This window comes from Hymenobacter metallilatus, assembly GCF_003944705.1.
GTDB lineage: Bacteria > Bacteroidota > Bacteroidia > Cytophagales > Hymenobacteraceae > Hymenobacter > Hymenobacter metallilatus.
In genome coordinates this window covers 1-57,671 of record NZ_RWIS01000007.1, presented here as the reverse complement: position 1 = coordinate 57,671, position 57,671 = coordinate 1, and the positions used below count along the sequence as shown (strand labels likewise).

Annotated in this window: 50 protein-coding genes (1 of these 50 running past the window's edge); 22 read left to right on the top strand and 28 right to left on the bottom strand. The window is 59.2% G+C overall.

Features of this window, described 5'->3' with window-relative positions; all coding sequences use genetic code 11:
- From EI290_RS11650 to EI290_RS11640, 3 genes are all read left to right on the top strand, one after another.
- Window positions 1-250: the 3' portion of an ArsR/SmtB family transcription factor gene (locus EI290_RS11650; protein ID WP_125430187.1), read on the top strand. It extends 20 nt beyond the left edge of the window; only the last 250 of its 270 coding nucleotides appear in the window; the start codon falls outside the window, past its left edge; it ends in the stop codon at window positions 248-250.
- A gap of 84 nt (window positions 251-334) precedes the next feature.
- Window positions 335-1,444: an alkene reductase gene (locus EI290_RS11645; RefSeq protein WP_125430184.1), complete on the top strand. Its 1,110-nt coding sequence runs from the start codon at window positions 335-337 to the stop codon at window positions 1,442-1,444.
- Window positions 1,445-1,610: 166 nt separating this feature from the next.
- Window positions 1,611-2,990 (top strand): nucleoside permease, encoded by a 1,380-nt coding sequence (locus tag EI290_RS11640; RefSeq protein ID WP_125430181.1) that lies wholly within the window; start codon window positions 1,611-1,613, stop codon window positions 2,988-2,990.
- 184 nt (window positions 2,991-3,174) lie between these two features.
- Here the strand turns inward: EI290_RS11640 and EI290_RS11635 are convergent, their stop codons facing one another.
- Window positions 3,175-3,594: a nucleoside-diphosphate kinase gene (locus tag EI290_RS11635; RefSeq protein WP_044000909.1), complete on the bottom strand. Its 420-nt coding sequence runs from the start codon at window positions 3,592-3,594 to the stop codon at window positions 3,175-3,177.
- A gap of 386 nt (window positions 3,595-3,980) precedes the next feature.
- On the opposite strand from EI290_RS11635, the gene EI290_RS11630 reads away from it, so the two are divergent.
- From EI290_RS11630 to EI290_RS11600, 7 genes are all read left to right on the top strand, one after another.
- Entirely contained in the window at window positions 3,981-5,024 is a 1,044-nt protein-coding gene (locus EI290_RS11630) for a DHH family phosphoesterase (protein ID WP_125430178.1), read from the top strand.
- Window positions 5,025-5,071: 47 nt separating this feature from the next.
- Window positions 5,072-6,115 (top strand): FKBP-type peptidyl-prolyl cis-trans isomerase, encoded by a 1,044-nt coding sequence (locus EI290_RS11625; protein ID WP_125430175.1) that lies wholly within the window; start codon window positions 5,072-5,074, stop codon window positions 6,113-6,115.
- Between the two features lie 109 nt (window positions 6,116-6,224).
- The gene (locus EI290_RS11620) at window positions 6,225-6,737 is read left to right on the top strand and encodes an FKBP-type peptidyl-prolyl cis-trans isomerase (protein WP_125430172.1); all 513 of its coding nucleotides are present in this window, start codon (window positions 6,225-6,227) and stop codon (window positions 6,735-6,737) included.
- A gap of 28 nt (window positions 6,738-6,765) precedes the next feature.
- Window positions 6,766-7,251, top strand: a complete 486-nt coding sequence (locus tag EI290_RS11615) for an FKBP-type peptidyl-prolyl cis-trans isomerase (RefSeq protein ID WP_185816963.1) — start codon at window positions 6,766-6,768, stop codon at window positions 7,249-7,251.
- 37 nt (window positions 7,252-7,288) lie between these two features.
- Entirely contained in the window at window positions 7,289-7,828 is a 540-nt protein-coding gene (locus EI290_RS11610) for an FKBP-type peptidyl-prolyl cis-trans isomerase (RefSeq protein WP_185816962.1), read from the top strand.
- A gap of 7 nt (window positions 7,829-7,835) precedes the next feature.
- Window positions 7,836-8,327: an FKBP-type peptidyl-prolyl cis-trans isomerase gene (locus EI290_RS11605; RefSeq protein ID WP_125430163.1), complete on the top strand. Its 492-nt coding sequence runs from the start codon at window positions 7,836-7,838 to the stop codon at window positions 8,325-8,327.
- A 147-nt stretch (window positions 8,328-8,474) separates the two neighbouring features.
- On the top strand, window positions 8,475-9,443 hold the full coding sequence (locus tag EI290_RS11600) for an FKBP-type peptidyl-prolyl cis-trans isomerase (RefSeq protein ID WP_125430160.1): 969 nt from the start codon (window positions 8,475-8,477) through the stop codon (window positions 9,441-9,443).
- 121 nt (window positions 9,444-9,564) lie between these two features.
- On the opposite strand, the gene recO is transcribed toward EI290_RS11600, so the two are convergent.
- The 4 genes from recO to EI290_RS11580 form a co-directional block, all read right to left on the bottom strand.
- Window positions 9,565-10,287 (bottom strand): DNA repair protein RecO, encoded by a 723-nt coding sequence (recO, locus tag EI290_RS11595; RefSeq protein ID WP_125430157.1) that lies wholly within the window; start codon window positions 10,285-10,287, stop codon window positions 9,565-9,567.
- Window positions 10,288-10,509: 222 nt separating this feature from the next.
- Window positions 10,510-12,849 (bottom strand): type IX secretion system anionic LPS delivery protein PorZ, encoded by a 2,340-nt coding sequence (gene porZ / locus EI290_RS11590; RefSeq protein WP_125430154.1) that lies wholly within the window; start codon window positions 12,847-12,849, stop codon window positions 10,510-10,512.
- A 228-nt stretch (window positions 12,850-13,077) separates the two neighbouring features.
- The gene (locus EI290_RS11585; RefSeq protein ID WP_125430151.1) at window positions 13,078-13,710 is read right to left on the bottom strand and encodes a thymidine kinase; all 633 of its coding nucleotides are present in this window, start codon (window positions 13,708-13,710) and stop codon (window positions 13,078-13,080) included.
- A 202-nt stretch (window positions 13,711-13,912) separates the two neighbouring features.
- Window positions 13,913-14,233, bottom strand: coding sequence for a 2Fe-2S iron-sulfur cluster-binding protein (locus EI290_RS11580; RefSeq protein ID WP_125430148.1), 321 nt, complete (start codon window positions 14,231-14,233; stop codon window positions 13,913-13,915).
- A gap of 34 nt (window positions 14,234-14,267) precedes the next feature.
- On the opposite strand from EI290_RS11580, the gene EI290_RS11575 reads away from it, so the two are divergent.
- Both EI290_RS11575 and EI290_RS11570 read left to right on the top strand, forming a co-directional pair.
- Window positions 14,268-15,497 carry a hypothetical protein gene (locus EI290_RS11575; RefSeq protein WP_125430145.1) on the top strand — a complete coding sequence of 410 codons (1,230 nt, stop codon included), beginning with the start codon at window positions 14,268-14,270 and terminating at the stop codon, window positions 15,495-15,497.
- 77 nt (window positions 15,498-15,574) lie between these two features.
- Window positions 15,575-16,642 carry a hypothetical protein gene (locus EI290_RS11570; protein WP_125430142.1) on the top strand — a complete coding sequence of 356 codons (1,068 nt, stop codon included), beginning with the start codon at window positions 15,575-15,577 and terminating at the stop codon, window positions 16,640-16,642.
- Here EI290_RS11570 and EI290_RS11565 read toward each other — a convergent pair.
- The 7 genes from EI290_RS11565 to EI290_RS11535 all read right to left on the bottom strand — a co-directional run bounded on the left by EI290_RS11565 (window position 16,584) and on the right by EI290_RS11535 (window position 24,688).
- Window positions 16,584-17,963: a hypothetical protein gene (locus EI290_RS11565; RefSeq protein WP_125430139.1), complete on the bottom strand. Its 1,380-nt coding sequence runs from the start codon at window positions 17,961-17,963 to the stop codon at window positions 16,584-16,586. The two genes, EI290_RS11570 and EI290_RS11565, sit on opposite strands and share 59 nt — an antisense overlap.
- Window positions 17,964-18,181: 218 nt before the next feature.
- The gene (rodA, locus tag EI290_RS11560; RefSeq protein WP_125430136.1) at window positions 18,182-19,480 is read right to left on the bottom strand and encodes a rod shape-determining protein RodA; all 1,299 of its coding nucleotides are present in this window, start codon (window positions 19,478-19,480) and stop codon (window positions 18,182-18,184) included.
- A 21-nt stretch (window positions 19,481-19,501) separates the two neighbouring features.
- A complete protein-coding gene (locus EI290_RS11555) occupies window positions 19,502-19,885 on the bottom strand; it encodes a four helix bundle protein (protein ID WP_125430133.1) in 384 nt (127 codons plus the stop codon).
- 41 nt (window positions 19,886-19,926) lie between these two features.
- On the bottom strand, window positions 19,927-21,765 hold the full coding sequence (mrdA, locus tag EI290_RS11550) for a penicillin-binding protein 2 (RefSeq protein ID WP_125430130.1): 1,839 nt from the start codon (window positions 21,763-21,765) through the stop codon (window positions 19,927-19,929).
- A gap of 307 nt (window positions 21,766-22,072) precedes the next feature.
- On the bottom strand, window positions 22,073-22,609 hold the full coding sequence (locus EI290_RS11545; RefSeq protein WP_246008933.1) for a hypothetical protein: 537 nt from the start codon (window positions 22,607-22,609) through the stop codon (window positions 22,073-22,075).
- Window positions 22,606-23,532 (bottom strand): rod shape-determining protein MreC, encoded by a 927-nt coding sequence (gene mreC, locus EI290_RS11540; RefSeq protein WP_125430127.1) that lies wholly within the window; start codon window positions 23,530-23,532, stop codon window positions 22,606-22,608. The genes EI290_RS11545 and mreC overlap by 4 nt, the downstream gene beginning before the upstream one ends.
- Window positions 23,533-23,662: 130 nt before the next feature.
- Window positions 23,663-24,688 carry a rod shape-determining protein gene (locus EI290_RS11535; RefSeq protein ID WP_125430124.1) on the bottom strand — a complete coding sequence of 342 codons (1,026 nt, stop codon included), beginning with the start codon at window positions 24,686-24,688 and terminating at the stop codon, window positions 23,663-23,665.
- A 364-nt stretch (window positions 24,689-25,052) separates the two neighbouring features.
- Between EI290_RS11535 and EI290_RS11530 the strand changes: the two genes are divergently transcribed.
- A complete protein-coding gene (locus EI290_RS11530; RefSeq protein WP_125430121.1) occupies window positions 25,053-25,373 on the top strand; it encodes a PKD domain-containing protein in 321 nt (106 codons plus the stop codon).
- A gap of 170 nt (window positions 25,374-25,543) precedes the next feature.
- On the opposite strand, the gene purH is transcribed toward EI290_RS11530, so the two are convergent.
- Window positions 25,544-27,121 carry a bifunctional phosphoribosylaminoimidazolecarboxamide formyltransferase/IMP cyclohydrolase gene (gene purH / locus EI290_RS11525; protein WP_125430118.1) on the bottom strand — a complete coding sequence of 526 codons (1,578 nt, stop codon included), beginning with the start codon at window positions 27,119-27,121 and terminating at the stop codon, window positions 25,544-25,546.
- Window positions 27,122-27,552: 431 nt separating this feature from the next.
- On the opposite strand from purH, the gene EI290_RS11520 reads away from it, so the two are divergent.
- Genes EI290_RS11520 through EI290_RS11510 form a run of 3 tightly spaced genes read left to right on the top strand, consistent with a single transcriptional unit; the run spans window position 27,553 to window position 30,121 of the window.
- Window positions 27,553-28,710 (top strand): acyl-CoA dehydrogenase family protein, encoded by a 1,158-nt coding sequence (locus EI290_RS11520; RefSeq protein ID WP_125430115.1) that lies wholly within the window; start codon window positions 27,553-27,555, stop codon window positions 28,708-28,710.
- A gap of 49 nt (window positions 28,711-28,759) precedes the next feature.
- Window positions 28,760-29,503, top strand: a complete 744-nt coding sequence (locus tag EI290_RS11515) for a PIG-L deacetylase family protein (RefSeq protein ID WP_125430112.1) — start codon at window positions 28,760-28,762, stop codon at window positions 29,501-29,503.
- Between the two features lie 15 nt (window positions 29,504-29,518).
- On the top strand, window positions 29,519-30,121 hold the full coding sequence (locus tag EI290_RS11510) for a class I SAM-dependent methyltransferase (RefSeq protein ID WP_125430109.1): 603 nt from the start codon (window positions 29,519-29,521) through the stop codon (window positions 30,119-30,121).
- Between the two features lie 8 nt (window positions 30,122-30,129).
- On the opposite strand, the gene EI290_RS11505 is transcribed toward EI290_RS11510, so the two are convergent.
- The 8 genes from EI290_RS11505 to EI290_RS11470 all read right to left on the bottom strand — a co-directional run bounded on the left by EI290_RS11505 (window position 30,130) and on the right by EI290_RS11470 (window position 36,448).
- On the bottom strand, window positions 30,130-31,269 hold the full coding sequence (locus tag EI290_RS11505) for a glycosyltransferase (RefSeq protein WP_125430106.1): 1,140 nt from the start codon (window positions 31,267-31,269) through the stop codon (window positions 30,130-30,132).
- A 137-nt stretch (window positions 31,270-31,406) separates the two neighbouring features.
- Entirely contained in the window at window positions 31,407-32,708 is a 1,302-nt protein-coding gene (locus EI290_RS11500; protein ID WP_125430103.1) for a BamA/TamA family outer membrane protein, read from the bottom strand.
- Between the two features lie 161 nt (window positions 32,709-32,869).
- Window positions 32,870-33,796 (bottom strand): geranylgeranylglycerol-phosphate geranylgeranyltransferase, encoded by a 927-nt coding sequence (locus tag EI290_RS11495; RefSeq protein ID WP_125430100.1) that lies wholly within the window; start codon window positions 33,794-33,796, stop codon window positions 32,870-32,872.
- Window positions 33,797-33,925: 129 nt separating this feature from the next.
- On the bottom strand, window positions 33,926-34,120 hold the full coding sequence (locus EI290_RS11490) for a cold-shock protein (RefSeq protein ID WP_125421751.1): 195 nt from the start codon (window positions 34,118-34,120) through the stop codon (window positions 33,926-33,928).
- Between the two features lie 139 nt (window positions 34,121-34,259).
- A complete protein-coding gene (locus tag EI290_RS11485; protein WP_185816961.1) occupies window positions 34,260-34,745 on the bottom strand; it encodes a KdsC family phosphatase in 486 nt (161 codons plus the stop codon).
- A gap of 141 nt (window positions 34,746-34,886) precedes the next feature.
- Window positions 34,887-35,123, bottom strand: a complete 237-nt coding sequence (gene iscX, locus EI290_RS11480) for a Fe-S cluster assembly protein IscX (protein ID WP_125430094.1) — start codon at window positions 35,121-35,123, stop codon at window positions 34,887-34,889.
- Between the two features lie 100 nt (window positions 35,124-35,223).
- Window positions 35,224-35,553 carry a 2Fe-2S iron-sulfur cluster-binding protein gene (locus EI290_RS11475; RefSeq protein ID WP_125430091.1) on the bottom strand — a complete coding sequence of 110 codons (330 nt, stop codon included), beginning with the start codon at window positions 35,551-35,553 and terminating at the stop codon, window positions 35,224-35,226.
- A 70-nt stretch (window positions 35,554-35,623) separates the two neighbouring features.
- A complete protein-coding gene (locus tag EI290_RS11470; protein ID WP_125430088.1) occupies window positions 35,624-36,448 on the bottom strand; it encodes a Rossmann-like and DUF2520 domain-containing protein in 825 nt (274 codons plus the stop codon).
- A gap of 183 nt (window positions 36,449-36,631) precedes the next feature.
- Here EI290_RS11470 and EI290_RS11465 point away from each other — a divergent pair, with 183 nt between their 5' ends.
- Complete coding sequence (locus EI290_RS11465) at window positions 36,632-39,328, top strand: T9SS type A sorting domain-containing protein (protein WP_125430085.1); 2,697 nt, start codon at window positions 36,632-36,634, stop codon at window positions 39,326-39,328.
- A 362-nt stretch (window positions 39,329-39,690) separates the two neighbouring features.
- On the opposite strand, the gene ccsA is transcribed toward EI290_RS11465, so the two are convergent.
- The 7 genes from ccsA to EI290_RS11430 all read right to left on the bottom strand — a co-directional run bounded on the left by ccsA (window position 39,691) and on the right by EI290_RS11430 (window position 49,201).
- Window positions 39,691-42,285 (bottom strand): cytochrome c biogenesis protein CcsA, encoded by a 2,595-nt coding sequence (gene ccsA / locus EI290_RS11460; RefSeq protein ID WP_125430082.1) that lies wholly within the window; start codon window positions 42,283-42,285, stop codon window positions 39,691-39,693.
- 111 nt (window positions 42,286-42,396) lie between these two features.
- Window positions 42,397-42,825, bottom strand: coding sequence for a cytochrome c maturation protein CcmE domain-containing protein (locus EI290_RS11455; RefSeq protein ID WP_125430079.1), 429 nt, complete (start codon window positions 42,823-42,825; stop codon window positions 42,397-42,399).
- A gap of 105 nt (window positions 42,826-42,930) precedes the next feature.
- Complete coding sequence (locus EI290_RS11450; RefSeq protein WP_125430076.1) at window positions 42,931-43,170, bottom strand: CcmD family protein; 240 nt, start codon at window positions 43,168-43,170, stop codon at window positions 42,931-42,933.
- Window positions 43,151-43,822 carry a cytochrome c biogenesis protein gene (locus EI290_RS11445; RefSeq protein WP_125430073.1) on the bottom strand — a complete coding sequence of 224 codons (672 nt, stop codon included), beginning with the start codon at window positions 43,820-43,822 and terminating at the stop codon, window positions 43,151-43,153. Before EI290_RS11445 ends, EI290_RS11450 begins: the two co-directional genes overlap by 20 nt.
- 114 nt (window positions 43,823-43,936) lie before the next feature.
- Window positions 43,937-44,578, bottom strand: coding sequence for a heme exporter protein CcmB (locus EI290_RS11440; protein WP_125430697.1), 642 nt, complete (start codon window positions 44,576-44,578; stop codon window positions 43,937-43,939).
- Between the two features lie 170 nt (window positions 44,579-44,748).
- Complete coding sequence (locus tag EI290_RS11435; RefSeq protein ID WP_125430070.1) at window positions 44,749-48,078, bottom strand: PD40 domain-containing protein; 3,330 nt, start codon at window positions 48,076-48,078, stop codon at window positions 44,749-44,751.
- Window positions 48,079-48,088: 10 nt separating this feature from the next.
- Window positions 48,089-49,201, bottom strand: a complete 1,113-nt coding sequence (locus EI290_RS11430) for an NAD(P)/FAD-dependent oxidoreductase (RefSeq protein WP_185816960.1) — start codon at window positions 49,199-49,201, stop codon at window positions 48,089-48,091.
- A 293-nt stretch (window positions 49,202-49,494) separates the two neighbouring features.
- Between EI290_RS11430 and EI290_RS11425 the strand changes: the two genes are divergently transcribed.
- The 5 genes from EI290_RS11425 to EI290_RS11405 all read left to right on the top strand — a co-directional run bounded on the left by EI290_RS11425 (window position 49,495) and on the right by EI290_RS11405 (window position 57,537).
- Entirely contained in the window at window positions 49,495-50,130 is a 636-nt protein-coding gene (locus tag EI290_RS11425) for an MBL fold metallo-hydrolase (protein WP_125430064.1), read from the top strand.
- 67 nt (window positions 50,131-50,197) lie between these two features.
- A complete protein-coding gene (locus EI290_RS11420) occupies window positions 50,198-50,896 on the top strand; it encodes a CDP-alcohol phosphatidyltransferase family protein (RefSeq protein ID WP_125430061.1) in 699 nt (232 codons plus the stop codon).
- Between the two features lie 178 nt (window positions 50,897-51,074).
- Window positions 51,075-55,001, top strand: coding sequence for a type IX secretion system sortase PorU (gene porU / locus EI290_RS11415; protein ID WP_125430057.1), 3,927 nt, complete (start codon window positions 51,075-51,077; stop codon window positions 54,999-55,001).
- A gap of 50 nt (window positions 55,002-55,051) precedes the next feature.
- On the top strand, window positions 55,052-56,251 hold the full coding sequence (gene porV / locus EI290_RS11410; protein WP_125430054.1) for a type IX secretion system outer membrane channel protein PorV: 1,200 nt from the start codon (window positions 55,052-55,054) through the stop codon (window positions 56,249-56,251).
- 11 nt (window positions 56,252-56,262) lie between these two features.
- The gene (locus EI290_RS11405) at window positions 56,263-57,537 is read left to right on the top strand and encodes a M16 family metallopeptidase (protein ID WP_125430051.1); all 1,275 of its coding nucleotides are present in this window, start codon (window positions 56,263-56,265) and stop codon (window positions 57,535-57,537) included.
- Window positions 57,538-57,671: the final 134 nt, after the last annotated feature.

Sequence of the window (57,671 nt, the reverse complement as noted above, 5' to 3'; positions counted from 1 at the left end):
CAAATCGGCCGGAGCATTAGCGGATAAGTACCGGCTCAATATTGTGCTGGCCCTCAGCCAGCAGGACCAGCTGGCTTTTGCCGACGTGCAGGAACTGACGGGCCTCTCCCAGCCCTGCGTATCGCACCACCTCAAGATTCTGGCCGACAGCGGCCTGGTGCAGACCCAGAAGTGCGGCCGGTGCGTGAATATTACCCTGAACCGGGAGACTCTGCGCGGGCTGGCGTCGTTTTTCGACACGCTGGGCTAGGCTTAAAAAATTTCCCAAAACCCATCTAAACATTTCGATTAGTTGATGCTTTATAGCCGCGTTAACCCTCAGCATCAATTGCACATGGCAACCAAGAAGCTCTTCTCGCCCGCCAAACTGGGCAACCTCACGCTCCAGAATCATATTGTAATGGCCCCCATGACGCGCAGCCGCGCCCTGGGCAACGTGCCTGGCCCCCTGGAGGCCGAATATTACGCCCAGCGCGCTACGGCCGGCCTCATCGTCACGGAAGGCACCTCGCCCTCGGCCAACGGCCTGGGCTATGCCCGCATTCCCGGCCTGTTTACGCCCGAGCAGGTAGCCGGCTGGAAGCTGGTAACCGACGCCGTACACGCCAAGGGCGGCCACCTCTTTGTGCAGCTGATGCACACGGGCCGCATTTCGCACCCGCTCAACATGGCCGCCGATGCCGAAATTGTGGCTCCCTCGGCCATTGCCGCCGCCGGTGATATGTGGACCGACCAGCAGCAGATGCAGCCCCAGCCCACCCCGCGCGAGCTGACCACCGCCGAGGTGAAGGCAGTAGTACAGGAGTACATCAACTCGGCCAAGCTGGCCGTGGAAGCGGGTTTTGATGGCGTAGAAATCCACGCCGCCAACGGCTATCTTATCGACCAGTTCCTGAACCCCAAGAGCAACCAGCGTACCGACGAGTATGGCGGCTCCTTCGAGAACCGGGCCCGCTTCGTGCTGGAAATTGCCCAGGGCATGGTAGCCGCCATTGGAGCGGAGCGCGTGGGTATCCGCGTATCGCCCTACGGGGCCTTCAACGACGTGGCTCCCACCTTCGACGACATCGACGCGCTGTACCTGCACCTGGCCGCTGAGCTCCAGAAGCTGAACCTGGTGTACCTGCACATTGTGAACCACGAGAGCATGGGCGCTCCGGCCGTGCCGGCCAGCATTATTGCCGGTCTGCGCGAGAAGTTCACCAACACGCTCATCCTGAGCGGCGGCTACGACGTGGACCGCGCCGAAGCCGACCTGCAGAGCGGCCGCGCCGACCTCGTGGCCTTCGGCCGCGCCTTCATTGCCAACCCCGACCTGGTAGCCCGCCTGGAGCAGGGTGCCGAGCTGGCCCAGCCCGACCCCTCCACCTTCTACGCCCCCGGCCCCGAAGGCTTCCACCAGGGCTACACCGATTACCCCGCGCTGGCTACGGCCCACGCCTAAGCCCACACGCGGCCTGCCGCTTTACCTGCCCTCCGGCCTTCGGGTTGGGGGGCAGTTTGCGTTCTGGCTACTCCCACAGCCCGCCGGGGCGAATTTTCACCGCAGAGAATTCTTGTATCTTTAGGTTTCAAATTGTGTCCCCCCACTTTTCCCCAACAGTAGTTACATGAGTACCAAGTTGCGTCTCACTATTCTGAGCTTCCTGCAGTTTTTTATCTGGGGCTCATGGCTGATAACTATCGGCGCGTACTGGTTCCAGACGAAACAATGGTCGGGGGCGCAGTTTGGGGCAATTTTCTCCACGATGGGCATTGCTTCCATCTTCATGCCCTCCATCATGGGCATCATTGCCGATAAGTATGTGAATGCCGAGAAACTCTACGGCATCCTGCATATTCTGGGTGGGGTGGTGCTATGCACAGTACCCATGGTGGCCGACCCCGGCACCTTTTTCTGGGTAATTCTGCTGAACATGATTTTCTACATGCCCACGCTGGCTCTCAGCATTGCCGTGTCGTACTCGGTGCTGAAACGGCAGGGCCTGGACGTGGTGAAGGACTATCCGCCCATCAGGGTGTGGGGCACTATCGGCTTCATTGTAGCCATGTGGACGGTGAGTTTACTGGGCTTCGAGAAATCGGCCAGCCAGTTCTACGTGGCCGCCGCCGCGGCTTTTGCGCTGGGCGTTTACTCGTTTACGCTGCCTGCTTGCCCGCCCACGGCTAAAGACACGCCCAGCCGCTCATTGGTTGATGTGATGGGCCTGAAGTCGTTTGCCCTGCTGCGCGACACCAAGATGCTCACCTTCTTCCTGTTCGCGCTGCTGCTGGGTGCCGCCCTGCAGCTCACCAACGCCTACGGCGACACCTTCCTGCACGATTTGGGCAGCACAATGGAGACTTCGGCTTCAATTGTACCGGAAGGCATCACCGGCTGGGAGGCATTTAAATTGATACTATCCGCTCTACTGAATCATCCGGGTGATACTTTCAGCAGCTTGGCTGCGGCTTATCCGGCCATCATTATGTCCATCTCGCAGATTTCGGAGACGCTATTTATCCTTGCTATTCCTTTCTTCCTGCGTCGTTTCGGCATTAAACAAGTAATGCTGTTCAGTATGGTGGCATGGGTACTCCGTTTCGGGTTGTTTGCAATTGGCGACCTGCAATCGGGGCTCTGGATGATTGTTCTTTCGTGTATCATTTACGGCATGGCCTTCGACTTCTTCAACATCTCGGGCTCGTTGTTCGTGGAAACCCAGACGGCTTCCAGCATCCGGGCCAGCGCCCAGGGCCTGTTCATGATGATGACCAACGGCTTCGGGGCCGTGCTGGGTAGCTCGGTGAGCGGTATCGTCATCGAGAAATATTTCACCGCCGCCGATGGTGTAACCAAGGACTGGCAGGGCATCTGGCTGTCGTTTGCGGCCTATGCCCTGGTCATTGCCGTGCTGTTTGTAGTGCTGTTCAAGCACAAGCACACTGCCCAGGAAACCACCCCCGATGCCGAACACGTAGAGCCCATCCTGAGTGTGGAAAACGCCTAAATCATGGATTTAGACGGATCTTTCGGATTACACGGACTCTTACAACCGTCGCATCTAACGATAATTTGAACAACAAAAAGCCCGCTTGCAGCAGCAAGCGGGCTTTTTGTTGGCAGGCTTTTCAGACAAACCGCGAAATCAGAACGAATCCGCGTAATCCGAAAAATCCGTCTAAATCCGTGATTTAGAATTGCTCGTCGGCGGTGAAGTAGAAGTCGCCTTCGATTTTGGCGTTTTCATCGGAGTCGGAGCCGTGTACGGCGTTGGCTTCAATGCTCTTGGCATACTTCTTCCGGATGGTGCCTTCGGCGGCCTGGGCGGGGTTGGTAGCGCCAATCAGGGTCCGGAAATCAGCTACGGCGTTGTCTTTCTCCAGAATAGCCGCCACAATGGGGCCCGACGACATGTACTTCACCAGGTCCTGGTAGAAGGGGCGCTCCTTGTGCACTTCGTAAAACTGGCCGGCGCGCTCAGGGGTCAGCTGTACTTTTTTCAGGGCTACGATGCGGAAGCCGCCTTCCTCAATCATGCTCAGGATGCCACCAATGTGGTTGTCCTGGGTAGCATCGGGCTTAATCATCGTGAACGTGCGGTTCGTGGCCATGGGCTTGCTTCGTATGGTTGGGGTTGAATGAAATACTCTGTGCAGTTTGCGGCCGCAAAAGTACGGATTGAATGTGGGAAATGTGGTGGCATTGTCCTCCTGAGCTGGCGAAAGGCCTTGTGGCAATAGAACGAGTCGTGGTTACAATTGTCATTCCTGCGTGCTGAGGTCCTTCGCCAGCTCAGAAGGACAACGCCTCTGCGTTCCGCCCATTAAAACCCACATTCTTTCTTCCGTCCCACATTTTCCACCTTCCGCACAGTTCCCACATTCTTTCTCCCGCACCTTTCCGCGGGGCGTGTTGTTGGAACCCAGAATATTTCCGACTTTTGCCGCCTTTGTACGCGGCCTAACCGACCGAAATTCAGTCACCTACCCCGTAGGCAATGTCCACAATATCTGAGCTGAAGGAGCTGCTGGCGCAACCCCGACAGATTTTCATCACCACCCATCATAAACCCGATGCCGATGCCCTGGGCTCGTCACTGGGGTTGGCCGGCTACCTTCGCAAGAAGGGCCACAGCGTGACGGTGGTTACCCCCTCCGACTACCCCAACTTCCTGGCCTGGATGCCCGGCAACGAGGAAGTAGTGGTGTACGAGCCCCGCCAGAATGATGCCCAGGTGCGCGACATTATTGCGCGGGCCGAAGTGCTGTTCTGCCTTGACTTCAGCTGTCTGGGCCGCATCAATGAGCTGGGCGAGTATGTGCGGGAGGCCAAGGGTACCAAGGTGCTCATCGACCACCACCAGGAGCCCGAGGACTTCGCCCAGCTCGACTACTCCAACCCCAAAGCCGCTGCTACGGCCGAGCTGGTATTTGAGGTTATCCGGGACCTGGGCGACCAGCCACTGATTGACACGGGTATCGGGGAGTGCCTGTACGCGGGCATCATGACGGATACGGGCTCCTTCCGCCACCCCAGCACGTCCCGCAATGTACACCTGATTATTGCCGAGCTGCTGAATGCCGGCATCAACCTCTCCGATGTACACCGCCGCATCTACGACTCGCACTCCGAGGAGCGGCTGCGCTTCCTGGGCTTTGTGCTCAAGGATAAGCTTACGGTGCTGCGCGAGTACAACACGGCGTTTATTGCCATTACGGCCGATGAGCTGCGCCAGTACAACTCCAAAACCGGCGACACAGAAGGCCTGGTAAACTTTGCGCTCAGCATTGAAGGCATTGTATTCGCCGCCATTCTCATCGACCGAAATCAGGCCATTAAAATCTCTTTCCGCTCCGTGGGAGATTTTTCCGTGAGCGAGTTTTCGCGGCGGCACTTTAATGGCGGAGGCCACCACAATGCGGCCGGCGGCATCAGCTACGACTCGCTGGATGCTACCGTAGAACGATTCTTAGGGCTTTTGCCCGATTACCAGACCCAGCTGGTTATGGCGCCGCTGGCGCCGGTAGCCCCATCGGCATAATTCGGTGTAACTTGGGCGCTCATTCTGTTTTAACTTCTCAACCCTTCATGTTCCTTACACGCAACTTTCTGAGCCTGGCCCTCGCTGCCGGCGTTCTGGGCCTTGCCTCCTGCAAAAAAGGCGGTGATTTCAGCAAGACTACATCGGGAATCGAGTACAAAGTATTCAAGAGCAACGGCAAGGGCTACGATGCCCGCGAAGTAAGCACCGACGGAGACGCCACGTATAAGGAACGGATTGGCAAGATCATGGCCCTGCACGTGGAGTACCGCACAGCCAAGGATTCGGTCCTGTTCAACTCCCGCAAGCAGCAGATGGGCTTCCCGGTGCGGGTGCCGCTGGATACTGTGCGGAAGGCGCAGAAAGGCGGCCTGGAAGAGGCCATCAGCCTGCTGCAGCCCGGCGACTCGGCCGTGTTCCGCTTCAATGTGGACACCATTTTTGCTAAGTCCTTCCGCCAGCCGGTGCCGCCGTTTATGCAGAAGGCTGGCAAGACCATGACCATGTATGTGAAAGTGGACAAGGTGCAGACCCGGGACGAGGCCATGGCCGACGTGCAGAAAATGCAGGTGGAGCAGCAGCAGAAAATGATGGCCTATGCCGAGCAACAGCTCAAAAAGGACGACGTGAAGCTGCAGGAGTACGTGAAGAAAAATAACCTGACTGCCCAGAAAGACCCTTCGGGCGTGTACTACGTGGTTACCTCGGCCGGTAGCGGCCCCAAGCCCAAGCCAGGCCAGATTGTAGCCGTGCAGTACAAAGGCACCCTGCTGGAAAACGGCAAAGAGTTCGACTCTTCCGCGAAAGGCAACGGTGGCAAGCCCATCGAATTCCCGATTGGAGTGGGCCAGGTAATTCCGGGCTGGGATAAAGCCATTCCGCAGTTGAACAAGGGCTCCAAGGCCGTACTGCTGATTCCCTCCTCGCTGGCCTACGGGCAGCGTGGGGCCGGTGCCAACATTCCGGCCGATGCTATTCTGCGCTTTGACGTGGAGCTGGTGGACGTGAAAGACGCCCCCAAGCAGCCACAAATGGGCCAGGAGGACATTCAGCGGCAGTTGGAAGCACTGCAGCAGCAGCAGGGCAAGTAATTCTCTGCGCCGGCTTCGGTATAGTATCCGCAAAAGCCCCCGACCCGGTGCAACCGAGCCGGGGGCTTTTGACTCTTCTACTCAGCACCTTTCCTGTTTATTCACGATTATGATACGTTCTCTCTTGCGTCGTTCGGCCACTTGGTACGGCCTGTGCTTGCTACTGATCGGCAGCCTGCTCAGCGCCTGCCAGAAAAACGACGCTACCCTCGATACCACCGACTACTCAGCCCGGGATGAAAGCCTGATTAAGGCCTACATCACCGATAACAACCTCACCGGCTTCCGCCGTGATACGCTGGGCCTGTACATTGCCGTTACGCAGCCCGGCAACGGAGTAAAAATCAACAAAGGCCAGAAAGTATCGGCCCTGTACACGGGCATGACGCTGGATAACCGCGTATTCGACTCTACGGGCAGCCGCAATAACCAGCCATTTACCTTCAGCGTTGGGCAGGGCCAAGTAATTGCCGGCTGGGACCTGGGTTTTGCCAAGCTAACCAAAGGAGCTAAAGCAACGCTGCTGATTCCTTCCGGGCTGGGGTACGGTCCCTACGCCGTCGGGAATATTCCGGCCAATTCGGTGCTGCGCTTCGACGTAGAAATAAAGGATGTTCAATAGCCTACCGGCCTTTTTACCCGGCTCTTCCATGAAACTTCGCTTTTCCCTGTTTTCCTTTCTATTGCTGGGTATGCTTGCGCTGCAAACAGCCTGTAAAAAGGACGACAAACCTACGCCCGACTACACAGCACAGGATGATGCTACCATTCAGCAGTACATCAAAGACAAGGGCCTGACCGGATTCCGGAAAGATACGTTGGGTGTGTACGTTGCCATTACGCAGCCCGGCACCGGCCCCAATGCCAAAAAAGGTCAGGTGGTGAAAGTGCTGTATACCGGCACCCTGCTGGACGGCACCGTGTTCGATAGTAACCTGACTACTCTGGGTTTACCGTTTGTGCTGGGTCGGGGTTTAGTTATCCAGGGATGGGACAAGGGCTTTCAATATTTCAATAAAGGCGCAAAAGGAATTTTGCTGATTCCCTCAACTCAGGCCTACGGCTCAACTGCCAATGCCCAGATCCCAGCCAACTCGGTATTGCGTTTCGATGTGGAGGTGGTTGATATTAAGTAATTTTACCTGGCAGTGCCCTGTGCCTGCCGTTCCGGTTATGAAAAAAACTTCCCTGATTCTTTCTTTGCTGGCCTTTTCGCTGGCTGCTACTCCGGCTCTGACCAGCTGCAACTCCGACACCATTTACGAGCAACAGGCCAAGCTGGTAGAGGCGCAGAAAAAGACAGACGACGCCACCATTCAGGCCTACCTTACCCGGAATTCGCTCACCAACTACACCCGGCTGGAATCCGGCATCTACCTGGTACCTATTACCGACGGGCCCACTGCCAACCCGCTCATTAAGGCCGGCCAGAAGGTGACTACCAACTACGTAGGCAAGTTCATTGATGAAACCAACGAGGGTGTGGTGTTTGATGCTTCCAGCAACAACCGCACTACCTGCGGGTGCTTTAGCTTTTACAATGGCAGCAACGGGGCCATTGAGGGCTGGAGCCGGGCCACTGTGCAAATGCGCAAAGGCGACCGGAAGCTGGTGCTGATTCCTTCCTATCTGGCATACGGCGCAAACGGGTACGGCACCATTTCGGCCAACACGCCCTTGCTGTTCGACCTGGAAATTCTGAACGTAGAATAGCCCGAATATGCCCAAAGCGCTGGTTCTGTTTACGCTGACGTTGCTAAGTGTGCTGCCACTGGTGGGCCGGGCCCAACGTACGCTGGCCACCAGCAGCGTACCAGCCACAGCCGATAGCCTGCTGGCGCGGGCCACCACCACGGCGTCGGGGCTGCAGTATGCGGTGCGGCAATTGGGCACTGGTGCCCGCCCCCAGCCCGGCGACCGGGTGACGGTGCATTACACGGGCTTTCTGGCCGCCGATGGGCATATTTTTGATACCTCGGTGCAGCAGGGCGGGCCGCTGAAAGTGAAAGCCGGCCGGGGAATTGTTATCAAAGGCTTCGATGAAGCCCTGCTGCTGCTGCCGGAGGGCAGCCGGGCGCGGGTCTGGATTCCGGCTGCGTTGGGCTACGGCACCAAAGGCCGCCTCGACTTGGATGATGATACGGGAAAACGCTACCTCATTCCCCCAAACTCCGATTTAATATTCGAACTGGAAGTGCTGAAAGTGAAATAATCCCCCGGCCCGCCAACCACTGTTGGCGGGCCGGTTTTGGTTGTCGGCTTCCCGCTGGCGGCCGCTCCCGGGCCGCCAGCCAGCACGTTTGTCGGTTATCCTTTCCATCTTTCCGCTCCTGTTTACCTGTTTAGTACCTCCCAACTGATGTCCTTACTTGCCCGCCTCCGGTTTTCGGTACCTGCCCTCCTGGCCTTTAGCGGCCTCACTGCCTTCCAGGGCGACCCGGCCCCGTTCAACCGTCTGGCATCGGGCCTGGAGTACCGCATCTATCATCGGGAGAATGGCCGGTACGTACTGCGGCCGGCCCTGCCTACTACCGGCGACGCCACCTACCCTGCCCGGGTGGGCCGCATTATGAGCCTGCACCTGCAGTTCCGCACCGCCACCGACTCGGTACTCATGCACTCCCGCCGCCAGAACCGCAACCAACCGGTGCGGGTACCCTTGGATACGGTGCGCCGCCAGCAATGGGGCAGTGTGGAACAAGCATTGTCCCTGCTGCAGCCCGGTGACTCGGGCGTGTTTCGTCTGAACGTGGATACGGTATTCCTGAAATCGTTCCGGCAGCCGGTCCCGCCTTTCATTCGCCGGGCCGGCCCTACCCTCACGGTGCTGGCCAAAGCCGAGAAGGTGCAGACCCAGGAAGAGGCCCGGCAGGAGGTACAGCAGCAGATGCTGCAAGCTCAGGCTGAAGCCAAAAAGCAAGCCGCCCAGCTGGCCCTCAAGGAGGACGCCCGCATTCAAGCCTACCTCAAGCTGAACAAGCTCAAAGGCATCAAAACCCCCAGCGGCCTGTACTACGCCATTACCAAAGTGGGGCCCGGCCCCAAACCCAAAACCGGCCAAACGGTAGCCGTCCTGTACACGGGGATGCTGCTTAGCGGCAAAGTATTCGATGCTTCTGCCCGCAACGGCAACAAGCCCATCGAGTTTCCGCTGGGCCAGGGGCGCGTTATTCCGGGCTGGGACCAGGGTATTGCCCTGCTGCCCAAAGGCTCAAAAGCCGTCCTGCTGATTCCCTCCGCCCTGGCCTACGGCCCCCAGGGCGCCGGCGCCGATATTCCGGCCAACAGCATCCTGCGCTTCAATGTGGAGCTGGTGGGGGTGAAATAAGGGAGAACGTCATTCCGAGCGGAGCCGAGGAATCTCGCGTGCTGACATTGTAATAGTAATCCGATGTCAGCACGCGAGATTCCTCCGTGCGGCGGAATGACGTTCTACTTTATCCCTTTCCCTACAGCTCCGCCAGCACCTCCGAGAGTACGGCCAGGGAGCGGACGTCGCCGAGGTGCTCGACGTGAAGCTGGTAGTAGCGGATGAGCACATCCAGCAGCTCGCGCCGTACGCGGCCGTTTGGAATGGTGGCGGTGGCGGGCTGGGTCAGGAGGTCATCAAAATACTGCTCAAACTCGCGGAAGCGCATGGCTGCAGGGCCGTGGCCGCTCACGGTGCCGGGGCTTTCGGAGGCAAACGCTACCTGTGAGGTAATCTGCTCCCCGTTTTCGGGGCCGAAACCCAGGTAGTGGCTTAGTTGCAGCAGAAACTCCAGGGCAAAGTTCTCGAAGCCTGCTTCCTGCTGGTCGAAGGCCTGCACGGCGTCGTGCAGGAAGGTAAACAGGGGCTCATTCTCCTCTTCCTCCAGCAGCACCCGGCTCACAATTTCCGACAGGAACAGCACCACGCTGCTCTTGCGCACATCGTAGGGCAGGGTACGGAACGGCTCGGAGCAGCGGAACTCCGAAAGCCGGGTGAGGCCGCCGTTGCGGGAGGTGTAGGCCACCAGCTCCAGCAAGGTGAAGGGTTGAAACAGGGCAATGCGGCCCGGGGGCTTGGCTTTACGCACGCCATTTACCACGTAGCTCTGCAACCCCAGCCGCTCGGTGTAAATGCGGGCAATGATGCTGGTTTCGCGGTAGCGCATGTAGCTGAGCACAATACCCCGGGTTTTGATGAGCATGAGAGTTGAGTAAAGAAGTTGAAAAGAACGTCATGCTGAGCTTGCCGAAGCATCTCTACCTCTGACTAACTGAGTAGCATTGCAACGAAGCGGAAAGATGCTTCGACTACGCTCCGACACTGGCTTGATGCGCCACATGCTCAGCATGACGTTTTGTTGGCTTGCTAATCAACTGGCCGTTCAGAACAATCTATACTGGGTTTTTACTCCCTAGTTACTACCTCATTTCTCCACCACGGCTACTTTACTCACGCAGCCGTTCTTGCCATCCGCATCCGACGACAGCACCAGGTACACGCCCGACTGCACCCGGCGGCCGTTGTAGTCCTGCAGGTTCCAGGTGACAGCGCCGCCGTTGGCGCGGGTCTGGTACACGAGCTTGCCGGTTACGTCGGTGATTTTAACGAAGCCATTGTTGGCCAGGCCCGTTACGCCCACTTGGCCGGCAAAATCGGTGCGGACGGGGTTGGGAAATACCTTGGCGCAGCTGGGTTTGCCCTCCGTCACGGTGGCGTCGCCGCGGTAGGCCACGGTGCCGGCATCCGTCACCACGAACACCTCCCCGGTCTTGTCGTTCACCTCCACATCCACAATCTGGTTGGAAGGCAGGGGGCTATTGTCGGTGGTGAAGTGTTGGAGTGCTTCGCTGGCGTCGGCGCTAAACAGCCACAGGCCCCGCTCGGTACCAAACCACTTGCGGTTGCCCCCGTCCACGGCAACGGCCCGCACCCGCTCGTTGAACAGGGCCGGGAAACCGGTGCCCGCGCCCCGGCGCACGTAAGGCACGTCGAATTGTAGATTGAGGTTGGTATCGAAGGCGCTGGCCGCTTCGCTGAAAACGGCCGGGCCTTTATCCGTGGCTACCCAGATATTCCCGCTCCGGTCCTTCACAATGTCATTCACGAAGGAGCTTGGTAGTCCATTGCCCACCGTGAAATACCTGACTTCCTTGGAATCCGGCTTGTAGGCTACTATACCAATGCTGGTGTTTGCACTCTTGCTGCGCACGGCCCACAGGCTGCCCACATCATCCAGCACCAAACGGGCCAAGTCCTGACTTTCACTAAAGTAATCCAGCACCTGCCAGCTGTTGGCCACGGGGTCGAACACGAATACGCCCGACTGCCCCACAATCTGGTGGCGGTTGAGCACCCATATTTTGCCCTGAGCATCGGTGGCTACGTCGGGGACGCGGGTGTAGTTGGGGTCCGGAATGGCGCTGCGCAGCGGATTGGGCAGGTTGGTGGTCGGGTTGAAGAGCCGGAATTCGCCGGGGCCCTTCCACTCCAGCAGGCCGTTGCCGTAGCTGCCCACGTACAGCGTCCCGTCGGGCGTCCGGACGCCCCGGGTCAGGTCTTTGGGGTTGGGATACTGCGCCCGGTTGGGTTGGGTGAGCGGGGTGATATTCGTCCAGCGCCCCTCGGCATACTCCGCGAAGCCCCGGTAGAAGTCCCGCTGCTCGTACTTTTCATCGTAGCCTCCCGTGAAGATGTTCACCTTGCCGGAACGTCCATCGGCCAGCACGCTGAAGCCCTGGGCCGAAGCCGGTGCATTGGTAAGAAACTGCTCGGCCTGCTGGCCGTTGCTGGTTTTCAGCAGACCGTTAACGTAATCGGCCAGGTAGTACTGCCCGCCCTTGGCGCGCACGGCCGCCTGGGGCTCTACGAGTTGGCTGGGCCGCAGCGTGAGGGCCGTTACGCCGTTGGTCACGTTGAGCACCGTCACCTTGCTATTATCGGTGATGAGCAGACCCGCCACGGAGGGCGTCAACTGCCGGTACTCCACGCCCGCGGGGGCCCCGCCGAGCGTTTGCCAGCCGCTACCGGCCACGTAGGTCACCATTCGGTCGCCGTTGATGCCGGCCACCACGCGGCCTGCCTGCACGGCCAGCGTGCGGTACGGGTCGCCGGCGCGGGCGGGCAGGTCGGTGGTCCAGTTGCGGTAGTCGAGCGGGTTGGCGCTGAGGCTGGTGCGCATCAGGCCGTTGGAGGTAGCCGCGAAGAGGGTGCCGTTGGCCACCGCCGTAGCGTACACTCGCAGCACCGAGCCGCCGGGGCCAATGTTGGTGAAGGAGTCCCGGATTTCCAGCTTGGCCAGGTCCACCACCACAATGCCGAAGCTGCACGCCAGATAAGCCCGGCGGGCATTCACATGAATATGGTTGATGGTTTTGGCGCCGCTGATTTCCTTGCGGGCAATGTCGTTGAGGTTGAGAATGGCACCGTCGGTGGCGCGCAGAATATCCAGGTTGGCGCTGCGGTAGGCCACCACCAACTGCTGCCCCACCGAGTCGTAAGCCAGGGTACTTACGCCCACGTCGTTGAGCCCATCGCGCCGCGACAGGAGCTGGGTAGTATTGAGGCTCTTATCGAAGTAAAAAAAGGCGTTTTCGGCGGCTACGTACACCCGGTTGCCGGCGTCGGCCAGGGCGCGGGCCTGGTTGGTGGGCAGGTGCAGCTGCCAGTCGCCGTACCCGACGGGAGCCTGGGCCCGGGCGCGGGTAGCAGTCAGTAAAACAGCAGCAAGGCAAGCCCCGCGCAGGTAACGTAGCACTGAAGTCATCGGCAGGAAATGGGGGCGTACGGGTTGAGGTGGCAAGATAACGCCAGATGCCGCGGATTAGTGCAGGACCCCGAAAGCCGGCAGAACGTGTACCCCGAAGCAGGGCCAGAACGTGTACCCCGGAGCTATGCTCCGGCTCGCGTGAGAGGGTAATCAACTCAGACAGGAAGTTACTCCCAGACGCGGGCCGAAGCACAGCTTTGGGGTACACGTTCTGGCGGGGCGCTGCTATACGCTCTGGCGGATCACGCGCTCCGTGAGCGGCTCAGTGGTTTTCTCCTTCATGCCCTCCTGAAAGCACACCCGGCACCGGGCTTCGTAGGCATCGGTTTCGCCCAGCAGAATCTTGTCCTCGGAGGCCGTAACGCGGAATGAGTAGGAAGCCAGCTCGCCGCAGCACACGCAAATGGCGTGCACCTTGGTTACAAATTCGGCCACGGCCATCAGGGCAGGCATGGGGCCGAACGGCTGGCCCTGGAAGTCCATATCCAGCCCGGCCACAATCACGCGGGTGCCCCGGTTGGCCAGCTGCACGCACACCTCCACCAACGACTCGTCGAAAAACTGGGCCTCATCTACGCCTACCACGTCGCAGCCGGCGGCCAGCAGCAGCATTTCCTGGGCCACCGGTACCGGGGTGGAGCGGATGCTGTTCTGGTTATGCGACACCACATCCTCGGCGTGGTAGCGGGTATCGAGGGCCGGCTTGAAAATTTCGACGTGCTGGCGGGCAATGCGGGCCCGGTTGAGCCGCCGGATCAGCTCCTCCGTCTTGCCCGAAAACATAGAGCCGCACACAACTTCAATCCAGCCCCGGCGTGTTACGCCGGAGCCCGTACCAACGCGGGGTTCAATGAACATAGAAGAGGAAGTTGCGGCTGATAAAACCAGATTACTATCCTTCAAAGTACGGGGTTCGGGGGCTTTGCTCCAACCCTACCGTGGGTATCATGCTGCCGCTATTCTTTCAGCCTTCTGATACTGAGCCGGCTACTGGCGCAGGGGCGCTCAACTTTCGGGAGCCATCACCTCCACGGAGGACGCCCGGGCCTGGCAGGCAACACTACCGGTACACTACGTGCGGCAGCTGGGTAGCGCGGGGTACGTGAGCCGTTACGGTGCCTTCGGGCAGGCGGGCCTGGCAGGTGAGGCGCTCATCGGGCAGCAGGCGGCCAGCCTGGCGGTAGCGCAACTCGGCGGGGGTAAGGGGCGTTAGGAGGTCGGGCCCGGCCAGCACCTGCACCCGACAGGTAGTGCAGCGGCCCCGCGCCCCGCAGGCGTGCAGCCAGTCGTGGCCCGCCGCCTGTATGGCGGCCAGCAGCGTGGCACCAGCTGGCACGGAAATGGCCCCGGAAGGCAGATTTTCAATCAGGAGCGTGGGCATTTTCCCTAACTTGCCCGCCAGAAACAGGCTTTCAATGAAGACCCAATATAGCCACGCCAAGCGTGAACAATACGGCCGGCTGCTGGCCGCGCTGCTCTGCGACCAATACTTCGGGGCCCGCCCCACTGCCACCCTCGACGGGCCGGCCGTGCTGCGGTTTACGCCCATCCGGCAGGTGAACCTGTTTGTGGTGCAGCAGCTGCTGAACAAATGGACTGCCGAAATGGCCCAGCTGCGCAGCCCCTACTTCGATTTTGAGGATGCCGATGTGCGTTTGGCTCTCACGCAGTTTATGAACGTATTGTCGCGGCGCATCAAAATCAGCCGGCCGGCCTTTGAGCCCCTGCTGGCCGACGCCATTACCGACACGCTGACGGGCTGCCTGGACCCCACCGAAACGTTTGCCCGCAAGCTGTTGGGAGAGCCAGCCAGCTACGCCCCGGAAAAGCTGCGGGAAGGCCTGCGCTACCTCGATACCAACAAAAGCCTGTTCGAAGAATTCCTGAATGGCCTGCCGGCCGGGCAGGAGCAGGACCGGGACTACTTGGTGAGCCGTTTCCGCCTGCACCAGGAAAGCTGCCCGGAGCAGGTGCAGCCCGTGCTGGCTATGGTGGAGCAGTTCAACGTGCTGCTGCCCCTGACGGAACAGGAGCTGCACGAAACAGAGGAGCCGGCAGCAGCCGAAGCTGCCCCGGCTGCAGCCGCCCCCAAACCGGCCCCCGCGCCTGCCCCGGCACCCGAAGCACCGGTGACGGCACCAGTTGCACCGGCTACACCGGCTGTTACTGTGCCTACTGCTGCTCCCGCTGCACCGGAGCCCTTGCCGCAACCAGCCGAACCAGCAGTTGCTGCTGCCGCTCCTGCTCCAGCCCCCGAAACGCCCGTGGCACCAGTGCAGCCCACCGCCTCTGCCCCAGTCAGCGTACCGCTATACGAAAAGCTGAAGGCTGAGCAGCCCGCTGCCCCGAGCCTGAGCGAAACCCTGCGCCAGGACCGCGCCGGTACCCTGGCTGATAAGGCCCCGAAGGTAGAATCGTTGCGGGAGGCCATTTCCATCAACCAGCGGTTCGGCTTCATCAACGAGCTGTTTAACGGCGAAAACATGGAATACCACGCCGCCATTCAACACCTGGATACCCTGCCCAGCGCCGAGTTGGCCAAACGCTACATTACCGAAGACCTGTCGACCAAATACCAGTGGGTGCGCAAGGATGAGCACATCAACAAGCTCATCAAGCTCATCGACCGAAAATTTAACGGCTAAGCTGGCCGCCTTCCTTTTTCCGGCCGACTGATTTGCCTCAGTCGGCCGCGTAGTTTTTCGGGGTTAAGTTGCGCTTTATGCCTTCTGCTTTTCTGATGCGCTGGCCCCGGTGGCTGCTGGTGTATGTGCTGGCCCTGGGGCTGGTGGCCGGTCCGGCGTACACTATGTACGTGCATTATGATTTCTCTCACTCCCTTGACACGCGCAGCTACCTGAGCCTGGCCCGGGGCCAGTATGCGGGCGTGAACATTACGCGGCGCTATCGGGTGCTGGTACCGGCCACCGCGGCGGCCGTGGCGTGGCCCCTGGAGCGGGTGTACGCCCGCATCTGGCCCCAGCGGGCCGCCAGTGAATGGCCCCTGCGGCTGGCGTTTTACGTCGTTAACTCTCTGCTGATGGCGGGCGTGGGGCTGCTGCTGTTTCGCACTTGCCTGCTGTCCGGTGCCCATCCGGCGGCGGCGGCGCTGGCGGTAGTGGCGGTGCTGTGCAGCCGCTGGGCGGTGTACACGGCGGGCCTGCCGCTGGTCGACAGTCTGTATCTGCTGGTTTTTGCGCTGGCGTTGTACGGCGTGCGGAGCCACTCGGCCGCGGCCCTGGTTGCCGTGTACCTGCTGGCCCCGCAGGCGAAAGAAGCGGCGGTGTTTCTGGTGCCCTGGCTGCTACTTTACGGCCGCCGGGCGCTGGGCTGGCCGGCACAGCTGGGGTGGCTGGTGGCCGGCGGCGCGGCGGCCCTGGCCATCCGGGCCTGGATAGACGCGCAGCTGGGCGCCCCACCCACGGAAAGTCTGCACAACGCGCTGGCCCACCTGGAAAACCTCACCTACTCGCTCCGGCGGCTGTTTTCGGTGAAGGGGGCCGGCGAAATCTTCAGCATCTTCGGGTTTTTCAGTTTGCTGCTGCTGCTGGGTTTGCGCAACGCCGCCGTGCGGCGGGAGTGGCTGCCGCAGGTGGGCTGGCAGGGGGCCGGACTGCTGGTCGTGGTCCTGATTCACATGCTACTTTCCGGCGACCTGGGCCGCATGGGCTACCTGGCCGCCCCGGTTTTTGCCGTTGCCGCCGCCCGCATTCTTGCCTACGACCCCCTCTTTAGCTGGCTGACGGCCGGCTCCGGAGCTGCGCCGCAGGCTCCGGCTGCCCAACAGTAAGGCCTGCCCCGGCACCGGCCAGTAGCAAGGGCAGCACGGGCACGGCAAACCGGGCTGCCCCCAACGGCCCCGTGAGGGCGGCCACGTACAATATCACCCCCAGCAGCAGCAGGCGGGCCGGCCAGGAGTAGGTACGGCTGCCGCCAAACCGCAGCAGCAGCCCCAGCCGCACCACATTAGCCAGCAGCAGCAGCCCCAGCGCACTCAGCACGCCCCAGGGCAACTGCCCCAGATACTGCGCGGCGGCCCGGTAGCTCCGCTGGTTGAGCAGTTGCAACAGCCCCGAGCTGGCCGTTTGCGGCAGCCGCAGAAAATGCACCAGATCAAAGCGGCCGGGGTCCAGGAAAAACGTGAGCATCCCGCGGGCCTGCTGCCCCAAACAGGTGACAGGGTGGGCCAGCAACGCCCGCATACTCTGCCGACGGATGTATTCCTGCTGCGCCGCAAAGCCCGGTTGCCGGCTGGCAGCTGTCAGGGAGGCGCGCACGAATTTTTCGGCCTGCTGCGGGCCGGCCGCCGCCTGTAGCACGCCGCGCGCGTTGTAGCGCAGCAGGTTGATTTCGGCAATACTGGAAAAATGGAAGTACCCCGTACGCGCCTCGTTCCGCCCCATCCAGAGCAGGGCCACCAGCAGGGGCACGGCCGTTGCCAGCACCAGCCACGGCCGGTGCTGCCGCCACCCTACCACTATTCCCAGCAGCAGCAGCACACCCGCAAACGGGTAAAAAACCGGCTTCACCAATAAGGCCACCGTTGTGGCCCCGGCTGCCCCCGCCAGCGCGCCGGCTGGGTACCCCGTGTTCCAAAACCGGTCCAGACAGCGCCATAGCACCACTACCAGCGTCTGAAGCAGTATTTCGCTCATCAGCACGTTGGCATATATAAACTGGCCGGTTCCGGCAGCGGCCAGCAGCAGCAGCACCGCCCACTGCTTCCGCCGCAACCCGCCGGTGCACCGCATTAGCCACTGTAGCACCAGGGCCAGATTCAGCAGGCTGAGCGCGTTTTGCAGCAGCAGCGCTGCCCAGGGTATGGCCGGGCCTGCTCCGCCCGTCAGCAGCAGAAACACCGGGTAGCCGGGCGGGCGGATGCTGTACTCCTGCGCCTGCAACGGTTGCTCCGTCAGCGGCAGGGCGTACAGCGTGCCTGCGTCGCGCAGGTTGCGGGCAGCCTGCACGTACCGGTCGGAATCGGGAAACAGGGGCTGCCGCGCGTGCAGCTGCCACCCCAGGGCCAGCAGGTGCATTACCACCAGCCCGGCCCACACCCAACGCGGAATGCGCGTTGTTTGCGAGGATAGCAGGGGGCGGGAATCTGTCATGCGGTGAATGAGTGACTGAGCAAAGTAAAGCGTCCTTGCGAAGACACCGGATAGTTCGTGTATGAAGCGGCGTCACGCTGTCTTTCCTGCTGTTGCCGCTACTACCTGGATTCTGGCGCCGGGAGCTTTGGAACAGACCGAAAACTGCTGCTCAGAATAGGACGGATTGCTTTGGCTCCGCCCCGCAATGACAGCCTGGCCACTCATCATTTCACCGCCTAATACCGCTCCAAATCCTGCTTGCGGTAGGCGTCAATAGCCAGCAGGATGAACAGCAGGGTAGTAAACGACCAGAGTGAGGACCCGCCGTAGCTGAAGAAGGGCAGCGGAATGCCCACCACCGGCGCCAGACCAATGGTCATGCCGATGTTCACGCAGAAGTGGAAGAAAATGATACTGGCCACGCAGTAGCCGTAGGTGCGCCCGAACACCGACTTCTGGCGCTCTGCCACGTACACAATGCGGCCCAGCAGCGTCATGAACAGCACAATAGTCACCAGCGTACCGAGCCAGCCCCACTCCTCACCCACCGTACAGAAAATAAAGTCGGTACTCTGCTCGGGTACGAAATCGAACTTGGTTTGGGTGCCCTGCAGAAAGCCTTTGCCAGTCAGGCCGCCCGAGCCAATGGCAATTTTGCTCTGCGTTACGTTCCAGCCCACGCCCAGCGGATCGGCGGAGGGGTTGATGAGCACCTCGATGCGCTTGCGCTGGTGAGGTTGCAGCACGTTGTTGAAGAAAAAATCCACCCCGAACACCATCCCAATCACCACGGCCCACACGCTCAGGGACAGGGGCAGATGGTGGCGCCAAAGCTTGGAGTTGAAGGCAAAGGCGCCCCCCAAAATCAACGTAAACGCCCCCACCAGCCAGAGCTTGGGCACCAGCAGCGCCAGGATAAGAATGACGCCCGCCGCGGCCAGAATCAGCAGAATCAGGGGCGACATACCCTCCCGGAAATAGGCCAGCAGAAACGCCCCGAACACCAGGGCCTGGCCGGTTTCGTTGGCGGCAATAATGAGCAGTGGGGGCAGCAGCGTAAGGCCGGCCAGCACCAGCTGGTCGCGGAAATTCTGCTGGCGCAGGTTGATGCCGGCCATGTAGCGCGACACGGCCAGAGCCGTTACGAATTTGGCAAATTCGGCGGGTTGCAGGCGCATGGGTCCCAGCTCCAGCCACGAGCGGGACCCGGCAATGGGCCGGGCAATGAACGGCGTGACGATGAGCAGCAGAATCATGCCGCCGTAGAGCACGAAGGCAAAGGTGTCGTAGGCCTTGGACTCAATCACCAGCAACACCACAATCAGCACCACGGCGGCTCCAATCCAGACAATCTGCTTAAACCAGTTGAAGGCCATCAGCTCCGAAAAGCTCAGGCTGCTAAGTGGGTTGGCCGGGGCATCGGGCGAGTAGCTGGCCGCGTACACGTTCAGCCAGCCCACCCCCACCATGAGCAGGTAAATCAGCACCGTAATCCAGTCGATGCTACGGGAATAGCGGGCGGGAGAGGAGTTCAATTAAAAATTGAGAATTAAAAATTAAAAATTATTCTCGACTGAAATGGGACCATTGGCTTGCCGTGAGGAAAGAATAATAGCTGCCAGTATCTTTTTCAACTCTTCGGCTTCATTCAGTAATGACTCAGCCAGACGCGGCTCGACACAATCCGTGTCACGCAGCAGACGCAACCAGTAATGCGTTTCGCGTGCTTCTTTATAGGCAATTCCACACTTAGCCACAAAGTCACGCTTAGAAAATCCGCCAACGGCTTCCTCTACATTAGCGCCCACCGATGTGCCACTGCGCAACACCTGCGCAGCCAGCGGTGGCACTTCTCCAGCCCGCCGCAGATGTTTATACAGCCGTACAATGCGCACGGCGAATGCATAACTTTTGACCAATATCGTATTATCCTCCTTCATGTCATTTTTAATTTTTAATTCTCAATTTTTAATTAAAAAACTCAATGGTGTTTCACAAATCGTTCGGCGGGGCCGGGCAGCCATTCCTCCCAGCGGTGCCGCCAGGGGGCCACTTTGCCGCGCAGGTATTTCTCCATGATAAGCGACGCCAGCGGGGCCGCCGAGCTACCGCCGAAACCGGCGTTTTCTATGAATACCACAATGGCAATTTTGGGGTCTTCGGCCGGAGCAAAGGCGGCAAAGGTGGCGTGGTCGTCGCCGTGGGGATTTTGCACAGTACCGGTTTTGCCGGCCACCGAAATGCCCACGTCGAGTAGGCTGGCATTGTTGCCGGTACCGCCACGCCCATCTACCACGCTTTGCATCCCGGGAATAATTTCCTCGAAGTGAATGGGGTCGACGCCCACCGTGTGCTTTACCTGAAACTGAGGCAAGGGCCCACCCTGGCCAATGCCTTTCACGAAGTGGGGCGTATAGTACCAGCCCCGGTTGGCAATGGTGGCCATGATGTTGGCCATTTGCAGGCCGGTAATACCGATTTCGCCCTGCCCGATACTGAGCGAGTATACCGTGCGGAAATTCCAGCGGTGGTAGCCGTTGCGCTTGTCGTAGAAGTCCGACGACGGAATCAGGCCCTTCTTCTCCTGCGACATATCTACGCCCAGCTTCTCCCCCAGCCCAAACTGCATCACCTGCCGCCGCCACTCCGCCAGGCCCAGGCGGGCATCCTCGAAGCGGTTGGTGGAGCGGCCCCGCATCACGGCCGTGCGCATCACCTGGTAGAAGTAGGGGTTGCAGCTCTGCTTGATAGCAATGCCCACATTGCTGGGGTACTCGTGGCGGTGGGTGCAGCGCACCAGCTTCCAGTTGCACGGAAAACCGGTTTGGGGCGTCACCACGCCCATTTGCAGGGCCACCAGCTCGTTCACCAGCTTGAAGGTGGAGCCGGGCGGGTAGGTGGCCATGAGGGGGCGGTTGAACAGAGGCCGCTCGGGGTTATTGAGCAGCTCCATGTAGCGGTTGCCCATGCCCTTGCCCGAAAGCGTAGCCGGATCGAACATCGGGGCCGATACGAACACCAGAATTTCGCCGGTTTTGGGGTCCAGAGCTACTACCGAGCCCCGCTTGCCGGCCATCAGCTTCTCGGCGTACTCCTGCAGCTCCGAGTCGAGGCTGAGGTGCAGGTCCTGCCCGGCCACCGACAGCGTATCGAACTCCCCGCCCCGGAATGCGCCCTTCTCGATGCCGCGCACGTTCACCATGCGGTACTGCACCCCGCGCCGGCCCATCAGCTGGTCTTCGTAGTAGGATTCCAGCCCCGTAATGCCCAGAAACTCGCCGGGCTGATACTTGGCGTAGCGGGGCTTCTCGAGGAAGGCCGGCGTAATGGCGCCCACGTAACCCAGGGCGTGGGCCATCGTGTGGGTATTGTAGGAGCGGGCCATGCGGGCCTTCACGCTGAAGCCCGGAAAGTCGATGAGGTTGTCCTGAATGGCGGCCAGCTCGGGCGTGCTCAGGTTTTGCACCAGCGGGGAGGCTTTCACGCGGCTGAATGCTTTGGCGGCCTTCAACCCCTCGCGCACCTCCTCCACGGGCAGTTGCAGCAGCTGGCAAAACCGGGCCGTGTCCAGCTGCTTCACCTCCCGGGGCACCACCATCAGGTCGTACACCGGCGTATTCTGCACCAGAATCTGGCCCTTCCGGTCGTAGATGAGGCCCCGGTAGGGCGTCTGCACAATGCGCTGGAGCGTGTTGCGGTCGGCGGCCAGCTTATAGCTACCGTCCAGCACCTGAATGTAGAAGAGGCGGGCCGCAAACACCAGCGCCACGGTCAGGAAAATTGCCTGAACTACGTACTTGCGGCCTTCGAGGTATTGCAAAGCAGAAAAGTCTGAAAGAAAATGAGTTCCGAAGCAGTTTTCGGAAGCACAAAGATACTCCGGGAAATGGTGATGAGGTAACGAAGAAATGAGGTGATATAGCACGTCATTCCGAGCCCCGCGGGGAATTTCGCGTGCTGAGGTTGCAGTAGTGACTGTTCTGCAGAACGTAGCCGGAGGTGGAGTCGAAGCATGTCTTCCTCTGACTGATTGAAGGCCTCCCCCGCAGGGGTGCAACTTCAGCACGCGAGCTTCCTCCTCTCATCGGCATGACGTACCGGGGCACTTCATCCCTCCTATTCCTTCATCATCTGCTCCGCCGCCGTGTGGGGAAGAAAATCAGCTGGATGATGAGCAGCGTCAGGCCGGTGTAGAGGGTACTGACCACCATTTTGGCCAGCGTAGTACCGAACACCTGGAAGGAACCTAACTCCAGCAGAAAAAATGCCACGTGGTGAATACCAACCAGAATTGTGAGGTATACCACCATCCATTGCCAGCCCATCTGATGGATGTTCACGGAATCCTGGGCATCGTACCCGTCGCGCGGGGTGAGCAGGCGCAGCACCCAGGGCCGCAGGTACATTAGCAGCACGGCCGAGCCGGCGTATACGCCCCCGGTATCAAAAAACATATCCAGGGTGATGCCGGTGAGGAAACCCAGCACCAGCTGTACCACAATGGGGGTGTTGATGGGCAAAAACAGCAGGAAACCCAGGTAGATGAAGCACCAGCCCAGGTTAAACAGCACAAAATCGGTGCCGCTGATGAGCAGTACGTACAGTGCCAGGTAAATGATGGCACGGGCTGCCTGCCAGACTATTTCCAGTACGCCGCCTCTCATGGTCGCTCGTCTCCTTCTGCTTTAATGCCGGCCCGGGCCTCTACCGTATCCCGCTCGGCCTTGGGGCGGCTGGTTACCACGTACACGTAGGTGAGGCGGGAGAAATCCACGGCCAGCCGCACGCGCACCGTCCAGAAGTTCTTGTCCGGCTCTTTCACAAACGACTCAATAGTACCGATGCGCACACCTTCGGGAAATACCGCGTTGTAGCCCGACGTTACCACCGTGTCGCCGCGCAGCAGCTTGTTTTGGCGGGGCACATTGTCCAGCAGCACCAGGGTGGGGTCGTCGCCGAGCCAGCGGATGGTGCCAATGGTGCCGTCGCGCTGAATGCGGGCCGATATGGCCGTTTTGGAGTGCAGCACCGAGGTAATGGTGGTGTAGTGCTCCGACGTCACCTTCACGCGGCCCACCACGCCCTCGGCCGACACCACGCCCATACCATTGCGTACCCCGTCCACCGAGCCCACGTTCAGGGTAAGGTAGTTATCCACGCGGCGCAGGGTGCTGTTCACCACCCGGGCCGGAATCAGGGGGTAGTCGGGGTCGTGGGCAGCCAGTTGGCGCAGGCCCAGCAACAGCGAATCGGGGCGGCCCAGCAGCCGCAGACGGGCTTGCGTGGTGCTGTCCTTGCTCACGGGCAGGGTATCAGCCTGGCGGCGGCTGAGGGCGGGCGGGTACAGCTGCTGGCGCAGGCGGGCATTTTCCTGCATCAGGCCTTTGTTCACGTCAACCAGCCGGAAATAATCCTGCACCTGAGTGCGCCAGTCCAGCACCTGCCCCACGTAGGAGTTGGCCGAGTTGAAAAACGCCGCCCGCTGGTAGGAGCTGTTGCGCACCAGCAGATACAAGCTCAGCACCTCCAGCACCGCAAACACCAGAATGCCCCGGTAGCGAAACAGAAAGTTGAGCAGGTTATTCATGAGGTGAATTAAAAATTAAGAATTAAAAATTAAGAATTGTCATTGGCGCTACACAAGCTTTTCGCGCATGAAAAGCCCAGTGAATTGCCAATTTTTAATTCTTAATTTTTAATTCTTAATTCTTTTGACCTTAAGTCAAAAGGACGCTGCGGAAGGCGGGGATATTTTTAATGGCGGCACCGGTACCGCGCACGACGGCGCGCAGCGGATCTTCGGCAATGTGAATGGGCAGCTTGGTTTTGGCGGCCAGGCGCTTGTCGAGGCCACGCAGCAGGGCTCCGCCGCCGGTCAGGTGGATGCCGTTTTCGTAGATGTCGGCCGACAGTTCGGGCGGACTGATTTCCAGGGCCTTCAGTACAGCTTCCTCAATCTTGGCCACCGACTTGTCCAGGGCAATGGCAATTTCCGAGGAGGTTACCTTGATAACCTTCGGAATGCCCGTCATCAGGTCGCGGCCGCGCACCTCAAAGTCGGGGGGCGTTTGCTCCAGCTCGGTGAGGGCCGCGCCTACTTCAATTTTGATACGCTCCGCGCTTCGCTCCCCAATGAGCAGGTTGTGCTGACGGCGCATGTAGTCCAGAATATCCTGGTTAAACACGTCGCCAGCCGTTTTGATGCTCTGGTCGCACACGATACCTGACAGGGCAATTACTGCAATTTCAGTGGTGCCCCCTCCGATGTCGATAATCATGGAGCCTACGGGCTGCTCCACATCAATGCCAATACCAATGGCGGCGGCCATGGGCTCCTGAATCATCCAGACCTCTTTGGCCCCGGCGTGCTCGGCGGAGTCACGTACGGCCCGTTTTTCCACCTCCGTAATACCCGATGGAATGCAGATAACCATACGGTGGGAAGGCTGGAACAGGCGGGTGCGGGTGTCAATCATCTTGATCAGCCCCTTAATCATTTCCTCCGCGGCGTGGAAGTCGGCAATTACGCCGTCTTTCAGGGGCCGGATGGTTTTGATGTTGTCGTGGGTTTTTTCGTGCATTTGCTGCGCCTGCCTTCCCACGGCAATTACTTTATTGGTAGTGCGGTCTTTTGCGATGATGCTCGGCTCGTCCACCACGATTTTATCGTTGTGAATGATGAGCGTGTTGGCCGTGCCCAGGTCAATGGCGATGTCGCTGGTCAGAAAATTGAAGAAACCCATCGAGTAACGGCAAGTAGATGAGAACGGGCAACATGCGCCCGTTAAAAGTGGGGCAAAAGTAAGCAAGTTTCGCCGAAGCTACAGCTTGTGTTTCTGTGGGTTAAAACCCGCTTAGCTCCTTTCTTGCTGCTAAGGCACCGATATAATATTTCCTATACCTGCCCATAGACGTGCCGACGCTTATCACCCCAGCGGCAGGATGACAAAAAAGTACCAACACATCCGGCATAAATCACACAAACAGGTTATTTTCAGTATATTATTTATAGTATCATTTTTCGCATATACGCTTACTGTTGTGCTTACCGGCTAACTATATGGATCAAAATTCAGTAGCTTTACTTCTCCAAATTTCATTTTTCCCATGAAACAATTTTTCCTCCCTACCGCAGCGGGCACGCTGCTTCTGAGCCTGGCCCTGACGGGTTGCGGCAAAAAACCCGAGGCTTGCTTCACCATTGAGAAAGGTATACCCAGCTCAAAAATTAATGAAACGGTTGAGGTTAATGCAGGCTGTAGCACGGAGGCCACTTCCTTCGTGTGGGAATGGGGAGATGGAGCCAGCGACACAGGCATCAAGACCAACCACAAATACAATGCGGCGGGTACATTCACTATCAAGCTCACTGCCAAAAACGACGACAACTCAGCCACCACAACCAAACAGGTGACGATTGTACAGTAATACAGCGTTGGCGTGAATAGGTACACACAGCAACTTGCGGCCACGGCCTAACGTTTGCGCCCTGCTATTCACGAAACTGCTATAACTCACCAGAGTAAGAGTATACCACAAACAAGGCCGGCTATGGATAGCCGGCCTTGTTTGTGGTATACTCTTACTCTAATAGCCGCTTAGTGCTTAAAGTGCCGCACGCCGGTGAGTACCATGGCCATGCCCAGGCGGTTACAGGCGTTGATACTGTCCTGGTCTTTGATGGAGCCGCCGGGCTGCACTACTGCCCGGATACCTACCTCGCCCGCAATTTCTACGCAGTCGGGGAAGGGAAAAAAGGCATCGGAGGCCATAACGGCCCCTTGCAGGTCGAAGCCGAAGCTGCGGGCTTTTTCGATGGCCTGGCGCAGGGCATCTACACGGGAGGTCTGGCCCACGCCCGAGGCCAGCAGCTGTCCGGCCCGAGCCAGCACAATAGTGTTGCTTTTGGTATGCTTGCACACCTTTAGAGCAAACTCCAGGGCGGCTATTTCCTCCGCCGTGGGTGCCGATTCGGTTACGGTACGAAAATTAGCCGCGCCTTCTACCACCCGGTCGAAATCCTGCTCGATTACGCCGTTGAGCAAGGTTTTGATTTGCTTGGTGGGAAGCTGCACGGGTTTCTGGCGGAGCAGAATGCGGTTCTTCTTGCTTTGCAAAACCAATAGCGCGTCGGGGGCAAACTCCGGGGCAATCAGCACCTCGAAGAACAGCTTGTTCAGCTCCTCAGCCGTGGCTGCATCCACGGGCTTATTCACAATGATAACGCCACCAAACGCCGACACCGGGTCGCAGCTGAAGGCGTTGAGGTAGGCCTGCTGCAGAGTATCGGCCTGGGCTACCCCACAGGCGTTGGTATGTTTAAGGATGGCGCAGGCTGCGGGGCCGGCAGCATCAAACTCCTGCATGAGCAGCACGGCGGCATCCACATCTACCAGGTTATTATAGCTGAGCTGCTTGCCGTGGAGCTGGTCGAAAAGAGCATTCAGGTCGCCGTAGAAAGTGCCGGCCTGGTGGGGGTTTTCGCCGTAGCGCAGGGAGGTGGCTGGTTGATTGTTGATTGTTGATTGTTGATTGTTGGTATTTTCCTGATTCGTGGAATTCTTGATGGTACCGACCTCATTTTTAATTGATTCCGCGAAGTAGCGATGAATCTGGGTGTCGTAGTGGGAGGTGGCCTCGAAGGCGGCGGCGGCGTAGTGGCGGCGGTCCTCCAGGTCGGTGGCACAGCCTTTGGCCTGGAGCAGCGCGGTTACGGCCGCATACTGGTCGCGGGAGCTGACTACCAGCACGTCGCGGAAATTTTTGGCGGCGGCCCGTAACAGGGAAATGCCGCCAATGTCAATCTTCTCAATAACGTCCGCCTCGGGGGCGCCCGAGGCCACAGTTTCTTCGAAGGGATATAAATCCACGATTACCAGGTCGATGGGCGGAATCTGGTGCTGCTCGGCTTCCCGTAGGTCGGCGGCCTCATGGCGGCGGTGCAGAATACCACCGAACACTTTAGGGTGCAGGGTTTTTACGCGGCCGCCAAACACGGCCGGAAATCCGGTGAGGCTTTCCACGGCCGTTACTGGGGCACCCTGTTCCTCAATAAATTGCTGGGTACCGCCAGTGGAGTACATAGTTACGCCATGCTCTTGCAGCAGCGCTATCAAAGGTTCCAGTCGGTCTTTGTAGTACACGGAAACAAGGGCGGAGCGAATGGGCTGTGACATGGCAGTACCGGCTTGGGTGAAGTGAAATGCTGCGCGAAGGTAGGCACCGCCCCGCAGGCCAGTGTTACGGAATTATTAACAGACGCCCGGCGCGAGGGGTTAGCAAACTCAAGTTGTGGCCTATGCTAATGATGCTGAAGCTAGTTCCCCTCCTTGGAAAGGAGGAATTAGGGGTGGTTGATTTTCTTGAACGGTTTCTAGGGCTAGTTCTAAACCTGCTCTCACAGCATCAACCACCCCTAACCCCTCCTTTCGAAGGAGGGGAACTAGCTTTCTAACTCTAAACATGATAGTCCGCAACTTGGGTTAGCTCCCACTTCACCCATTATCAGACTCCAGTGGTTTTGCGTTTTCAGCGCTAGTCCTAGACACCAGGCAGCCCTGGGCACCCGGGGGCCGTATAGCCCTCAACTCCTCTTCTCTCCTACTATATGCCTGCTCCGGATACTGCTACCTTTCTGTGCTTTTCCCCCACCACCGCCGAGGCCAGTGCCGCGGCCCTGGCGCCACGCCTGTTTGCCCAGGCCCCGCACACCGATGTGGAGGGCCGCTTCCCGACGGCGGAGTTTGATTGGCTGCGTGAGGCCGGGCTGCTGACCGCTCCGCTGCCAATAGACCTGGGGGGTGCCGGACTGCACGAGCGGGCGCACACGTACGAGCTATTGAGCACTTTGCGCCACATCGGGCGGGGCAACCTGGCCGTAGGACGGCTGTACGAGGGCCATGTAAATGCGCTGCAACTGTTTCAGCGGTTCGGGCGGCCCGGGCAGGTAGCCCGCTGGGCTTCGGAGGCTGGCCTGGGCCACTTGTTTGGGGTATGGAACACAGAGGCCCAAGATGGGGTGAAGCTGGAGCCCCTACCGGACGGCCGGTACCGCCTGCACGGCCGCAAAACCTTTGCCTCCGGTGCGGGCTCCGTTACCCGCCCCCTGCTGACTGCCGCCCTGCCCGAAGGGGGCTGGCAGATGCTGATTCTGCCGGCCGATGTGCAGATTCCGCAGTACCAGCCGGAGTTCTGGCAGCCCCTGGGAATGCGGGCCTCAGCTAGCTTTGGGGTCGATTTTGCCGGGCTGGAAGTGGACGAGGAAGACCTGCTGGGCCAGCCCGGCGACTACTACCGGCAGCCGTGGTTTAGCGGTGGGGCCATTCGGTTTGCGGCCGTGCAGCTGGGCGGGGCCGAGGCGGTGTTCGACGAAACCCGCCGCTTTCTACGGGGCCTGCAACGCACCACCGACCCCTACCAGCGCCAGCGCTTGGGCGAAATGAGCCTGCTAGTTGCCAGCGGCCAGCACTGGCTGCGCGCCGCCGCCGAGGTAGCCGCCCGCCCGGCCGCCGACGCTGAAGCGGAAACCACCGTAGCCCACGCTAACCTAGTGCGCTCGGCCATTGAGGCCATATGTCTGCAGGTGCTGCCGCTGGCCGAGCGGTGCGTGGGGGCGCGGGGGCTGTTGCGGCCTGAGCCGTTTGAGCGCCTGCACCGCGACCTGACCCACTACCTGCGCCAGCCAGCCCCCGATGCGGCCCTGGCCGACGCGGGCCGGTATGCGCTGGAAAACGGAGAGCCAGCCTATCAGCTCTGGGAAAAATAGCCACGCGCGGCCCGTTCCCGTAGGTAGTAGTCTATCCTTTCCTGCCCACATGCCCGCATTTGCCTCTACTGAATACCCGCTGTTGCCTCCCGCCGCTGCGGCCAGCCTGGGGCCCACCGTAGTACTAGCCCCCCACCCCGACGATGAATCGTTGGGATGCGGCGGCCTGCTGGCCCTGCTGCGGCAGGCGGGGCTGCCCGTATGGTGCGTGCTCGTCAGCGACGGTACCATGTCGCACCCCAACTCCCGCAAGTTTCCGGCGGCGGCCCGGCAGGCCCTGCGGCTGGCGGAGCTGCACGCGGCGCTGCGGGAGCTGGCGGTACCTACCGAGGCGCTGTACTGCCTGAACCTACCCGACGGGGCGGTGCCTCCACCCGAGGCCGCCGCCGGCGCCGCGCCGGTGCGGCAACTGGCCGATTTTCTGGCGGCCACTCAGCCGGCTACGGTGCTGGTGCCCTGGCGGCGCGACCCTCACCCCGACCATCGGGCCACCTACCAGCTGCTGCAAGCGGCCTTGCACCTCCTGTCTCGGGCACCGCGGGTGCTGGAGTACGTTGTGTGGGCCTGGGAGCGGGCCTCCCCCACCGACCTGCCGCAGCCGGGAGAGGTGGAAGGCTGGCGGCTGGATATTGGGCCGGTGCTGGCCCAGAAACAGCAGGCCATTGCGGCCCACCACTCCCAATTGCCTGGCTCGCCTATTGATGATGACCCCATGGGCTTTACGCTGGCACCCTCCATGCTGGCGCACTTTGCCCAACCGCTGGAAGTATACCTGGAAACCGCCTCCCGCTAGTAGTAGCTCACACAAATGCAGCCCAACCCCAACCAGCCCCATACGCTGCCGCCCACCTATTTTGAGGGCGTGTACCAGGCCAACGAAGACCCCTGGAATTTTGAAACCAGTGCCTACGAGCGGGACAAATATGCTGCTACGGTAGCCGCCCTGCCCAAAACGCACTACCCCACGGCCTTCGAAATTGGCTGTTCGCTGGGAGTACTTACTGAACAGCTGGCCCGTCATTGCGCGCACTTGCTGGCCGTAGATGTAGCGGCGGCACCCCTGGAGCGGGCCCGGCAGCGCTGCGCCCACCTACCACAGGTAAACTTCCGGCTGATGCAGGTGCCCGCCGAATTTCCACCCGAACAGTTCGACCTGATAGTAGTATCGGAAGTGGGCTACTACTGGAGCCCGGAGGACCTGGAAACGGCCCGCCGGAAAATACTGGCAGCCTTGCGCCCCGGTGGGCATCTGCTGCTGGTGCACTGGACGCCCCCCGTCCACGACTATCCCCTCACCGGCGACGACGTGCACGAATTTTTCCTGAGCCAGACGGTAGCACCTGGTCCACTTCGCCACCTCCAAGGCCAGCGACAGGCCACCTACCGCCTCGATGTGCTGGAACAGGTATAAGTACTGTGTTACCGCCGTAGCGCGGCCAGTACCTGCCGCAACTCCCGGATGGCCTCACTAAGCGGCAGCACTGCATACTCGCCCGGGTTCAGCTGCATTTTAGCCCAGTGCCAGAAAGCGCCAAACGTGGGGTAGTCAGCGGCAGCCCCGGCCAGGTGCCGGAGCGCCACGGGGAGGGTTTCTGGGGCTTGTGCCTGCTGCCACAGGGCCCGTAGCTGCTGCCGCAGGCACAGCTCAGTTACCAGCCCGGCCGGGTGCGGCACCATGGGCTCCTGCTCGCCCAGCCGCCCCCATTCCTGCAGCTGCCAGGAAAGTCCAACGGCTACGCGCCCCTGCCGGCGGGCGGAGGTATACACCCGCACGGATGAGCAGTGGCGCACCCGCAAGTCGTGGTGCAGCAGCGCCTGGTACAGGGCCTCATCTTCCAGATAGGGCACAGCTGGCAAGCCCCCCACCCGGCGGTAGGCCGCCGCCGTAAGGGCCAGACTGGCACCAAAGTGCTGGTGATGCCGGGGCCAGGGGTCGTGGGGCAGGGGGTCGAGTAGCTCCGCCAGTTGGGTGTGCAGCAGCTGGTAAGTAGCATCCTGGAGCTGGCGGCGGCGCACTGGGCACCCTGGCGCCGTTTCGTTCATCAGGATGCGGCCACCCACAGCATCGGCCCCTGCCGCCAGGGCGGCATGGGTAGCAGCCAGCCAGGTAGGTGCCACTTGCGTATCGGCATCGGTGCTGGCAATAAAACCCAGGGGCTGGCCGGCCTGCTCCAGTCGGCGGCAGGCCTCATCCATTAGCAGCTGGCGGGCCCGACCCACGTGGGCTTCGGGGGCGGGCAGGGTGGTTTCAGCTACGTGAAGGGCAAACCCGGGGTGGCAGGCTCCAAACTCCCGGGCCAAGCACGCGGTGGCATCCTGGCAGTTGTTGGCCAGCACCAGCACCTCGAAGCTGCGGGGGGGCAGCGGGTGGCCATGTGCATCAACCTGAGCGGCCAAAGCGGCCAGGGTGGCCGCAATAGTTGCGGCTTCATCTTTGGCCGGAATGATAACGCTGGCGCGCAGCTCGGGCGCGGGTGCGGGAGCCAGCTGCCACGGCGAACCAACCAGGGAACCAGCCGAGGTAGCCGCGTGAAAACGAAGGGGAGTGGCGTGGGACATGCGCGTCTTCTACGGATAATCAGCGGCCTGAAGTCAACGTAACGCCTAAAAAAACCGCACTGACGAGCTTAAAACCCACAACTCCCCGAAGCAAACCGCTCCGGGGAGTTGCATAAGACACTTGTAGAAGAGGCTGCCTAGAACGCCTCCCCTACTGCGAAGATGATACCCGAGTTTCCACCGGAACCCACCCCGTAATCGAGGCGGATGTTGAGCCGGTCGCGGCGGTTGAAGCGGAAGCGGGCCCCCACTCCCCCCGCGAATTTCAGGCCGTCGAGGGAATAGTCGCTGAGGGCCGGGGCAACTTCGCCCACCGCCCCGAACACGGCCCCATCAATGCGCCAGAACAGTTTCTGACGGATTTCAGCCTGGGCCGTAGTAAACTGCCGGTCCCGGTAACGGGCTTCGTAGATACCACGCATCAGGTAGGCGTTGTTGTAGAGGGAGCCGCCCAGTGTGGCCCCCATGCCGCCCCATTCCCGGAACGGCACCCGCCCCGTGTGGTACTGGCCCAGAAACTGCAAGGCCAGAATGGTATTGTTGGAGCCGAACAGCGGGTTGAAGTGGCGGGCATCCACCATGTAGCGCGTGAAGTTGTAGTCGCTGCCCAGGCCTTTGCCCGCGAACAGCACGTGCGCATCCACAAAATTTCCCCGGTAAGTGGCCAGCACGTTGTCGCGGCCGTCGTAGAGCAAAGCCGGCCCCAGGCCGGAGGTGGTGTAGCCGGCGCGCTGCACTTCCGGAATAGTGTAGTAGGAGCTGGGGTTGCCTTCCTGGTCTTTAAGCGTAACAGTGCCCAGGTCGGTGAGGCGGTAGCGCAGACCCACGAACAGGTTGGGTACTACCTTTTTCAGCACCTTTTCATCAAACACCCACAGCGGGTACTGAATGTGCGACTCGTTAGCCTTGCTGGTTTCGTTGCCGCGGCCGTAGTAGTTGAAGGCCAGGTCATAGTAGCTCAGCTCACCCGAAAAATAGTACTTCTCCTCCTTAGTGAAAATGGTGTGCGTGAGCTGCACCGTGGTTTGCTTTTTCTGCGAAATCCAGGCAATCAGGCGGGCGTTGGATTTGCGCACGGTAGTATCGGAGCCAAAGCGCCAGACGGGCAGAATAGCCGCGCCCCCGGCAAACCCGGTTTCCTGCTGATAAAAGGCAATAGGCACCGGAATAAAGCTGGGCTTATCGGGGTCGGCGGGGGTGAGGCGGAGCTTGGCAGGCCGGGCAGCATGGGCCCGGCCGAGGCCAATTGGGGCGCCCATGCCGGGCGCGGCTTCGGCCGGAGCACTGGTAACCGCCGCGGCTTCGGCCGGAGTAGGTGCGGCCGTACTGTTGGAAGCTAGCACAATGGGCTCGGTGCGGGTTGAGGCAGGAGCTAGCTGCGCCTGGGCAGTGGGGGCAGCCAGCGCACTTAGCGCCAGCAGCGGGTAGAGGAAGCGCATACGTGGATGGCTTGGGGGCTGGAGAGGTGGATAGGTGAAGCAGTATTCGCCTAATTCGAAGGCCCCATGAGCCTGGGGTCCGGCGTGCTGCTGCTGGTCCTAACGCAACAGGAGCCTGCTCGGTTGTCGGGCCCAGAACCGGGTAGTTGCTCGGGATGCCTCTACAGCCAGAGCATGGACAGAATACCGGCCAGCATTATCCATTTGCAGCCGGCACTCAGGCGGGCAAAGTGCTTGCGTCGGTCGGCCCGGCGCAGGTGGTAGCCCAGGGCCAGCAGCGGAGCTAGTACCAGCACCAGCAGCCAGATACCCACGGCCCAGTAGTGCGCTAGCAGCACCCGATACACGGCCCCCGCCAGCAGCACCAGCAAACACGCCCAGAAAAACCCGGCCACCCACTTCGTGCGCGGCACGCCCCACACAATGGGCAGGGTCCGGCAGTCGTGCTGGGCGTCGCCCCGTATGTCTTCCACGTCCTTCACAATTTCGCGTACCATCGTCAGCAGGAAGGCCGCCAGCGCGTAGCCCCATACTGCCTCGTTGCCCGTACGGGCCTGCAGCTCCGGCAGCAGCACCAGCGCGGCGGTCAGAATGCCAATGCTCAGATTGCCGACCAAAGCCACCCGCTTAAACCGCACCGAATACGCCCAGAGCAGCACCGCCGACCCCAGATTTACCAGCCCCAGCAGCGGCGACAACATGACGCCCACCCCCACTCCTACCCCCGACAGCAGCATGTGCGCCAGCATGGCGTGCCGACGGTTTACGGCCCGGCCCACTACCAGCTTACCGGGCCGGTTAATGGCGTCAATCTTCACGTCGTAGTAGTCGTTGATGATGTAGCCGGCGGCCCCAATGCACAGGGCCGCCGCCAGCAACATGCCGAAGCCTGGGGCCAGCACCTGCTGCCACGGAGCACCCGGCAGCAGCAGGCAAACACGCACCAGCAGCATACACAAGCCCATAATGAGCAGGTTGGGCAGGCGAATCAGCCGGGCCAGCTGCCGCCAGCCGCCCGCCTCCGGGGTGGCCGCTCCGGCTCCAGCGGCCGGGTGGGTGTCGGCGGAAAAATAGGGCAGGCGGGCCATAGGCGAAACAAGAGATGAACGAGGCAGAATGCAAAGATGCACGAACTGTTGCCCCCAGCGCACAAAAGCCCCTTCCGGCGACGGAAGAGGCTTTTGTGCTGTGCTAAAAACCTAGCGTAAACCGGTAGTTTACAGTTTCTTCACATTTACCGCGTTTACGCCTTTACGGCCTTCCTGCGTGTCAAACTCCACGCGGTCATTCTGTTGGATCTGGCCCCCGTTAAGGCCGGTAATGTGGACGAAGAAATCCTCCTTCGTGCCGTCTTCCGTAATGAAGCCGTAGCCCTTCGACTCATTATAGAATTTTACGGTTCCTGTTTTCATGAAAAAGAAAGAAATTGAGTTGATGATGGTTGGGGTAAATATAGAGGGATTTTAGAAAAGCACAACCCCAGCTACTTAGCGCGTAACCAGGGTAGTAGCACGGAAAAGATACGTTGGTCGACCTGAGCCTACTGTTGGGCTACCAGGTCTGTTGCTGCTTCATTACGGCCTCAATAAACTCGCGCACGGCGCCGTGGCCACCGGGCAAGGTTGCTGTGTACGTGCTGATGGCCCGCACATCAGCGGCCGCGTCGGCGGGGCAGGCCGCTATGGCACAGCGGCGCATCACTTCAATATCCGGCATATCGTCGCCCATGTAGGCAATGGTGGCCGGCTCCAGGTGGTAGGTATTGAGGTAGCTGTTAAAGATCTTCATCTTATCATCTACGCCCAGGTAGATGTCGCGCACATCCAGGGACTCCAGCCGCTTGCGTACCCCTTCTTCCTCCCGGCCCGAAATAACAGCAATACGGTAGCCCTTGCGCAGGGCATGACGTACGGCGTATCCGTCACGGATGTGGAAGGCACGGGCCTGTTCGCCGGAGTTCAGGGCCAGCAGGGTGCCATCCGTCAGCACGCCATCTACATCGAAGATGAACACCTTAATGGCGGAAAAATCAGTCACAGGTGACACGTTACTGGTGAGGGGATGACAGGGACAGGTGAGGTAAAGGAAGACAGGTGATGAGGTGACAGGTATTATGCGCTAACTTCCAGGAGCAGACCTGTTACCTCATTACTTATCACCTGTACCGGTCGCTTTACGTTATTGATTATCGCGCCACTCGTACACCCATTTGGCCTGGATCTGCTCCAGGTGGCCTTCGTTGGCCTGCTCGCGGGTACCTTCGAAGTTGGGCAGGCTCAGCACCCACTCCAGCAGCTCCGTGAAGCGGATGCGGTAGATTTTGGCCTCAGAGAATTCGTTGCCAAACTTCTCATACAGCGCCATGGCAATGTCTTCATGGTCGCTCCACTTAATCGGGGGCTCGAAATGGTTCATTCTGCTTGAGTGATGAGTTATGAATGATGAGTTATAAATGAAATCAGGAGCCGGCCAGCTGCCAACTCATAACTTATCATTCATAACTCACCCTTCTAAGTTAGTGTCCCAGAAACTCCTGGGGCGGAATCTGAACAACGATGTCCTGGTTGCCCTGCACCACGCACTGGCAGCCCAGGCGGGAGTTGATGCGGGGATTTACGGCCCGGTCGATGAAGTCTTCTTCCTTATCGGAAATTTCGGGCAGGTCGTCTTCTCCCTGCAGAATATACACGTGGCAGGTGCTGCAGCCGCATACGCCGCCACAGTTATGCTGAAGCTGAATATCGTTGTTCAGTGCCACATCCAGCACCGATTCGCCCTCAGCGGCCACGTGCGTCTGGTCGGGCTGTCCGTCCTGAAACTTGAAGGTAATATGTACGGCTTTCACGGCGGAATGCTAGGTGGATCGGGGCAAAAATGCGGGTGCAAAGGTAGGCAGGCCGCCCCCCGAATCAAAGTTACTTGTCGGCCCTATTGTTTGCCAACGGGGTGGCGGCCACTGCCTGAATACTGGCTGTAAGCTGCCGGTAGAGTGCCTGCCAGGCGGGGTGCTCCGCCAGTGCGGCCTCATGGCGGGCCAGGGTAACGGCATCGTGGCGGAGCGCCGGGCCGGTTTGCGCCGTGAAGGGAGGCTGGCTCAGGGCTTTGTCCAGAGTTTCGCGAATGAGTGGGTGAAGCAATTCCCAGGGCAGGCCCGCCCCACCAAGTAGTGCATGCCCAATGCCCAGCAGGTGGTTGGGAAAGTTGCTAACCCACACGGCCGCCATGTGCAGCTGCAGACGCTGTGCCGAGGATAGTTCCCGCACATCCTGGCTCAGGCTATGGGCTAGCTGCCGTAATGTGGCCAAGCCGGCCGCATCCGCCGCTTCCAGGCACAGCGGCACCGTGGCCCACTCAATGTGGCGGCCGGGGCTGAACGTCTGGAGCGGATACAATACCCCACCGCGAATGTTCGGGTAGGCCATAAATACCGACAACGGCAGGGCACCGGCGGTGTGTACTACCAGTGCACCGGCCGGGAAACGGGCGGCAGCCAGCACTTCTGGCACGGCGGCATCGGGCAGCGCCAGCACGTAGATGTCGGCTGGGGGCAGTTCCTGCAGGTTGCTCAGCACCGGCACTTCGGGCGCGGCGGCAGTAGCTGCTTCGGCCGAAGTACGGCTTCGGCTCCAGAGGCCGAGTACCGGCTGCCCGGCTTGTAAAAGCGCCAGCAACAGGTGGGAGGCCACTTTGCCAGCCCCTATAAGCACAACCTGAGCAGGCTGTTTTAATATCGTCGACATTCTATATTAAAGTATTGAGAAACCATGGCTTTTGTCTTTTTTTCTGGTTTTTTCTGCCATTTTCTTCACACTTCTAGGCAAAATTTAACATCTTGTCTCCGTGTAGGCAGCTAGGCGCAGTAGTAGAGCTGCCGTTTTTCAGGCATTCATTTTCCTTTTCACTTTTTTCCTCTGGTCGTTTCTATGACACAACTTTACAAAGCGAACCGCACATCCGGCACCTGGCGCAAGCTAGTTCTGCTAGGTTTGCTAGGACTGGCCTCCACGGCGGCACAGGCTCAGTTCAGCTATTCTACTACTTCTACACAGAACGTAGCCGGTACTTACGCTGATTTGGGAACAACTGGGGCAGTTATTGCCACTACCAACACCGACGACGACAATTCGGCGGCTACTCCCATTGGATTTACGTTCAACTTCAACGGTCAGGCCTTCACTGACTTCGTATTGAACACCAATGGCTACATTAAGCTGGGTACTACCGCTCCGGTAGCTCCCTATTATTACACCGGCGCCCAGGACCCCACCAGTGGCCCCCTAAATAACGCCGCGCAAACCAACCTGATTCTACCTTTCAACCTGGACCTCGTTTCGGGTACTACCGCTGCTGAATACCGCGTGGCTACCACCGGCACGGCACCTAACCGGGTGTGTACTATTCAGTGGAAGAACGTCAGTGATAAAACACGCGACGGGGTTGGCAGCCAGTACGACAACTTCTCCTTTCAGGCCAAACTGTACGAAACTACCAACCAAGTAGAGTTTGTATACAGCCTGCCCACTGCAGTAACGGCTAGTACTGATGCTTTTAAACTGGCAGTGGTAGGCCTAAAAGGCTCAGGTAATGCTACCGGCCAAAGCCTGGTGATGCAGAAAGGCTCGGCTGGAGCGTGGTCAGCTGCTTTTGCCGTAGCTGGTAATTACCCTGCTCCTACTGCTACATCAGTAGCCGCGCATGGGATCCGCAAATCAGTATTGCCGGACGCGGGCCGTACTTATCGATTCCGGACAGTTTTTGCCAACGATGCGAAAGTACAAGTAGTATATACGCTGGGTAAGCTGCCAATTCCATATGGCGCACCACACACCATTCAGGCAATAGTAACCAACGTAGGCTCCGCGGCCCAAACCAACGTGGCGGTAACGGCTACGGTGAGTGGGGCTAATACCTTCACCAGCACCAAAACCATTGCTACGCTGGCAGCCGGCGCCTCATCTACAGTAAGCTTCGACCCGTTCACGCCTACTACCACGGGCACTGAAACGGTACGTGTAGCCGTAGCCAACGACGACGATAATACGAACAATGCTATTACCCTGGCGCAGGAAGTTTCGGCTACTACCTATGCCTACGCCCAGCCTGGCGTAGCCCCCAGCAGCAGTATCGGCTTCGGTACCGGAGGAGCTATCCTGGCCGTGAAATACACTACCTCGGCACCTCGCACGGTATCGGCCGTAACGGCCCGCATTGGCGACCCGAACTCGGTAGGCAAAACCATTTATGGTGTTGTGACCGATAATGCGGGTGCCATTCTAGGCCGCTCGGCTAACTACACAGTAGTTGCGGCTGATATCAACACCGATAAAACGTTTACGCTTACTGCGCCAGCTTCTGTATCAACGGGCAATTTCTTTGCTGGGGTGGCACAGGTAGCCAGCACCACAGCCTATTTCCCAATCGGGACGCAGGATTTTGAGGTTCCAACCCGGACGGGTGCCTACTTCAGCATTCCGCTGGCAGGAGGTACACCTGCCGACCAGGGCGCAGCCAACCTCGGTGCTATCATGATTGAGGCGGTAACGGGTGCTCCAGCTACCTGTCCGCCGCCTACGGCACTTGCTGTAAACACCATTACCACTACGGGTGCTAACGTAACCTTCACAGGGCCTTCCAATGGCACCGGCTACGTTATTGTGTATGGTCCGGCGGGCTTCAATCCGGCTTCAGCTGGTACCTCGGTAACCACTGCGGCTTCGCCCTACACGCTCACAGGCCTCACATCCTCCACCCGCTACGACGTGTATGTGCGCGCCAACTGCGGCGCCACCGACCAGAGTACCCTGACGGGCCCAGTCACCTTCACTACGGCCTGCGTACCACCTATCATTGCCGCCTTCCCGTACACTGAGGGCTTCGATGGTGTGGCCGCCGGCGCTTTGCCTTGTGGTGTAACCGTAACCGACGTGAATAACGACGGCAAAACCTGGGCTGTTGTAGCTACTAACCCGGCTTCGGCACCCAATGCCATCCGCTACACCTACAACACGGCCAGCGCTGCCGATGACTGGTTCTTCACCCCAGCGCTGTTCCTGCGTACCGGCTCCAACTACCAGTTGTCGTTTAAATACCGCGCAGGTCTGGCTTCTTACCCCGAGCGGCTGGAAGTAAAGTACGGTTCCGCTGCTACCCCAGCCGGCCAGACGACGACGCTGTTCCAGAACGCCAACGTGGCCAACATCACCTACTCGACTACCACGGCTGGTAGCGCCGCTGGTCAGGTTGCACTGATTACCCCCGCCACTACCGGCAACTACTACGTTGGCTTCCACGCCTACAGCACCGCCGACCAGTTCTACCTCTACGTAGACGACATCAGCATTTCGGCGGTAACCGGCACTTCGCAGGCCATGATGCGCGCCATTAGCATGTACCCCAACCCTTCAACCGGCAGCCTCAACATTGAGGTGCGCGGTGCCAACGCTAAAGGCGGGCTGGAAGTGGAAGTAACCAACCTGCTGGGTCAGCGGGTGCATACGGCCACCGTGCGCGACAACATGACCAACACCGTTGACCTCTCGAAACTGGCCAATGGCATGTACACCGTAAAAGTGAAAAACGGCAGCGAATACATGCTCCGCAACATCACCATCCAGAAGTAATTGCTACTACTGGCACTACGCAAAAAGGGCAGCCGCATGGCTGCCCTTTTTTGTATGAATTTGCCTGCGGCAGATACTCCCGCACTGGTTTAACAGCATGAAATCCGCAAACGGCTCCGGATTTCCCTAAGCTCTCTGTTCTGGTGCCGTGTGAGAGAATATCCGGGTACTCCCCAAAATTCTGGAGTGGTTGCAGCGGTACGGCTCAGTACCGCTAACCGAAAAAATTCCCTCGCCGTGGGTTAATGAGTATCGTTAATACGTTCCGATATTCCGGCTGCCAGAAATCGAGGAAACAAAAAAGGGTTCTGGTAAACATCAGAACCCTTTTTTACTATGGGTAAAGCTGCTTTCCTAATGGGCTAAGCTACCTGCTGTGGTTTGCGGTGTCTTTGCGGCTGTGCTGAGGCTACGGGAGCTACTTCGGAGCCTTCGGTTTCGCGGCGGCGCTTATAGAGGGCCATACCAAAGCCTACCGCCATGAGCAGCGTACCGCTCCAGAGCAGGTTGATGAAGGGCTTTTCGACGGCTTTCAGGATGATGTAATCCTTCTGGGTGGTGCTCACGCCGAAGGTAAACTTGCCTTTCTGCGGATCTACGTTCAGGAAGCTCAGGCGCAGGCCCAGATCTTCGATTTCGTCGGGTACGCGGCCAATCATTCGGTTGCGCACCACAAACACCGGGTGCACGTGGTACTGCTTCTTTTCACCGTATACCAAGAAGTCACCCTGAATAGCCAGGTCACCTTTCTTAAGCCCCAGGCCGGCAGTTTGGTGGGCAGGTTCCACCGCCCGGAACACGGCAAAGTAGTCGTTGAGGAAGATGGTGTCGCCCACGCTCAGCACGTGCTCCTTCACCTCGCTCCAGTCCTTCTCCTTATCCACCGGTGGCACCGCGCTGATGTGGGAGTAGATGTCGTGGTCGGCGAATTTCTGAATGTCGGGGGAAGCCAGCAGGCCGCCCATTTCCTCGTTCACCTGGGCCCGGGGGTAGAGCGTGAACGAGTCGCCCGACTTCCGGTCCTTGTACTCGACGCGGTAATAGGTATTTTCGGGGTTGATTTCCACCGTGTCGCCGGCTTTGTAATATACCTTCTCACCCCGCTTGATGTCGGCGCGGGCCAGGGTTTTGTATTCGTCGGCGGTGCGGTAGAGCAGCTGCTTATCCACGTAGCCAGGCACGCCGGGCACATCCCAGAACTGGCCGGTGTAGCGCACATCGTACTTGCCCATGGGGGCGGGGTCGTTGCGCCAAAGCAGCACGTTGTCCTGGTTGGTGGTCTGGTCGAACTCCCGCGAGTACAGCAGCCCCGATACGTTCTGGCTGATGATGTTGGAATAGCCGGCCGAAGCCAGCACCCCCAGCAGCATCAGGGCAATGCCGATGTGGGCAATGCCGCCACCCGAGAGGCTCACCTTTCGCTTCATCAGCGTGAACACCATACTCAGGTTGGCCAGCACCCCAAATAAGGCCGTGGTCAGCAGCACAATGTACACGAGGTCCATTTTGTGGCCGTAGTACTGCACCAGCAGAATGACTAAGGCAGCAATAAGCAGGGTAAGAATGCCGGGTACCGTAAGGGTGTTGGTCAGGCTCGATTTGTCGTTTTTCTGCCACCACATCACCTGGGCCAGCCCCGAGAAGAAAGCCACACCCACACCCATCCACAGCTGAAACTTGGTGTAGTGGGCAATCTGGTCGGCGGGTAGGGCCAAGTTCGATTTGATACCGATGAAGCCCAGGAAGGCGTTGTACACCGGAATGCTGGTGGTAAACAGCACCTGAAACGCGCCCAGGCACAGCACCGTAGCGCCTACAAACACCCACAGCTCGGGGTTATAGGTGGTCAACTCTTTCTCGGAAACCGGAATCTGCTTCCAGCGCCATACCAGCAGCCCGATGCTCAGCACCACAAAGGCTGCCAGGTAAATAATCAGCTGGCCCGAGAGGCCCAGGTCGGTGAAGGAGTGCACGGAGGCGTTGCCCAACACACCCGAGCGGGTGAGGAAAGTAGCGTAGAGAATGAGCAGGAACGTGGCAATAACCAGCACGAAGCTGGTGCGCAGGGCCGTGCGACTACGCTGCCAGAGCACCAGCCCGTGCAGCGAGGCCACCAGCACCAGCCAGGGAATGTACACGGCGTTTTCTACCGGGTCCCAGTTCCAGTACCCCCCAAAGTTGAGGGTTTCGTAGGCCCAATAGGCGCCCATCACGATGCCCACGCCCAGCACCATCCCGCCCCAGAGCGTCCAGCGCATGGCCGGGCGCACCCACTTGGTGTACTCGCCTTTCCAGAGGCCGGCCACGGCGTAGGCAAACGGCACCAGCGTGAGGGCAAAGCCCAGGAACAGCGTAGGCGGGTGAATTACCATCCAGTAGTTCTGGAGCAGGGCGTTGAGGCCGGTACCATCCTTGGGCACAAAGCCAGGGTTGGTTTTCCACACCGGCAGGTCGGGCATGAAGTCGCGCAGCAGGATGAAGGGCGAGGAGCCGATTTTGAGGCTACCCAGCACCACGCCCAAAATCATGGACGTGAGAAACAGCTGCACCCCGGCAAAAATGGCCATAACGGGGGCTTCCCAGCGGCGGCCGTAGCGCATGAGCACCAAGCCTATGCATACGTGCCAGAAAATCCAGAGCAGGAAGCTGCCCTCCTGCCCTTCCCAGAAGCAGGAAATCATGTAATACACCGGCAGGTGGTTGCTGCTATGACTCCAAGCGTAGTAGTACTCGTAGCGGTGCCCGTGAATAATGCCAAACAAGCACACAATAACGGCCACTACCGCCAAGCTGTGCACCAGAAACGCCCCGCGCCCCAGCCGCAGCCAGCCGGCATCGGTGTCGCCGAGAGTCCGGCCCTGGGCCGCCTTATAATAGGAATATGCCGCTACCGTAGCCGCTACGAAAGCCACGATGACACTCAGGTGCCCGACGTCGCCGATTAGGGTATTCAACATTTCTTCAACTGAAAATTGAGCAGCAAAAATCAAAAATTGACTTGTTAAAAACGGCTTACTTCCGGATTATCAGCCGATTGGCCACCGTTTTTGTTTTTCAATTCTCAATTTTTAATTGATACTAGCCGTGGCACCTTTGATATCCTTCTCCACATACTTGGAAGGACATTTCAGCAGGATCTTGTCGGCTACGAAGGTGTTATTGCGCATGGCCCCGGTAATAACCACCTGCTCCGATTTGTCGAAATCCTGGGGTTTGGGATTGAAGTAGATAACCCGTTGCGCAATGCGGTTGGTGTCGACCAGGGTAAAGGCAAAGTAGTTGGGGTCAACGGTAGGGTTGTACTCCAGGCCCAGAATATTCTTGGCCCCGTCGCGGGGGAGGCGGCCTACCACGTGTACTTTGGTGAGGTTGCCCTCCGCGGCCCGCTCCCGGGCTTCTTTGAATGAGACATATACGCTGGCATCACCGGCGGTGCTCATAATGATGCCAATAGCCACAGCAATGATGGCAATGACGAAAATGTGCGTCTTTTTCATTTCAGCAATACAACAGGACAAGGGCCCCGGACTCGGGGGTACAGGTAACTCGGAACAACAAAACCGGCCGCAAAGGTCCGGAAGAATAGCCGAAGTGAAGAATTACTATTCCTTCACTTCCTTCTCCAAACGGGTGAGCTTGCGGTCCAGGGAAACCAGAAAGAACAGCAGCCCGGCCAGCACCACAGCAATGACGGCCACCACCACGTATATTTTACCACTTTGCCGCAGGGCATCGGCCATTTCGGGCTGGGTGGCAGGTTGAGCCACCACCTCTAGCACCGGCAGCACCAGGGCCAGCAGCAGAGTCACTACCGGACGCAGCTTACGCAAGCTGTTTTTCATATAATCTGAGTTTGAGCAGGGAAACACGGCTAGCCAGCTGGGCCAGCCAGAAGGCCAACAGGGTCCAGCCAATTACGGCCGGGTAAAATACGAGGCGCATATTGCTGTCGAGGTCGTACTTAGCAAACGCTGGGTTGCCGCCCGCGCCGGGGTGGAGCGAATCGGTGAGGCGCGGCAGAATGTAGAACAGCGGCATGGCCGTGGCAAAGGCGAAAATGTTGTAAATGGCCGATATACGGGCCCGCTGCTGCTCATCCGTGAAGGAGGAGCGCAACACCAGATAGGCACCATAAATAAGCATGGCAATGGCGGCCCCGTTCAGCTTGGGGTCGTTGGTCCACCAGGCGCCCCAGGTGTATTTGGCCCAGATGCTGCCCGTTGCCAATCCTACAAACCCCATAAGAATACCCGTGCGCGCCGACTCATGGGCCCGGATATCCAGCTCGGGCGTAGGCGTGCGGAGGTAGCGCACCGAGTAGTATACCGAAGCCAGCAGCACGAACGTCATGCCGAACCACATGGGCACGTGGAAATACAGGTTGCGGATGGTTTCGTTCAGGATGGCCAGCCGGGGCACCGGCAGCAGCAGGCCCGCCACCGCCACGTACAGCAGCAGCACCACACTCAAGGCTTTCCACCAGTTTTTTTTCATGATTTAGCTGTTGGCTAGTAGCTGATGGCTGTTAGCATTGGATGAGAGAGAAGAACAAACGCAAGGGCAAAAACATACAACCTAGTAGCTAACAATCATCAGCTACTAGCTTCACTAACTTCTCCACAAAAAAGGAAACAGAAGGTACGACACCGCCCCTACAATCATATTCAGGGCCACCAGGGTGAGCAGGGAGCTGCGGCTGGCTTCAAACTCCAGCCCGTCCAGCGCATTCTTGGATACTTTGATGAGCAGCAGCAGCATGGGCACCATCAGCGGAAACCCCAGCACCGCCATCAGGGTGCTGCTGTTTGTTGCTTTGGCCGCAATACCGGATACCAGTGTAAGCGTACTGGCAAAGCCCACGGCTCCCAGCACCACATTACCCACAAACAGGGGTACGTTCTGCACGGGGTTGCCCAGCACAACCGAGTACAGCACAAATGCCACCAGGGCCAGGCCCAGCAGCAGCAGCGCGTTGTAGGCTATTTTGGCCAGAATCACGGCCTGGGGCCGTACCAGCGTGTAGTAGTAGAGCATCCGGCCACGGCTTTCCTGCAGAAACCCTTTCGCCACGGCATTCACAGCCGAAAACAGCAGCACAATCCAGAACAGCGCGTTCCAGGCCGGAGCCGGCAGCTGCCCCCCTCTGGAGGAAAAGCTGAGGTAGCACACAAACACGGTACTACTCACGTAGAGCAGCATCCCGTTCAGGGCCGCACGCTGCCGCCACTCCAGGCGGAAGTCCTTCTGCATCAACACCCAAATTTCGCTCAGAAGCGTCACGGCAACACGGCTGGTAAACAGGACCGCAAAGATACAACCCAAGTCCCGGATTCTGTATCAGCTACCACCTATAAGCGGCAAGCCGCCAGCCGACGTATACACATCAGCTGGCGGCTTGCCGCTTATAGGTGGTAGCTACGCTAAAAATCGTAGCCCAGCGTTACGTGGAGCTTGGGGCCCTTGTTATTATACTGCTCCCGGCCCCAGGCCAGGTCTCCTTTCACGTAAAAGCCCAGCATGGTTGTGCGCATTCCTACCCCGTAACCATACAGCATGGGATTAGTGAAATTGATAACCGTAGCCTTATAGGCGCCTTCCTCCTTGGTCTGGGTGTTGTTGGAGTTGTTCACACTGAACGGGTTGGCACCGGAATAGGTAGTGCCCATATCCCCGAAGGCCGTCAGCTGCAGGTTCCGGAAAAAGCCCGACTCGATGGGCCGGTGCGAGAGGTACTGAATAATAGGCAGCCGCAGCTCGGAATTGAACAGCACGTATTTCTGCCCGATCCGCCTGCTATAGTTGAACCCGCGCAGATTGGTTACAAACTGCTGGTAGAACATTTGAGTAGGGTCCAGCTGGGTGGGGTCCAGGGCCTGGGTTTTGTCGGCCGTAATAAACTGGCTGTCGTCGTAGTCGTAGTTCAGCCAGTTATCCATGCCACCCAGCCGGAAGAAGGGCTGGGCCGTGCCGCCCCCAATGTACTGCCCAAAGCTGGCCCGGTTGGCCCAGATCAGCTGGCGGTGAATTTTCTGGTAGTGGCGCAGGTCTACAAAAAGCTTGGTGAAGCTGGTACCATGGCCATCCAGATCTGAGAGGCGCGTTACGCCGGCTTTCATACGGGTGCCCTGAAGCATGTTCACGCCCGTGGCAATGGAGTTATCAAACACCAGCTCACCTTCTCCGCCCAGGTAGTTATTGGTGCGGTCGGTGGAGTTGCTGAGGTCGGCGTAAATCTTACGGCTCACGCTCACGAAGCGCGGCCCCAGGCGCACACTCAGGTTGTGGGTGAGCGGATAAGCCAGCGTGGGTGCAATTTCGTGCCGCCCGTAGCGCACCCGGCCCAGACCCTCCGGATTGATGAAATACGCCTGCTTCTGGTACCGCACGCTCCAGTCGTAACGGTGTTTGAGGTTGGTGTATTCCGCGAAGATGTTGCTGGTTCGCAGGTCGGTGAGGGCAAAAATACCCGCCTGAATGCGGTGGTTTTCCATCATATCCGACATGTTCACCTGCCCCATCAGCCCCAGCCCCAGTAGCGGGTCGGAGTAGAGGGTGGATACCACATTGTCGATGCTGAACTGGGTATCGTAGCGGAAAGGCCCGGCAGGCGCGCTGCTTTCAACGGGGGCCGCTTTGGGCAAAGCCACCACCGTGGCGGGCCGGCGCTTGGTAACCGTCGGAGAAGCCCGGGAAGCCGGAATATCCTCGTCGAACTCGTAGGCATCCGTATTCACCCGGTTATCGGCCTTTTTAGTTGGCTGGGCCGCCGTTTCCGGCGTGGTTGCCGGCGTTTGCTGCTCAGCGTTTGAGGGACTGGCGGCCTGCTGGGCAGCATTGACCACTGTTGGGCCCGGCCGGTTGGGCACGGCAGCCTTAGCCGGCTTCGAGCGGTCCTCCAGGGTTTCCTGCCGGGCGGTTTTGAACAGGGTCAGATCGGTAGGCAGGCTGTAAGTCGGGTACAAGTAGATGTTGTCGCGCCCATCTTCCGCCGCCACAAAGCTCAGAGCGTTGCTGGTGGCGTTGTAGTCGTAGTCTTTGAGGTTGGCCAGGAAGCTGGTGACGGGCTGGTACTGCTTGGTAGCCAGTGCGAGGCGGTACAAACTCCTGACGCCGCTTTCCTCGCTCACGAACAGCACTTCCGCGTCGGAAATGGCCCGGGGCCGGCCTTCATTAGAAATAGAATTCACCAGCATTTCCACCGGCTGCGGCCGGCCATCGAGGTGGTAGAGGTACAGGTCGTAGTTGTTCACCACCGCCCCGAAGCTGCCTTTGGCCGTACCCGCCGAGTCGAGCCAGCGGTTGGAGCTGAACACGATGCCCCCCCCGCCGGGCAGGAAAGTGGGCTCCACGTCGTCGAATACGTCGTTGGTCAGCTTTTCCGGGGTCCGGCTGCCGGCCCGCAGCAGGTACAGGTCGTTCTGCCCGTTGCGCACCCCGCTAAACACCAACGACTTGCCATCGGGCGAGTAGCTCAAATCCGTGACCTGGGAAAACTGGCTCAGCAGGGAAGCCCGGCGCCCAAAGCTGGGCAGCAGGCTTTTCAGCCGGGCCACCATGTTGCGCACGCCCCCGTCGGCCTCGCGCAGTTGCAAGGCCAGCTGGCCCTTGTCTTCCTCTACTACCGCCACCTGGCCATTGCCGCGCCAGGCCAGCACCGGCAGCCGGGTTTCCACCTGCTGGTCGGGAGTTTTGTAGCCGCTGCGGTGAATTTTGTCGCGGCCTTTGCCATCCTTGTTCACCACCAGCACCCGGTAGCGGCCCTGGTCGTTCTGCACGTAGGCCAGCCGCTGGCCGTTGGGGCTCAGCACGGGCTGGCTGTACACCATGCCTTTGCGGTTGCGGCCCATCAGGCTGTATTTCTCGTCGGCTTCCTGGTAGGGCGTGCGGGGCTGGGCATTCAGCTGCCGGTAGTAGCCCAGCCAGTCTTTCAGGAACACCTTGTAAGGCACGTTCAGGGAGGAACTGATGCCCACTTCCACGTCGCGGGTGATGCGCGTGAGGTTCAGAATGTTCTGAATGCTGGTGTAGCCGTAGCGCTCCGCAATGTAGTTCCACACACTCTGGCCGGCCAGCTCGGGGTTGCGCAGAAAGAACGGGGCCGTGCGGTTGCCCTCGTGCTCCTTGGTCATGGTGCGCATGTAGTCGTCCATTTCCACGCTCCAGCCCTGGGCCGCATAGGCCGAGGCCCCGCTGATAAACCAGTCGGGCAGCTGGAGCAGGTAGCTGCTCTGGATAACTTCCTTGAGCGAGCCGCCATACATCATGTCGTTGAGCAGCACCTGTGTGATGCGGTTGCTCAAATCCTGCTTAAAGCGCGTCTGCTGGCCCTGAAAAGCCAGCTGCACCTTGGTCATGCGCAGCAGCGAGGTTTCGCCCCCGGTCTGGTACTTGTCACTGTTCAGACCCACGTTGCTCTGCCGCAGGTCGCCCACGGAGTTGAAGAGCATGATGGTGGTTTTGGAGTAGGGATAGTACCCAATCAGCCCCGTAATGCGCTGCAGCTCCTTTTCGGCGTACTCGGCCGCGTGGCGGGCGTTGGCCTCGCCGCCGGCGTAGTAGTAAATGTTGAAGTTCTGGGTGCTGAGCTGCTGCCAGTTGAACTCCTTGTATTGCAGGCGCACCCGGCCAAAAGGCTCCTGGGCCGTCTGAGCTTGTGCAGTTTCGCCGGAAAGCAGCAAGCCCAGCAGCAGGGCTGCCAGGCCAGCCAGCCCACTCAGGCGGGGCCGGAAAAGAAAGGACACATGCTTCATATACTGAAAGCTAGAGGCGGGATGCAGATGAGCGGACGCCGGCAGCGGCCGATGCGGAAGAATATAACGTAAAATACCGCCGGATATTGACTTCGGGCCAGGGCTCTACGTCATTTTCCAGCCAGTCGGCCATTAGCTGGGCCAGCCGTGGAGCCATCATCACTCCTTTCGAGCCGAACCCATTAAAAATATGCACGCCCGGCGTTTCCGGATGAGTACCCAGCAGAGGCTTCCGGTCGCGCACGGCCGGCCGAACCCCGGCCCGCTGCCCGGTCACCCGGAACGGCCAACTGGTAATACCCTGAAGCCGCTGGGTAAGTTCCGCTAGGGCTTCGGGGGTGGTGCCGGTGGCAAAGGGGGGCCAGCGGTAGGTAGCGCCCACCCGCAGCCGGCCGTTGCCCAGCGGCAGCACGTAAGCACCTTTGTTGAGCACCGCGCCTTCGGGCAGGTCCGGGCATTCCACGTCCAGCACCTCGCCCTGGTTGGGTGTCAGGGGCAGCCACCGAAAGTACGGATTGTGCACGGCGGCGGCTCCTTCGCAGCTGATGATGTGCCGGGCCTGCACCCGCTCATCGTACACGAAGCCACCACCTTCCGCGGCAACAAGCCGGGTCCAGTCAAAAGTTTCGTGCTGTAGCCACCCTTCCCGCCGGCCCTGGGCCGTGAGTTGCGTCAGCAACTCCTCAATCAATACGTAGCCCCCACCCCGAATCAGCAGGCCGCCCAGCTCCTGATGCACGCCGGGCAGCTCGGGCAGGGCCCCGGTGGGGTTTTCCACGAAGTGCTGCCAGGGCTGGTCGGCGCTGCGGGCCAGCACCGTGTTCTGCTCCTGCACCGAGGAAAACAGCTTGACAATGGGCATTTCGCGCAAAAACGGCAGGCCCAGGCGCGCTTCCTGCTCCCGGTAAAAGGTAATAGCCGCCGTCAGCAGCTCCTCGGCCCGCCAGGCCAGCGCAAACCGCTTGCCCGCCACCGGGTTCATCAGGCCAGCGGCCACCCGCGAGGCTGAATCAGGCTGCGGGGCATCCAGCACCAGCACCTGCCGGCCCCGGCCGCGCAGCTCGGCCGCTAGGGCTGCCCCGGCAATGCCAAACCCTACTATCAAATACTCAACGCGCGTCATGGGCAGCAAGGTAGGGATTTGAAGTGGTGGATGGGTGAACGGGTGTAGTGGCAAAGGGTTAGATGGGCGAAGTGGTGGTGGCAGTGTCATCCTGAGCAGCGTGAAGGACCTTATCCCATCAGCACGAGCCCATACCACGATGCCGTTCACTTGTCATGAGGTCCTTCGCGCTGCTCAGGATGATACTGCCGCCATTTACTGCTTTGGCCATTCACCCATTCAACAACTTCCTCTTCCGTAACTTACCCACCCAAAATAGGCCGGTAGCGCCGTCCGCATTTTTGTTTCCTTCCATGACTGTCTCCGGTTTCACATTCAACGCCTTTTCCGAGAATACTTACCTGCTGCACGATGCCACCGGCCAGTGCGCCATCATCGACCCGGGCTGCTACGAGCCGGCCGAACAACGGGCCCTGCGGAGCTTCATTGAGGCCCAGGGCCTGCAGGTGGTTCTGCTCCTGAATACCCACTGCCACATCGACCACGTGCTGGGCAATCAGTTTGTGCTTGATACTTATCAGGTGCCGTTTCTCATTCATGAGGCCGATTTGAGCACGCTCCGGGCGGTGCCGGCGTATGCGCCCAGCTACGGCTTTCCGAACTACACTCCCGCCGAGCCCACCGGCTTCCTTACGCCCAGCGAGCCGGTGCGCTTCGGTGAGACGGTGCTGGAAGTGCGGTTTGCGCCCGGCCACGCCCCGGGTCACGTCGTGTTCTACCACGCGCCCAGCAGCACTGTACTCGGGGGCGACGTGCTGTTTCAGGGCAGTATCGGCCGCACCGACCTACCCGGCGGCGACTACGCCACGCTGATTGCCAGCATCAACAGCCAGCTCCTGACCCTACCCGACGATACGGTGGTGTACCCCGGCCACGGCCCGGCTACGACCATTGGGCAGGAGCGGCGCAGCAACCCGTTTCTGCAGTAAACTTCCGGTCCCGGCCCGTGCTTCGACCTTTCATTCCAGCCCTTGTCCCTAAGTTCTATTCCGTCCCTTGAAAAAACACCTTCCAAACGCCGTAACCTGCCTCAACCTGTTCTCGGGCTGCCTGGCGTTGTGCCACATTTTCGCCGGCGACCTGGAAACCGGCGCTTACTTCGTGGGCCTGTCCGCCGTATTCGATTTTTTTGACGGCCTGCTGGCCCGGGCCCTGCACGTTTCCTCCCCTATCGGCAAAGACCTGGATTCCCTGGCCGATGTGGTGTCGTTTGGGGTGGTGCCGGGGGCGTTTATGTTCGATTTGCTGCGCCAGAGTGGGGCCGGGCTGCCGGGCTGGCTGCCCTACGCCGGCTTCATCATCACCGTGTTTTCGGCCCTGCGCCTGGCCAAGTTCAACAACGATACCCGCCAGTCCGACTCCTTTATCGGCCTACCCACCCCGGCCTGTACGCTGGTCGTCGCCTCACTACCGCTCATTCTGGCCAACGACCGGTTTGCCCTCAGCCCGTTCGTGCTGAATCCGTGGGTGCTGCTGGGCCTCACGCTGCTCCTTTCGGGGTTGCTGGTGGCGGAGTTGCCGCTGTTTGCCCTCAAGTTCAAAACCTTCCGCTGGCAGGACAACCAGGTGCGGTTTGTGTTCCTGCTGCTGAGCGTGGGGCTGCTGGCGTGGCTATGGGCGGCGGCCATTCCGCTTATCATTTTGTTGTACGTACTGCTGTCAGTAATCAGCCCGGCCAGGCCGGTCTATACCTGAGCCGTAGCAGGCAATCCGGTAGGGTGGTCCGGCCGTTTATCAGACGTCGGATTTTTTGCCGCGGAGCTGCAATAATTCCGAATTTCCGCAGTTAACTAGCCGCGGCTGAACTGTGTTGCTGCCCAGCCTGTTGCCCTTTTTTAAGTAATCGTCAGTAGTTGATTTTCAGGTCCTGCGTATGCGGTATTCTACGTTCCGGTGGCTTTTTACGCTGGTTTTGAGTGTGACCGGGCTGATAGCCCGGGCGCAGTCGGAGCAGGTAGTGCGGGCCCGCATTACCTGGACGGGCACCGAGCCGGTAGCGGTAAACGGGCAGAAACGGCTGGTGCCCTCGTTTCGGGGCGCTGCCTTCCGCCGCAACCAGCAGGTAGCCACTTTTCAGCTACGGCTGAGCGGTACCGTGGCCCAGGGCCAGCTGCGGGATGCCGTGTATGAGGCCGTTTCGGCCACCGATGCCCGGCAGCTGGATGTGGCGGCCCTGCCAACCACGCCCGCGCTGGAGCTTATTTCGGGCGTGGAGGCCCGGCAGCCGATTACGCTGCTGGCTCTGCGGCCCCTACGGCGCAACCCCCAAACCGGCCAGGCCGAAAAGCTGGTTTCCTTTGCCTACGCCTACACCACGGCCACCGCACGCGGCACAGCCAGCCGCGTGTACACGCGCACGTCCGTGCTCAACCAGGGCGACTGGTTTAAGATCGGGGTACCCAGTAACGGCATCTACAAGCTCGATAAGACTACTCTCAGCAGCCTGGGCCTGAACGTGCAGAGCCTCGACCCTGGCCGCCTGCGTCTGTATGGCAACGCCATGGGCACCCTGCCCCAGGCCAACAGCGCCTACCGCCCCGACGACCTCGCGGAAAATGCCATGCAGTTTGTAGGAGACGCCAACACCAGCTTCGACGACAACGAGTATTTTCTGTTTTATGCCCGTGGCCCGCACACCTGGACCCGCAACGGCCAAACCAACACTTTCAAACACCAGCTTAACCCCTACGCTGATACTGCCTACTATTTCCTGACGGTAGGTAGCACGGCCGGGCGGCGGGTGGCCACTGCGCCGGCCGTCAGCGGCTCCGCCACGGCCCGCATTACTACCTTCAACGAGCGGCAGTTTTACGAGCGGGAGTTACAAAACCTGGCCAAATCGGGTCGGGTATGGGTGGGCGAAACATTTTCGGCCGCTACCGGCCTGCAGCATACTGCTTCCTTTAGCGTGGCAGATCTGGTTCCGGGCACTACAGTACAGGTAGCCTCTTCCGTAGTAGCATCATCTACCTCCGCCACTACTTTCCAAACCAGCATCAACGGCCAGAATACCGCAACGCAGCTCGTGTATGGGTTCAACTGCAACGGGGGCTACGGCTGCTACCCGGAGGTAGCCAACACCGACCTGCGCACCTTGAGCTACGTTGTGCCGGCTACTTCCCCCTCCGAAATTAAGGTCAGCCTCACGTACAGCGGCGGCACCGACCCCAAGGCGCAGGGTTTTCTGGATTATCTTGAGCTGAACGCCCAGCGGCAGCTTCGCTTGAGTGGCAGCATCCTGGAGTTTCGCTCCCTTACCAACCTTGCCCCGGCCGCCATCAGTCAGTTTGAAGTAGCTAATGCGGCCGGTGCTACTATCTGGGAGGTTACCAACCCGCGCCGGCCAGCGGCAGTTACGCATGTTGCTGGTGCCTTCCTGGCCCGCACCGATTCCGTGCGGGAGTTTGTGGCCTTCACCGGCAGCAGCTTTCCTACCCCCCGGAGTTTCGGCCGCGTGGGCAACCAGAACCTGCACGCCCTCAACCTCGACGGTAAGCTGGAGCTGGTTATTCTCACGCATCCGGCGTTTCTAACGGCCGCCAATCAGCTGGCGGCTCACCGCACCACCCACGATGGCCTCACCACCCAAGTGGTTACCACCTCGCAGGTATACAACGAGTTTGGTTCCGGCGGGCAGGATGTCACGGCTATCCGTGACTTTATGAAAATGGTGTACGACCGGAATACCACCGGCCGTCGTCAGTATCTGCTGCTGTTCGGCGACGCTTCCTACGATTACAAAGCCGACCCCACCAACGACGCCACTAAGCTTCCTGAGTGGTGGAAAGACCGGCTGCCGGCCAACGGAGATAAAATCAACCAAAACTTCGTACCGGTATATGAGTCGGTAGAAGGTTTTGATTTAGTGATGGGGGCCCGGCCCAATGCCCAGGGCCTCACGTATTCTTCCGATGACTACTACGGGCTGCTGGATGACACGGAAGGCGCTTGGCTGCCTAATACCAGCAATGAGCTGATGGATATTGCCGTGGGTCGCCTGCCAGTGCGAACCACCGCCCAAGCCACCCTTGTGGCCAACAAGCTTATAGGCTATGATGCGCCGGCCAGCTACGGCAAGTGGCGCAACCGGCTGTCTTTCGTGGCTGATGACGGCGACGGCAACCTGTTCAGTTACTACAGTGAGCAGCTCACTAACCCGCTGGATACCTTATCGGCTGCCCGCAGCTATAATGTATACAAGCAGTATCTGGATATGTATCCGCAGTCCACGGTAGCAGCCGGCCAACGCTCCGCCGCGGCCGAAAAGGCCGTGGATGATGCCTTCGAGAAAGGCTCCCTGGTAATTAACTACATAGGCCACGGCAGCCCCCGCAGTTGGGCCGATGAGCAGATTCTGACCATTAGCTCGGTGCAACGCCTGCAGAACTCTGCCATGTTGCCTTTTCTCTTCACCGGCACCTGCGACTTTAGCACCTACGATAACCCGGAGTTTACTTCCGCCGGCGAACAGTCCCTCACCGATATTGCCGGTGGCTCTATCGGCCTGCTCACCACCACGCGAGTGGTATACGCCGACAAAAACCAGGCCTTGGCCATCGAGTTCTTCAACGACTTGTTCAAGCCCCGCGCCGATGGCACCCTCCCTCGCATCGGCGACATCTGTCGCACGGCTAAAAACATTGCCATAGCCGGCGACAACAACCGCAATTATGCCCTGCTCGGCGACCCATCCATGCGGCTGGCTTACCCCCAGCAAATGGCCATAGCCACTACCATTAACGGTAAGCCTGCCTCGCAGGCCGATACCCTTAAAGCCCTTCAGCAAGTGGAGCTGAAAGGTGAAATCCGACAGAACGGCCGCCTGAACGCCAATTTCAACGGTACAGCCAACGTGCAGGTATTCGAGAAGAAAACCATTGTCACGACGCTGGGCAACGAATCTGACCCGGCCCCGATTCCAGTCCGGGAGAATATCATTTATGATGGGCCAGCTACGGTACGTGGCGGCCAGTTCAAGCTGCAGTTTGTGATTCCCAAGGACATCAACTATAGCGTGGGACTAGGCAAAATCAGCCTGTATGCCTCTGATGTAGCCGGCCGCACCGATGCGCATGGCCAGCAGTTGATTGGTATCGGTGATGCCTCTGCCCTGGCCTACCGCGACACTATTCCGCCCCGCATCCGGCTGTTTATGGACAACGAGCAATTTGTGTTTGGTGGCCTCACAGGGCTTACTACTACCCTGCTGGGCAACCTCCGCGACGAAAGCGGAATTAATACGGCTGGCACCGGTATTGGCCACGACCTGACTGCCACCCTCGACGGTGATGCCAGCAAAGTCACCATCCTCAACTCCTTCTATACGGCCAAAACCGACAGCTTTCAGGTTGGCCGCGTAGAATACCGGTTCAAGGACCTCTCAGCCGGCCCCCATGAGTTGCGCGTTAAAGCCTGGGATACCTGGAACAACTCCGCTGAGCGGTCTGTGGAATTTGTAGCTGCTCCCACTGAGAAGTTAGCCTTGCAGCACGTACTCAACTACCCAAACCCCTTTGCCCGTACCACCACCTTCCACTTCGACCACAACCGCCAGGGCGAGGACCTGGATATTCAGATCCAGATTTTTACCGTGTCGGGAAAATTAGTGCGCACTCTGCAAGGTTCGGCTTTCGGCAGCGGCTCCCACGTTTCGTCTGTCAGTTGGGACGGCCGCGACGAGTACCAGGACCAGCTGGCCCGTGGTGTGTACGTGTACCGCGTGAGTGTGCGCACTCGTTCCGTCGACGGCAAGGATACCTCGACGGCTTCGAAATACGAAAAACTGGTTCTGCTTAACTAATCAACTGCGGCATTTCGCCTACCTTCCGCCTCCATTCTTCAGCCCCTTTTATGACACTGCCGAAACTGTCCCTGCGCTCTGTGTTGCTGCCCGGCCTGCTGGGCTTTGCCGCCACGGCGGCCCACGCCCAGAGCCGGGTCAATGCTATTACCACCGCTGTGCCCATTCTCACCATCAGCCCCGATGCCCGCTCGTCGGCCCTTGGCGAGGCTGGTGTAGCCATCAGCCCCGATGCCAATGCCGGTTATTATAACCCCGGCAAGCTGGGCTTTGTCCGGTACCAGCACAGTGTGGCGGCTTCCTATACTCCTTGGCTGGCTAGTATTGCCAACGATATGGGCTTAGCGTATTTGAGCGGTACCAGCAAAATCGGCGACCGGTCTACCATCTCGGCCAACCTGATGTATTTCGACCTGGGCCAGATAGATTACCGGACATCTACCAATCAGCCTAACGGTTCGTTTAACCCCAAGGAATATGCTTTCACTATTGGCTACGGCCAGAAGCTAAGCGATAATTTAGGGGTAGGATTAAATGCCCGCTATATCCGCTCCAACCTCACCGGCGGCACCGCCGATACGAAGCCAGGTAATGCCGTAGCCGTAGATCTGGGCGCTTACTACACCACTGATCTAACCATTGGACCTGGTGAATATAACTTGGCCTTCGGGGCTGCCCTATCTAACATTGGTAATAAGATAACCTACACCGACGGCAATCAGCCCGATTTTCTGCCAACCAACTTCAAGCTCGGCACCGCCATTACAAAGGAATTGGATGCCTACAACAAGATTACGCTAACGGTTGATGCCAACAAGCTACTGGTACCTACCCCCTTCTACGACAAGAACGATCCTACCGACGACCGTTCTGCTCCGGCTGTAGTAGCCGAAAACGACAGGCGCGCCAATTACGGCATCGTGCGTGGTATTACCAGCTCCTTCAGCGACGCCCCCGGTGGGTTCAGTGAGGAGATGAAAGAAATCAACCTCTCGGGTGGTTTAGAGTACGTGTACAACGACCTGCTTATGGCTCGGGTAGGCTATTTCTATGAGAACCCCATGAAGGGCGACCGGCAATACCTCAGCTTTGGAGCAGGGGTACGCTATCAGGTGTTTGGTGTTGACGGCACCTACTTAGTACCCAATTCGAAAGCTAATCCTCTAGCTCAAACATTGCGCATCTCCTTGCACTTTAACTTTAATGAACTCAGCGAGGCGTTCGGTACCTCCGACAGCCCGACCAACTAACATTCTTCTTGATGCTCGACCGTACAGTCGCTCCTCCCGTTCAGCCGCTGGCCAGCGTTAAGCTGCCCGCGGCTGACGTGTTTTCGCTCCCCAATGGGGCACGCCTCCACGTCATGCGCAATAACGCTCAACCCGTTGTGCGCTTACAAGTAGTTTTCAAGGCTGGCAAATGGGAAGAGCCAGCCCTTGGTGTTTCCCTTCTGACGGCTCGTATGCTGCTGGAAGGCACCCGTACCCGCACTGCCCGGCAAATTGCCGACGAGGTGGCCTTTTATGGCGCCTCTCTGGAGTGCGAACAAGGCTTCGATCGGGCTACCCTCACCCTATATTGCCTCACCCGCCACCTCAGTAAGTTACTGCCTTTACTAGTTGACGTACTCACCGAACCCACTTTTCCAGAGTCAGAGGTAAGTTTACTCAAAACCCGCACTATTCAGAACGTACGGGTGGAACGACAGAAGACCAGTTATTTGGCTGCCGAACAGTTTTCACGTAACCTCTTCGGCCCGCGTCACCCATACGGAGTCAAATTTGATGAAGCAGCATTTCAACTAGTTACTACCGACCATATCCGCCGCTTTCATCAGCAAGCTTATCAGTTTGCCGAAGCCGAAATCTTTCTGTGTGGCGACGTTGATTCGAGTCATGAAGAATTACTCAAGCAAACGCTAGGCACTGCATCGAACAGCCTTTTCAACCAGGAACGCATTTCCACACCTGCAATACAAAGTGCCCCAGCACACGATACCATTACTGTCCCTGGTAGCATGCAGGCCTCACTCCGCATCGGACGCCAATGGCCAGCCTTGCATCATCCTCAAGCGCATGAGTTGCAGGTATTGGTAAAAGTACTCGGTGGTTATTTTGGCTCACGACTAATGAAGAATATCCGTGAAGACAAGGGTTTCACCTACGGTATATATGCCAGCGTTGGCCCGCGTGAACATGCTACCAGCTTTGTCATTGGTTCAGACGTTAATGGGGCCAGCGCTTCTGCTGCTGTTCACGAAATTCACTATGAGTTACGTCGGTTGCAGGAAGAGCCCGTCTCAGCGTCAGAGCTACAGACTGTGAAGAACTACATGGCTGGTAAATTCGCTAACGAGCTAAGCACTGTTTTTGAACAGTGCGACAAATACAAAAACCTTATCTTCTACCATCTACCTGATACCTATTACGCCGATTTCATTACCCACATTCAATCCGTAAAACCAGACTCTCTTCAACAGTTAGCTCAGCAATATTTATCACCGGAAGAAATGATAGAAGTAATTGTTGGACCATAAAATCTTAGGTGGTGGTCTAAGTTATGGTGCATCGTCGATTATGCTCGTCAATGACGAGTTGAATACGCACGTGGTGCATGGCTAAGCAGCGACTGAACGAGCAGGTCTTGCGCACCAGCACGGCACATTTCTGG

Coding starts and splice junctions, on each gene's coding strand:
- EI290_RS11555 (WP_125430133.1), bottom strand. CDS start 19,885: ATGAAGGAGGATAATACGATATTGGTCAAAAGTTATGCATTCGCCGTG.
- EI290_RS11465 (WP_125430085.1), top strand. CDS start 36,632: ATGACACAACTTTACAAAGCGAACCGCACATCCGGCACCTGGCGCAAG.
- EI290_RS11455 (WP_125430079.1), bottom strand. CDS start 42,825: ATGAAAAAGACGCACATTTTCGTCATTGCCATCATTGCTGTGGCTATT.
- EI290_RS11530 (WP_125430121.1), top strand. CDS start 25,053: ATGAAACAATTTTTCCTCCCTACCGCAGCGGGCACGCTGCTTCTGAGC.
- EI290_RS11630 (WP_125430178.1), top strand. CDS start 3,981: ATGTCCACAATATCTGAGCTGAAGGAGCTGCTGGCGCAACCCCGACAG.
- EI290_RS11605 (WP_125430163.1), top strand. CDS start 7,836: ATGCCCAAAGCGCTGGTTCTGTTTACGCTGACGTTGCTAAGTGTGCTG.
- EI290_RS11430 (WP_185816960.1), bottom strand. CDS start 49,201: ATGACGCGCGTTGAGTATTTGATAGTAGGGTTTGGCATTGCCGGGGCA.
- mreC (WP_125430127.1), bottom strand. CDS start 23,532: ATGAATAACCTGCTCAACTTTCTGTTTCGCTACCGGGGCATTCTGGTG.
- EI290_RS11515 (WP_125430112.1), top strand. CDS start 28,760: ATGCCCGCATTTGCCTCTACTGAATACCCGCTGTTGCCTCCCGCCGCT.
- EI290_RS11425 (WP_125430064.1), top strand. CDS start 49,495: ATGACTGTCTCCGGTTTCACATTCAACGCCTTTTCCGAGAATACTTAC.
- EI290_RS11600 (WP_125430160.1), top strand. CDS start 8,475: ATGTCCTTACTTGCCCGCCTCCGGTTTTCGGTACCTGCCCTCCTGGCC.
- EI290_RS11610 (WP_185816962.1), top strand. CDS start 7,289: ATGAAAAAAACTTCCCTGATTCTTTCTTTGCTGGCCTTTTCGCTGGCT.
- EI290_RS11470 (WP_125430088.1), bottom strand. CDS start 36,448: ATGTCGACGATATTAAAACAGCCTGCTCAGGTTGTGCTTATAGGGGCT.
- EI290_RS11570 (WP_125430142.1), top strand. CDS start 15,575: ATGCCTTCTGCTTTTCTGATGCGCTGGCCCCGGTGGCTGCTGGTGTAT.
- EI290_RS11565 (WP_125430139.1), bottom strand. CDS start 17,963: ATGACAGATTCCCGCCCCCTGCTATCCTCGCAAACAACGCGCATTCCG.
- EI290_RS11575 (WP_125430145.1), top strand. CDS start 14,268: ATGAAGACCCAATATAGCCACGCCAAGCGTGAACAATACGGCCGGCTG.
- EI290_RS11615 (WP_185816963.1), top strand. CDS start 6,766: ATGAAACTTCGCTTTTCCCTGTTTTCCTTTCTATTGCTGGGTATGCTT.
- EI290_RS11645 (WP_125430184.1), top strand. CDS start 335: ATGGCAACCAAGAAGCTCTTCTCGCCCGCCAAACTGGGCAACCTCACG.
- EI290_RS11580 (WP_125430148.1), bottom strand. CDS start 14,233: ATGCCCACGCTCCTGATTGAAAATCTGCCTTCCGGGGCCATTTCCGTG.
- EI290_RS11535 (WP_125430124.1), bottom strand. CDS start 24,688: ATGGGTTTCTTCAATTTTCTGACCAGCGACATCGCCATTGACCTGGGC.
- EI290_RS11495 (WP_125430100.1), bottom strand. CDS start 33,796: ATGGCCCGCCTGCCCTATTTTTCCGCCGACACCCACCCGGCCGCTGGA.
- EI290_RS11445 (WP_125430073.1), bottom strand. CDS start 43,822: ATGAAAAAAAACTGGTGGAAAGCCTTGAGTGTGGTGCTGCTGCTGTAC.
- recO (WP_125430157.1), bottom strand. CDS start 10,287: ATGCTCATCAAAACCCGGGGTATTGTGCTCAGCTACATGCGCTACCGC.
- EI290_RS11545 (WP_246008933.1), bottom strand. CDS start 22,609: ATGAGAGGCGGCGTACTGGAAATAGTCTGGCAGGCAGCCCGTGCCATC.
- EI290_RS11440 (WP_125430697.1), bottom strand. CDS start 44,578: ATGCAGAAGGACTTCCGCCTGGAGTGGCGGCAGCGTGCGGCCCTGAAC.
- EI290_RS11510 (WP_125430109.1), top strand. CDS start 29,519: ATGCAGCCCAACCCCAACCAGCCCCATACGCTGCCGCCCACCTATTTT.
- EI290_RS11435 (WP_125430070.1), bottom strand. CDS start 48,078: ATGAAGCATGTGTCCTTTCTTTTCCGGCCCCGCCTGAGTGGGCTGGCT.
- purH (WP_125430118.1), bottom strand. CDS start 27,121: ATGTCACAGCCCATTCGCTCCGCCCTTGTTTCCGTGTACTACAAAGAC.
- EI290_RS11625 (WP_125430175.1), top strand. CDS start 5,072: ATGTTCCTTACACGCAACTTTCTGAGCCTGGCCCTCGCTGCCGGCGTT.
- EI290_RS11500 (WP_125430103.1), bottom strand. CDS start 32,708: ATGCGCTTCCTCTACCCGCTGCTGGCGCTAAGTGCGCTGGCTGCCCCC.
- EI290_RS11585 (WP_125430151.1), bottom strand. CDS start 13,710: ATGTTCATTGAACCCCGCGTTGGTACGGGCTCCGGCGTAACACGCCGG.
- porU (WP_125430057.1), top strand. CDS start 51,075: ATGCGGTATTCTACGTTCCGGTGGCTTTTTACGCTGGTTTTGAGTGTG.
- porZ (WP_125430154.1), bottom strand. CDS start 12,849: ATGACTTCAGTGCTACGTTACCTGCGCGGGGCTTGCCTTGCTGCTGTT.
- EI290_RS11635 (WP_044000909.1), bottom strand. CDS start 3,594: ATGGCCACGAACCGCACGTTCACGATGATTAAGCCCGATGCTACCCAG.
- porV (WP_125430054.1), top strand. CDS start 55,052: ATGACACTGCCGAAACTGTCCCTGCGCTCTGTGTTGCTGCCCGGCCTG.
- EI290_RS11640 (WP_125430181.1), top strand. CDS start 1,611: ATGAGTACCAAGTTGCGTCTCACTATTCTGAGCTTCCTGCAGTTTTTT.
- EI290_RS11450 (WP_125430076.1), bottom strand. CDS start 43,170: ATGAAAAACAGCTTGCGTAAGCTGCGTCCGGTAGTGACTCTGCTGCTG.
- EI290_RS11505 (WP_125430106.1), bottom strand. CDS start 31,269: ATGTCCCACGCCACTCCCCTTCGTTTTCACGCGGCTACCTCGGCTGGT.
- EI290_RS11490 (WP_125421751.1), bottom strand. CDS start 34,120: ATGAAAACAGGAACCGTAAAATTCTATAATGAGTCGAAGGGCTACGGC.
- iscX (WP_125430094.1), bottom strand. CDS start 35,123: ATGAACCATTTCGAGCCCCCGATTAAGTGGAGCGACCATGAAGACATT.
- EI290_RS11520 (WP_125430115.1), top strand. CDS start 27,553: ATGCCTGCTCCGGATACTGCTACCTTTCTGTGCTTTTCCCCCACCACC.
- EI290_RS11405 (WP_125430051.1), top strand. CDS start 56,263: ATGCTCGACCGTACAGTCGCTCCTCCCGTTCAGCCGCTGGCCAGCGTT.
- EI290_RS11620 (WP_125430172.1), top strand. CDS start 6,225: ATGATACGTTCTCTCTTGCGTCGTTCGGCCACTTGGTACGGCCTGTGC.
- ccsA (WP_125430082.1), bottom strand. CDS start 42,285: ATGTTGAATACCCTAATCGGCGACGTCGGGCACCTGAGTGTCATCGTG.